The sequence below is a fragment of the Chthoniobacter flavus Ellin428 genome (assembly GCF_000173075.1).
GTDB classification, from domain to species: domain Bacteria; phylum Verrucomicrobiota; class Verrucomicrobiia; order Chthoniobacterales; family Chthoniobacteraceae; genus Chthoniobacter; species Chthoniobacter flavus.
This window is the reverse complement of sequence record NZ_ABVL01000031.1, coordinates 1-55,457: the sequence shown is the minus strand read 5'-3', so window position 1 is coordinate 55,457 and position 55,457 is coordinate 1. Positions and strand designations below refer to the sequence as shown.

The 55,457-nt window shown below is 60.9% G+C and carries 54 protein-coding genes and 1 tRNA gene (1 of these 55 running past the window's edge); 33 read left to right on the top strand and 22 right to left on the bottom strand.

Annotated features, from left to right (window positions below; genetic code table 11):
- Positions 1–243, bottom strand: the beginning of a protein-coding gene (locus tag CFE428DRAFT_RS29025) for an SGNH/GDSL hydrolase family protein (protein WP_006983291.1). It extends 489 nt beyond the left edge of the window; 243 of the gene's 732 nt are visible here — the first part of the coding sequence; the start codon lies at positions 241–243; its stop codon lies off the left edge, out of view.
- Positions 244–273: 30 nt separating this feature from the next.
- The gene (typA, locus tag CFE428DRAFT_RS29020; RefSeq protein WP_042726037.1) at positions 274–2,091 is read right to left on the bottom strand and encodes a translational GTPase TypA; all 1,818 of its coding nucleotides are present in this window, start codon (positions 2,089–2,091) and stop codon (positions 274–276) included.
- A 368-nt stretch (positions 2,092–2,459) separates the two neighbouring features.
- On the opposite strand from typA, the gene CFE428DRAFT_RS37955 reads away from it, so the two are divergent.
- Positions 2,460–2,615: a hypothetical protein gene (locus tag CFE428DRAFT_RS37955; protein ID WP_006983289.1), complete on the top strand. Its 156-nt coding sequence runs from the start codon at positions 2,460–2,462 to the stop codon at positions 2,613–2,615.
- A 587-nt stretch (positions 2,616–3,202) separates the two neighbouring features.
- Positions 3,203–3,634 (top strand): NYN domain-containing protein, encoded by a 432-nt coding sequence (locus CFE428DRAFT_RS29015; RefSeq protein WP_006983288.1) that lies wholly within the window; start codon positions 3,203–3,205, stop codon positions 3,632–3,634.
- 167 nt (positions 3,635–3,801) lie between these two features.
- On the opposite strand, the gene CFE428DRAFT_RS29010 is transcribed toward CFE428DRAFT_RS29015, so the two are convergent.
- Complete coding sequence (locus CFE428DRAFT_RS29010; protein ID WP_157447673.1) at positions 3,802–4,305, bottom strand: PH domain-containing protein; 504 nt, start codon at positions 4,303–4,305, stop codon at positions 3,802–3,804.
- Between the two features lie 776 nt (positions 4,306–5,081).
- On the opposite strand from CFE428DRAFT_RS29010, the gene CFE428DRAFT_RS29005 reads away from it, so the two are divergent.
- Complete coding sequence (locus CFE428DRAFT_RS29005; RefSeq protein WP_006983285.1) at positions 5,082–5,924, top strand: DUF899 domain-containing protein; 843 nt, start codon at positions 5,082–5,084, stop codon at positions 5,922–5,924.
- Positions 5,921–6,223, top strand: coding sequence for a hypothetical protein (locus tag CFE428DRAFT_RS29000; protein WP_006983284.1), 303 nt, complete (start codon positions 5,921–5,923; stop codon positions 6,221–6,223). The genes CFE428DRAFT_RS29005 and CFE428DRAFT_RS29000 overlap by 4 nt, the downstream gene beginning before the upstream one ends.
- Here CFE428DRAFT_RS29000 and CFE428DRAFT_RS28995 read toward each other — a convergent pair.
- The 4 genes from CFE428DRAFT_RS28995 to CFE428DRAFT_RS28980 all read right to left on the bottom strand — a co-directional run bounded on the left by CFE428DRAFT_RS28995 (position 6,220) and on the right by CFE428DRAFT_RS28980 (position 13,558).
- Entirely contained in the window at positions 6,220–7,296 is a 1,077-nt protein-coding gene (locus CFE428DRAFT_RS28995; RefSeq protein WP_006983283.1) for a hypothetical protein, read from the bottom strand. The genes CFE428DRAFT_RS29000 and CFE428DRAFT_RS28995 overlap by 4 nt on opposite strands.
- 115 nt (positions 7,297–7,411) lie before the next feature.
- Positions 7,412–9,391 carry a choice-of-anchor Q domain-containing protein gene (locus CFE428DRAFT_RS28990; RefSeq protein ID WP_157447672.1) on the bottom strand — a complete coding sequence of 660 codons (1,980 nt, stop codon included), beginning with the start codon at positions 9,389–9,391 and terminating at the stop codon, positions 7,412–7,414.
- A gap of 23 nt (positions 9,392–9,414) precedes the next feature.
- Positions 9,415–13,239 carry a beta strand repeat-containing protein gene (locus CFE428DRAFT_RS28985; RefSeq protein WP_006983281.1) on the bottom strand — a complete coding sequence of 1,275 codons (3,825 nt, stop codon included), beginning with the start codon at positions 13,237–13,239 and terminating at the stop codon, positions 9,415–9,417.
- The gene (locus CFE428DRAFT_RS28980; protein ID WP_006983280.1) at positions 13,229–13,558 is read right to left on the bottom strand and encodes a hypothetical protein; all 330 of its coding nucleotides are present in this window, start codon (positions 13,556–13,558) and stop codon (positions 13,229–13,231) included. Before CFE428DRAFT_RS28980 ends, CFE428DRAFT_RS28985 begins: the two co-directional genes overlap by 11 nt.
- A gap of 316 nt (positions 13,559–13,874) precedes the next feature.
- Here CFE428DRAFT_RS28980 and CFE428DRAFT_RS28975 point away from each other — a divergent pair, with 316 nt between their 5' ends.
- Complete coding sequence (locus tag CFE428DRAFT_RS28975) at positions 13,875–15,320, top strand: right-handed parallel beta-helix repeat-containing protein (RefSeq protein WP_006983279.1); 1,446 nt, start codon at positions 13,875–13,877, stop codon at positions 15,318–15,320.
- A gap of 196 nt (positions 15,321–15,516) precedes the next feature.
- Positions 15,517–15,735, top strand: coding sequence for a hypothetical protein (locus CFE428DRAFT_RS28970; RefSeq protein WP_006983278.1), 219 nt, complete (start codon positions 15,517–15,519; stop codon positions 15,733–15,735).
- 96 nt (positions 15,736–15,831) lie between these two features.
- Here the strand turns inward: CFE428DRAFT_RS28970 and CFE428DRAFT_RS28965 are convergent, their stop codons facing one another.
- Both CFE428DRAFT_RS28965 and CFE428DRAFT_RS28960 read right to left on the bottom strand, forming a co-directional pair.
- A complete protein-coding gene (locus CFE428DRAFT_RS28965) occupies positions 15,832–16,605 on the bottom strand; it encodes a 3D domain-containing protein (RefSeq protein ID WP_006983277.1) in 774 nt (257 codons plus the stop codon).
- A gap of 90 nt (positions 16,606–16,695) precedes the next feature.
- Positions 16,696–17,397, bottom strand: coding sequence for a glycerophosphodiester phosphodiesterase (locus CFE428DRAFT_RS28960; RefSeq protein ID WP_006983276.1), 702 nt, complete (start codon positions 17,395–17,397; stop codon positions 16,696–16,698).
- A gap of 128 nt (positions 17,398–17,525) precedes the next feature.
- Here CFE428DRAFT_RS28960 and CFE428DRAFT_RS28955 point away from each other — a divergent pair, with 128 nt between their 5' ends.
- From CFE428DRAFT_RS28955 to CFE428DRAFT_RS28930, 6 genes are all read left to right on the top strand, one after another.
- Positions 17,526–19,379, top strand: a complete 1,854-nt coding sequence (locus tag CFE428DRAFT_RS28955) for an alpha-amylase family protein (protein ID WP_157447671.1) — start codon at positions 17,526–17,528, stop codon at positions 19,377–19,379.
- The gene (locus CFE428DRAFT_RS28950; RefSeq protein ID WP_006983274.1) at positions 19,376–19,630 is read left to right on the top strand and encodes a hypothetical protein; all 255 of its coding nucleotides are present in this window, start codon (positions 19,376–19,378) and stop codon (positions 19,628–19,630) included. Before CFE428DRAFT_RS28955 ends, CFE428DRAFT_RS28950 begins: the two co-directional genes overlap by 4 nt.
- 304 nt (positions 19,631–19,934) lie before the next feature.
- Entirely contained in the window at positions 19,935–22,022 is a 2,088-nt protein-coding gene (locus CFE428DRAFT_RS28945; RefSeq protein WP_006983273.1) for a sensor histidine kinase, read from the top strand.
- Positions 22,023–22,171: 149 nt separating this feature from the next.
- Positions 22,172–22,864 carry a response regulator transcription factor gene (locus tag CFE428DRAFT_RS28940; protein WP_042726024.1) on the top strand — a complete coding sequence of 231 codons (693 nt, stop codon included), beginning with the start codon at positions 22,172–22,174 and terminating at the stop codon, positions 22,862–22,864.
- A gap of 89 nt (positions 22,865–22,953) precedes the next feature.
- Positions 22,954–24,480, top strand: coding sequence for an HlyD family secretion protein (locus CFE428DRAFT_RS28935; protein WP_006983271.1), 1,527 nt, complete (start codon positions 22,954–22,956; stop codon positions 24,478–24,480).
- Complete coding sequence (locus CFE428DRAFT_RS28930) at positions 24,477–26,102, top strand: DHA2 family efflux MFS transporter permease subunit (protein WP_006983270.1); 1,626 nt, start codon at positions 24,477–24,479, stop codon at positions 26,100–26,102. Before CFE428DRAFT_RS28935 ends, CFE428DRAFT_RS28930 begins: the two co-directional genes overlap by 4 nt.
- A gap of 21 nt (positions 26,103–26,123) precedes the next feature.
- Here CFE428DRAFT_RS28930 and CFE428DRAFT_RS28925 read toward each other — a convergent pair whose 3' ends face one another.
- The 3 genes from CFE428DRAFT_RS28925 to CFE428DRAFT_RS28920 all read right to left on the bottom strand — a co-directional run bounded on the left by CFE428DRAFT_RS28925 (position 26,124) and on the right by CFE428DRAFT_RS28920 (position 27,689).
- Positions 26,124–27,074 carry an NF038122 family metalloprotease gene (locus tag CFE428DRAFT_RS28925; RefSeq protein WP_006983269.1) on the bottom strand — a complete coding sequence of 317 codons (951 nt, stop codon included), beginning with the start codon at positions 27,072–27,074 and terminating at the stop codon, positions 26,124–26,126.
- Positions 27,075–27,212: 138 nt separating this feature from the next.
- Positions 27,213–27,422: a hypothetical protein gene (locus CFE428DRAFT_RS37950; RefSeq protein ID WP_131990072.1), complete on the bottom strand. Its 210-nt coding sequence runs from the start codon at positions 27,420–27,422 to the stop codon at positions 27,213–27,215.
- Positions 27,423–27,488: 66 nt separating this feature from the next.
- A complete protein-coding gene (locus CFE428DRAFT_RS28920; protein ID WP_042726023.1) occupies positions 27,489–27,689 on the bottom strand; it encodes a hypothetical protein in 201 nt (66 codons plus the stop codon).
- A 212-nt stretch (positions 27,690–27,901) separates the two neighbouring features.
- On the opposite strand from CFE428DRAFT_RS28920, the gene CFE428DRAFT_RS28915 reads away from it, so the two are divergent.
- The 5 genes from CFE428DRAFT_RS28915 (at position 27,902) to CFE428DRAFT_RS28900 (ending at position 31,019) form a co-directional block, all read left to right on the top strand.
- Positions 27,902–28,462 (top strand): RNA polymerase sigma factor, encoded by a 561-nt coding sequence (locus tag CFE428DRAFT_RS28915; protein WP_006983266.1) that lies wholly within the window; start codon positions 27,902–27,904, stop codon positions 28,460–28,462.
- Positions 28,452–28,760 carry a hypothetical protein gene (locus CFE428DRAFT_RS28910; RefSeq protein WP_006983265.1) on the top strand — a complete coding sequence of 103 codons (309 nt, stop codon included), beginning with the start codon at positions 28,452–28,454 and terminating at the stop codon, positions 28,758–28,760. The genes CFE428DRAFT_RS28915 and CFE428DRAFT_RS28910 overlap by 11 nt, the downstream gene beginning before the upstream one ends.
- Positions 28,757–29,218 (top strand): hypothetical protein, encoded by a 462-nt coding sequence (locus tag CFE428DRAFT_RS28905; RefSeq protein WP_006983264.1) that lies wholly within the window; start codon positions 28,757–28,759, stop codon positions 29,216–29,218. The genes CFE428DRAFT_RS28910 and CFE428DRAFT_RS28905 overlap by 4 nt, the downstream gene beginning before the upstream one ends.
- A gap of 107 nt (positions 29,219–29,325) precedes the next feature.
- Positions 29,326–29,631, top strand: a complete 306-nt coding sequence (locus CFE428DRAFT_RS39310) for a hypothetical protein (protein WP_006983263.1) — start codon at positions 29,326–29,328, stop codon at positions 29,629–29,631.
- Positions 29,628–31,019 carry an ABC transporter permease gene (locus CFE428DRAFT_RS28900; RefSeq protein ID WP_006983262.1) on the top strand — a complete coding sequence of 464 codons (1,392 nt, stop codon included), beginning with the start codon at positions 29,628–29,630 and terminating at the stop codon, positions 31,017–31,019. The genes CFE428DRAFT_RS39310 and CFE428DRAFT_RS28900 overlap by 4 nt, the downstream gene beginning before the upstream one ends.
- 132 nt (positions 31,020–31,151) lie before the next feature.
- Here the strand turns inward: CFE428DRAFT_RS28900 and CFE428DRAFT_RS28895 are convergent, their stop codons facing one another.
- The 5 genes from CFE428DRAFT_RS28895 to CFE428DRAFT_RS28875 all read right to left on the bottom strand — a co-directional run bounded on the left by CFE428DRAFT_RS28895 (position 31,152) and on the right by CFE428DRAFT_RS28875 (position 34,775).
- Positions 31,152–31,904, bottom strand: a complete 753-nt coding sequence (locus tag CFE428DRAFT_RS28895; RefSeq protein ID WP_006983261.1) for a methyltransferase domain-containing protein — start codon at positions 31,902–31,904, stop codon at positions 31,152–31,154.
- A gap of 66 nt (positions 31,905–31,970) precedes the next feature.
- Positions 31,971–32,651 (bottom strand): purine nucleoside phosphorylase YfiH/LACC1 family protein, encoded by a 681-nt coding sequence (locus tag CFE428DRAFT_RS28890; RefSeq protein WP_085951238.1) that lies wholly within the window; start codon positions 32,649–32,651, stop codon positions 31,971–31,973.
- Positions 32,648–33,577 carry a TolC family protein gene (locus CFE428DRAFT_RS34710; protein ID WP_006983259.1) on the bottom strand — a complete coding sequence of 310 codons (930 nt, stop codon included), beginning with the start codon at positions 33,575–33,577 and terminating at the stop codon, positions 32,648–32,650. The genes CFE428DRAFT_RS28890 and CFE428DRAFT_RS34710 overlap by 4 nt, the downstream gene beginning before the upstream one ends.
- Positions 33,517–34,323: a TolC family protein gene (locus tag CFE428DRAFT_RS28880; RefSeq protein WP_006983258.1), complete on the bottom strand. Its 807-nt coding sequence runs from the start codon at positions 34,321–34,323 to the stop codon at positions 33,517–33,519. The genes CFE428DRAFT_RS34710 and CFE428DRAFT_RS28880 overlap by 61 nt, the downstream gene beginning before the upstream one ends.
- Positions 34,320–34,775: a MarR family winged helix-turn-helix transcriptional regulator gene (locus tag CFE428DRAFT_RS28875; RefSeq protein WP_006983257.1), complete on the bottom strand. Its 456-nt coding sequence runs from the start codon at positions 34,773–34,775 to the stop codon at positions 34,320–34,322. The genes CFE428DRAFT_RS28880 and CFE428DRAFT_RS28875 overlap by 4 nt, the downstream gene beginning before the upstream one ends.
- 122 nt (positions 34,776–34,897) lie before the next feature.
- Here CFE428DRAFT_RS28875 and CFE428DRAFT_RS28870 point away from each other — a divergent pair, with 122 nt between their 5' ends.
- The gene (locus tag CFE428DRAFT_RS28870; protein ID WP_006983256.1) at positions 34,898–35,395 is read left to right on the top strand and encodes a Crp/Fnr family transcriptional regulator; all 498 of its coding nucleotides are present in this window, start codon (positions 34,898–34,900) and stop codon (positions 35,393–35,395) included.
- A 241-nt stretch (positions 35,396–35,636) separates the two neighbouring features.
- Here the strand turns inward: CFE428DRAFT_RS28870 and CFE428DRAFT_RS28865 are convergent, their stop codons facing one another.
- Positions 35,637–35,942, bottom strand: coding sequence for a hypothetical protein (locus tag CFE428DRAFT_RS28865; RefSeq protein ID WP_131990076.1), 306 nt, complete (start codon positions 35,940–35,942; stop codon positions 35,637–35,639).
- Between the two features lie 450 nt (positions 35,943–36,392).
- Here CFE428DRAFT_RS28865 and CFE428DRAFT_RS28860 point away from each other — a divergent pair.
- Positions 36,393–36,481 (top strand) — tRNA-Ser (locus CFE428DRAFT_RS28860).
- Positions 36,482–36,613: 132 nt separating this feature from the next.
- Here CFE428DRAFT_RS28860 and CFE428DRAFT_RS40120 read toward each other — a convergent pair.
- Positions 36,614–37,090, bottom strand: coding sequence for a hypothetical protein (locus CFE428DRAFT_RS40120; protein WP_131990077.1), 477 nt, complete (start codon positions 37,088–37,090; stop codon positions 36,614–36,616).
- Positions 37,091–37,190: 100 nt separating this feature from the next.
- On the opposite strand from CFE428DRAFT_RS40120, the gene CFE428DRAFT_RS28850 reads away from it, so the two are divergent.
- The 3 genes from CFE428DRAFT_RS28850 to CFE428DRAFT_RS37945 all read left to right on the top strand — a co-directional run bounded on the left by CFE428DRAFT_RS28850 (position 37,191) and on the right by CFE428DRAFT_RS37945 (position 39,585).
- The gene (locus tag CFE428DRAFT_RS28850) at positions 37,191–37,949 is read left to right on the top strand and encodes an ABC transporter ATP-binding protein (RefSeq protein WP_006983252.1); all 759 of its coding nucleotides are present in this window, start codon (positions 37,191–37,193) and stop codon (positions 37,947–37,949) included.
- Between the two features lie 160 nt (positions 37,950–38,109).
- The gene (gene tgt, locus CFE428DRAFT_RS28845) at positions 38,110–39,216 is read left to right on the top strand and encodes a tRNA guanosine(34) transglycosylase Tgt (RefSeq protein ID WP_006983251.1); all 1,107 of its coding nucleotides are present in this window, start codon (positions 38,110–38,112) and stop codon (positions 39,214–39,216) included.
- 186 nt (positions 39,217–39,402) lie between these two features.
- The gene (locus CFE428DRAFT_RS37945; protein WP_006983250.1) at positions 39,403–39,585 is read left to right on the top strand and encodes a hypothetical protein; all 183 of its coding nucleotides are present in this window, start codon (positions 39,403–39,405) and stop codon (positions 39,583–39,585) included.
- A 190-nt stretch (positions 39,586–39,775) separates the two neighbouring features.
- On the opposite strand, the gene CFE428DRAFT_RS34705 is transcribed toward CFE428DRAFT_RS37945, so the two are convergent.
- Positions 39,776–40,174 (bottom strand): type II secretion system protein, encoded by a 399-nt coding sequence (locus CFE428DRAFT_RS34705; RefSeq protein WP_083805393.1) that lies wholly within the window; start codon positions 40,172–40,174, stop codon positions 39,776–39,778.
- Between the two features lie 549 nt (positions 40,175–40,723).
- Here CFE428DRAFT_RS34705 and panC point away from each other — a divergent pair.
- The 7 genes from panC to CFE428DRAFT_RS28800 all read left to right on the top strand — a co-directional run bounded on the left by panC (position 40,724) and on the right by CFE428DRAFT_RS28800 (position 47,910).
- The gene (gene panC / locus CFE428DRAFT_RS28835; RefSeq protein ID WP_042726020.1) at positions 40,724–41,566 is read left to right on the top strand and encodes a pantoate--beta-alanine ligase; all 843 of its coding nucleotides are present in this window, start codon (positions 40,724–40,726) and stop codon (positions 41,564–41,566) included.
- Positions 41,563–43,161 carry an L-aspartate oxidase gene (nadB, locus tag CFE428DRAFT_RS28830; protein ID WP_006983247.1) on the top strand — a complete coding sequence of 533 codons (1,599 nt, stop codon included), beginning with the start codon at positions 41,563–41,565 and terminating at the stop codon, positions 43,159–43,161. Before panC ends, nadB begins: the two co-directional genes overlap by 4 nt.
- A gap of 185 nt (positions 43,162–43,346) precedes the next feature.
- Positions 43,347–44,306: a hypothetical protein gene (locus CFE428DRAFT_RS34700; protein WP_006983246.1), complete on the top strand. Its 960-nt coding sequence runs from the start codon at positions 43,347–43,349 to the stop codon at positions 44,304–44,306.
- Positions 44,307–44,363: 57 nt separating this feature from the next.
- Positions 44,364–45,020, top strand: coding sequence for a dTMP kinase (tmk, locus tag CFE428DRAFT_RS28820; protein WP_006983245.1), 657 nt, complete (start codon positions 44,364–44,366; stop codon positions 45,018–45,020).
- A 77-nt stretch (positions 45,021–45,097) separates the two neighbouring features.
- On the top strand, positions 45,098–46,084 hold the full coding sequence (locus CFE428DRAFT_RS34695; RefSeq protein ID WP_006983244.1) for a DNA polymerase III, gamma/tau subunits: 987 nt from the start codon (positions 45,098–45,100) through the stop codon (positions 46,082–46,084).
- Complete coding sequence (locus CFE428DRAFT_RS28810; RefSeq protein WP_006983243.1) at positions 46,081–46,443, top strand: potassium channel family protein; 363 nt, start codon at positions 46,081–46,083, stop codon at positions 46,441–46,443. The genes CFE428DRAFT_RS34695 and CFE428DRAFT_RS28810 overlap by 4 nt, the downstream gene beginning before the upstream one ends.
- Positions 46,444–46,746: 303 nt before the next feature.
- A complete protein-coding gene (locus tag CFE428DRAFT_RS28800) occupies positions 46,747–47,910 on the top strand; it encodes a Gfo/Idh/MocA family protein (RefSeq protein ID WP_042726018.1) in 1,164 nt (387 codons plus the stop codon).
- A gap of 717 nt (positions 47,911–48,627) precedes the next feature.
- Here CFE428DRAFT_RS28800 and CFE428DRAFT_RS28795 read toward each other — a convergent pair.
- The gene (locus CFE428DRAFT_RS28795; RefSeq protein WP_006983241.1) at positions 48,628–49,392 is read right to left on the bottom strand and encodes an alpha/beta hydrolase; all 765 of its coding nucleotides are present in this window, start codon (positions 49,390–49,392) and stop codon (positions 48,628–48,630) included.
- Between the two features lie 143 nt (positions 49,393–49,535).
- Here CFE428DRAFT_RS28795 and fabG point away from each other — a divergent pair, with 143 nt between their 5' ends.
- From fabG to pgl, 3 genes are all read left to right on the top strand, one after another.
- Positions 49,536–50,279 carry a 3-oxoacyl-[acyl-carrier-protein] reductase gene (fabG, locus tag CFE428DRAFT_RS28790; RefSeq protein WP_006983240.1) on the top strand — a complete coding sequence of 248 codons (744 nt, stop codon included), beginning with the start codon at positions 49,536–49,538 and terminating at the stop codon, positions 50,277–50,279.
- A 153-nt stretch (positions 50,280–50,432) separates the two neighbouring features.
- Positions 50,433–50,873, top strand: a complete 441-nt coding sequence (locus CFE428DRAFT_RS28785) for a SixA phosphatase family protein (protein ID WP_157447668.1) — start codon at positions 50,433–50,435, stop codon at positions 50,871–50,873.
- On the top strand, positions 50,870–51,559 hold the full coding sequence (gene pgl, locus CFE428DRAFT_RS28780; protein ID WP_006983238.1) for a 6-phosphogluconolactonase: 690 nt from the start codon (positions 50,870–50,872) through the stop codon (positions 51,557–51,559). Before CFE428DRAFT_RS28785 ends, pgl begins: the two co-directional genes overlap by 4 nt.
- Before the next feature lie 9 nt (positions 51,560–51,568).
- On the opposite strand, the gene rapA is transcribed toward pgl, so the two are convergent.
- Positions 51,569–54,319 (bottom strand): RNA polymerase-associated protein RapA, encoded by a 2,751-nt coding sequence (gene rapA, locus CFE428DRAFT_RS28775; RefSeq protein ID WP_006983237.1) that lies wholly within the window; start codon positions 54,317–54,319, stop codon positions 51,569–51,571.
- A gap of 254 nt (positions 54,320–54,573) precedes the next feature.
- On the opposite strand from rapA, the gene CFE428DRAFT_RS28770 reads away from it, so the two are divergent.
- A partial coding sequence (locus CFE428DRAFT_RS28770; protein ID WP_042726016.1) for a Gfo/Idh/MocA family protein occupies positions 54,574–55,457 on the top strand: 884 nt, incomplete at its 3' end.

Below are 55,457 nucleotides of genomic sequence, written 5' to 3'. Positions count from 1 at the left end.
CGTCGGACCGCCATTCTCGGGGATGCGGTGGACGTTGGCCTTGCCCCGCAGAAGCTTTTGGACCGGTGCGGTATAGCCTTCCGAGATCGAGTCGCCGATCAAGAGCACCCGCGGCAAGCCAGCCACATCCTCGACGGGAGCGTAGGGATTCGGCGGAAGGGCGCGAGGAACGACGGGACGTTGCGCCCACCCTGCTGGCAGGGTGAGCGCAAAGAGAATGGCGAGGACGACGAAGCGCGGCATGGGGCGGTTCTACCACCCAATGCCCGGCAATTACATCACCTTCTGGCTGGCCCGCTTGCGGGCGTTGGCCTCGAGGACCTTCTTGCGCAGGCGGAGGCTCTTCGGCGTGACCTCGACGTATTCGTCGGGCGCGATGTACTCGAGGCTGCGCTCGAGGGTCATCTTCAGCGGCGGCGCGAGCGAGATGCCCTTGCCGTCGCCCTGGCTGCGCATGTTGGTCAGCTTCTTGGCGCGGCACGGATTCACCGGCATGTCGTCCGGGCGAGCGTTCTCGCCGATGATCATGCCCTCGTAAATCTCCTCCTGCGGCGCGATGAAAAGACGGCCACGTTCCTGGATGGTATCGAGGGAGTAGGCGGTGGAAATGCCACCTTCCATGGCGACCAGCACGCCGTTGTTGCGCGTGGGGATTTCACCCTTGTGCGGCCCGTATTCCTTGAAGAGGTGCGACATGATGCCGTGGCCCTTCGTCGCATTGACGAGGTCGGTCTCGAAGCCGATCAAGCCGCGCGTCGGGATGGTGGCCTGCACCGTGACGGTGGTCGTCTGGTGCTCCATGTTGATGATGTCGGCCTTGCGCCAGGCGAGGGATTGCAGGATGTCGCCCAGGTTCTCGTTCGGCACGTCGACATACAGGCTCTCGTACGGCTCGAGCAGCGTGCCGTCGTCTTCCCGGCGATAGATGACCTCCGGACGCGAAACCAGCACCTCGAAACCTTCGCGACGCATCTGTTCGACCAGGATGGCGATCTGCATTTCGCCGCGGGCCTTGATGTCGAAGTGGCCGGCGGTGTCCGTGTCGTTCACCTCGATGGAGACGTTGGTGAGCGTCTCGCGAATGAGCCGTTCGCGCACCTGGCGCGCGGTCAGCAGCTTGCCTTCGCGACCGGCCAACGGGCCGTCGTTGATGCAAATCTTCATGCTGATCGTCGGCGGATCGATGTCGACGAATGGGAGCGGCACGCGCTCTTCGGTGTCGGTGATGGTCTCGCCGATGTAGGCGCTTTCGAAGCCGCAGAGGCCGACGATATCGCCCTCGCTGGCATTCTTCAGTTCCACCTTCTGCAAGCCCACGTGACCGAAAAGCGCGGTGACGGCGGCGCGCTCGCGGCGTCCGTCCTTATTGATTCGCACCACGCTGTCGCCCACCTTGACGCGGCCCGAGATGATACGCCCGTAAGCGATACGACCCAGGTAGTCGCTATAGTCGAGGTTCGAAATGAGCATCTGGAAATAGCTCACGTCGCTCTTCGCGGGCGGCGGGATGTGCTTGATGATCGCTTCAAAGAGCGGCTCCATCGTCTCGCTCTTGTCGTGAATCTCGCGCATGGCGTAGCCATCGCGCGCGCTGGCGTAGATGACCGGGAAATCGAGCTGCTCGTCCGTCGCATTCAGCTCCATGAAAAGGTCGAAGACGAAATCGAGCACCTTGTGCGGGCGGGCGTTTTCGCGATCGATCTTATTGATGACGACGATCGGCTTGGCGCCATTCTCCAGCGCCTTCTTGAGGACGAACTTGGTCTGCGCCTGCGGGCCATCGTGGGCGTCGACGACCAGCAGCACGCCGTCGATCATCTTCATGATGCGCTCCACCTCACCGCCGAAGTCGGCGTGGCCGGGGGTGTCGACGATGTTCACGTGATAGTCGTGCCAGCGGAAGGCGGCGTTCTTGGCGCGGATGGTGATGCCCTTTTCCCGCTCCAGGTCCATCGAGTCCATGATGCGGATCTCGCTGGCCTTGGCCTCGTTGGCGCGGAAGGTTCCGGCTTGCTTCAGAAGTTGGTCGACGAGGGTAGTCTTCCCGTGGTCAACGTGGGCGATAATAGCGATGTTGCGAATATGATCCATTTCAATGTCCGTGATGTGGTCGGCGTGCAAAGGGCGCGGAATATGGAGGCTGATGGCGGGGGCGTCAACGAATATGCCGGTGACTTTTTCGGGGCGCAAGGAGACGCGCTGAGCCGCGTCCAACATCCAACACCCAACACCCAACGTCCAACATCCAATCAAGAAGCCCCTGATTTCATCGCCAAGGCTCGAATGAAAACCGGTCCCGCGGCGGGCATTGGATGTTCGATGTTGGGCGTTGGATGTTGGATGTTTGGCCGGAGGCCTCCTCGATGTTTGGCCGCAGGCCCCAAACTTCCCCTTGACCTTACGGGACGCTTCCCTTAGCCACTGCCCTCCACTTTTCAGAAACCACCAGACACTTCCTTATGGGACAGCAATCCAACAAGATCCAGAAACGCCGCCGCCGCCTCGCCTACCTCGAACGCCTGAAGGCCAAGGCCAAAGCCGCCGCCATCTCCAAGCCGGCCAAGAAGAAGGTCGCCCCGAAGAAGGCTGCCGCCGAAGCTCCCGCCGCGGAGTAAGGCACCCTCGCCGCGCTCGGCGAGCGTCGGACGCATTTTTTTCGCCACAAAAAGGCGCAAGAGACACAAAAGGCCATCCGGCCGAGGTGTGTCGTCTTGCGCCCTTTGTGTTTTTCCTGCGTGCCGTAAATGGATTTCTGCCGCGCCCCTGGAAAACGCGATCAATAGCAGAGTAGAGTGGCTGCGGCATCCTGCCACTGGTCGTGCGGAAATCAGCGGCAGGATGCCTCTCCCACTTTGATTCCTCGGCTGCCAACATCCTCATTCGATGTGACTCAACACGGTCGCTCCCGAGTTCCCCTTTTGTGTCTTCTGCGCCTTTTTGTGGCCATCCCTCCCCCCTCCCCCCTCTGCAGTGCTAACCATGAAAATGTCCGCACGACGCGTAGAATTTTTGGCCCGCGAATCACGCAAATAACACGAATGAGGGCAGATCATTCGCGTCATTCGGGTGATTCGCGGGTCACTTTCCCTTCCCTGTCTTTTCGCATGTTCGTGGCTCCCCTTTTGGTTGCGGCTTTGCCGCGCTGCGGCTCTGCGTTTAAAATTCCTCGCCCTTCCCCCGCTCCACTCGGAATAGTCACGCCATGCGCTATCTCATCGTCGATGGTCACAGCGTGATCTTCGCCTGGCCCGAGCTGCGCAAACTGCACGGTCGTCGCACCGAGATCGCGCGCAACGAACTCGTCAAGCTCCTCACCGACTACCAGGATGCCAGCGGGGTCCGGGTCGTCGTGGTTTTCGATGGTCGCGGCGCGAAGGCCAACGAAGACACCGCTCCCGGCGGCATCCAGATTTTCTACTCCGCGACGGGTCAGACCGCCGACAGCATCGTCGAGCGACTCGTCGCCAAATACGCCAGCCAGCACGAGATCACCGTCGCCACCGACGACCATCTCGAGCAACAAACCGCCACCACCTTCGGCGCCCTGGTAGTCAGCGCCGAGGGCCTCCGCCCCTGGCTCGACGACGCCCAACGCGACCTCGCCCGCCGGATCAAACAACACCGGCGGAAGTAAATTTACGCCACTACCGCCCAAGCATTACCCACATTTTTCAGTAGTTCCTGCAAACAGAAGGAGTGCCTGCGAATCACTCAAATTACGCGAATGAAATCATTCCGAATTCGTGTCATCTGAGTGATTCGCGGGCTTCTCCACTGCCTTTTTTGAAAGGCGAGTAATGCCTAGACTGCCGCGTCAACAAAAGCTTGGGCGAATCCTTCCCGGTTCTCGGGCGAAATCACCACCGGCCAGCCGCGATGACGCGTGATGACAATGCGGTTCGCGTAGGCGCTCGCGGCGACGAAATGCAGGCCGAGCGCACCGGAGTAAGCCAGGCCCGAAGTACCGCAAAAGCCCCAGATGCCGAACAGGCCGAGTGTGCCTTTGCGCGTCACGGCCGCGGGGGAAGTCAGGGAGAGGATTTCCGCACGGCGGATGCGGCGGCTCCAGAGCAGGCGACGGATGACGATGCCATCGGAATCCAGCGAATAGCCGGTGACCATGCAGCCCAGGGCGAGACCGAGCAAACCGAGCGGAATGCCCGCACCCATGAGCAGCGCTCTGCTCGAAAAATCGAAATGATGGGCGAAGAAATCGAACAACGCATACCCCAGCACAATCGAGATGAGGGTGGTGATGCTTTTCACGCTCGTACACCAAGGCGCGCTAAAGGAGGATGTCTTCATGAAATTCAGCCGCTGCTTATAGCATTCCTCAGACCGTTTTTCCACGGCCTTTGTGGATGTCATGAAGCGATGAATTGTAGCGACGGCGCTCTGGCGCCGCTCGGGAGCGAGCGTCAACCAGGCCATGTCCCCGCGCCCTCGGCGGAGGTTCGCCTCGCCTCCTATCTCCCTCGAGGCCGTTATGCACTTCCTTGAAGGCTCTTCGCTGTTTGGAGTGGGTGCCGAAGGCTTGGCGTTCTCCCGCGGTGAAATTATGGCAGTGAGCGCGAAGCGCCTGGAAAAACCCTGTCATCCTGAGCGGAGCGGGGAAGCACCGGCGTAGTTGAAGGACCTCCGACTTCCGCGGGTTTTTGCGCGGAGCGTCGGTTAGCTCTCGAAGAGAAACCGTCTTCTCCAGTGGAGTGGATGAGAAGAAGGATATTGGAGGTACTTCTTCTTCCGTAGGGCAAAGATGGTATAGCGAATAACAGTAACGCGTGTATCTCAACTCCGTCACACCGTCACACGGCTCCGCGCGAAAACCCACGGAGATCAGAGGTTTGCCCCACAGTCCCATAGGCGTCTCGCAGACTCGGCTTTCGACTCCGCCCCATGCTTCCCCGCTCCGCTCAGGATGACCTTTTTTTGGGGCGCTTCGCGCTTACTGCTATGATTTCAACGCGCGCATAGGCAGTTCGTATGCCACCCCACTCCAAACAGCGAAGAGCCCCAAAACTTCACTTCCGGTGTCCTCCGGGAGCCGGTTCGTTCGTCGTGATGTTGAAAGCCATTCAATTATGAATCCATCGACTAACACCTCGTCTCGCACAGAAGCTCTGACTTCTCATCCGATCGTTTCGCACGAGCAATGGCTCGCCAAACGACGGGAACTTCTCCGCAAGGAAAAGGAACTCACACGCCTGCATGACCAGCTCGCCGCCGAACGGCGTGACCTGCCATGGGAGCGCATCGATAAGAACTATGTCTTCGACGCGCCTGGCGGCAAAGTCCGGATCGCCGATCTTTTCGGCGGCCGCAGCCAACTGGCCATCTATCACTTCATGTTTGGCCCCGACTGGCAGGAAGGTTGCCCGAGCTGTTCCTACGTCTCCGATCACATCAATGCCGCTCTGCCCCACCTCGCAGCGCGCGACGTCACCGTCACCATGGTCTCGCGGGCGCCCCTGGCCAAGATCGAGGCCTTCAAGAAGCGCATGGGCTGGCGCTTCCCCTGGGTGTCGTCCCACGACACCGATTTCAATACGGACTTCCACGTCTCCTTCACCCAGCAGCAGATGGCGCAGGGCAAGGTGGACTACAACTACACGCTGCAGGAATTTCCCAGCGATGAAGCGCCCGGCCTGAGCTTGTTTTACAAGAACCCGTCGGGAGAAATCTTCCACACCTACTCCACGTTCGGACGCGGCCTCGAGTCGCTCCTCAGCACCTACATGCTCCTCGATCTCGCGCCCAAGGGCCGCGACGAAGATGAGCTGCCTTTCTCGATGGCGTGGGTCCGCTATCACGACCGCTACGGCACCGATCAATTCGCCGATGCGGACAAGCCCTACTGGCCCGAGACGGCTCAGGCGGAGACCACCACCTCCTGCGGCTGCGCCTCAACGGAAACCCGGTCATGAACGCCCATCGCTGCTGCCACCACGTCGCGGCGCAGCACCCGGGACCGCGCTCGTTGACTCCACTGCAGCGATTTTATCTCGCGGTGAAGTGGGCCGCCCCGGGCGCGATCCTGATGGTGATGCCCAAATGCCCCATGTGCATTGTCGCCTATGTGGCTCTGTTTACCGGCATGGGCATCTCGTTATCCACGGCAGCGCACTTGCGCATGCTCGTGCTCATTCTCTGCCTGATCTCGATCCTCTTCCTTGCCGCCAAATCGGCGGCAGGGCGGAGGCGGGTGGTCAGCCCGAGGTTTTAAAACATCACTCGCAGGCCGCTGAGCACGCTCCAACCGCCGGGGCTGAAGTTGAACGTCGAGGGACCGACATCGGAGTGCAAGGAGTGGGCCCAGTCGTAACGGCCGGAAACATATACGCCGATATGGCGCGTGAGGTCGACCTCGACGGAAGGCTCGAGGTAAAAGCCCGGCAGGACGTTGGTCTGCGAGGCGTCCCGATGATAGTGGCTGAGGGCGCGGGAATTTCCGTAGAGCGTCTCGTCGTAGTGCGCTTCCCAATCCGCCACGTTCAAGGCGAAGCCGAGGCCGAGGCCCAACCGCACCCGCGAACCGCAGTGCAACGCAAAATTCGGCCCGAGAGAAATCGTATGCAGATTCATGCGCAGCGACTCGCTGACATTGCTGCGAAAGAACGCCGCGTTCATGCTGGACGTGGAGGTGGTCGGGCCGAAGCCGCGTGCGGACGGCGTATCGGAGATCAGTGGACCCGGGCCGAGAAATGAACCGGCATAAGGCGCGAGCGGAATGATGATGCCGCTGGCGTCGTAGGTATCCTGGATCGAAGTCGCCTGGGTGTTGCTGCGCGTCTGCTGCGTGGCGCCGAATACCGCGGAAGACGAGTGCCCGGTATCCGCCTGCGCGAAGGAATAACCGATCACGAAAGAAAGGCTCAACGGTCCCTGCTTGAGCACCGCCGGCGATTCGATCTCGGTGAACCAACCCGCGCCGGACAATTCTTCCGACCAACCGGGATGACTCATCGAGGAACTCGTGCCGAAACTGGTCGTGGTCTGGCTGCCGCCGCCGTTCGCGGAATGAAACACCAGGTTCGTGCCTTGCACTTGCGAGGCGTTGTTGTAACCCCAGTTCCACGTGTCACCGAAGAAGCCGCCGCTGGAATCCTCCCGCACGAAACCGTCATCGTAATTGTGATCGCCATGCCCGAGCGGAATCGCACCCGTGGTGGAATTGCCGGCGCCTCGACCAGCCAGCCAAGGCAGCGGGCGCGATGCGGCGACGCTACCGGTATGCCAATCGAGGCCGCCCAGTTCGCGCCATTGCGGGCCGGACGCTGATGCGCCACGAGGATTCACTGGCCAGAGGTTCCGCGGCGTAAACCGAAGCGGTGGCCAGGGATGAAAGCAGGAAAAGGCGCGGCAAGGATTTCATGAGGCGATGGCGATGGTCGGTGAAGAGTGAGAGCGGCTTTTAGGGTGTCGGGATCTGCCGCACGTAATAGAACCGCGACGGCACCGTGGAAGGCGGCGAACTGGTGAGGGGCGCGCCGTTATCGATCCATTGCGTCTGCGTCCCGCTCGCCTGGATCGGCACCTGCGAATCGAACCAATTGGTCGCGTCATTGGAGAACCGAATGCGGTACCACAGACCCGGCGTGGTCGGGAATTCCAGCAAGATCGTGCTATCGGGCAGGCGGACGATCCGCCCCACCTGGATCCCTTGCGGATTGGGCAGTGGTGTCTGCGAAGTACTCAGCGTCGTCACGGTCAGCACCGGCGTGAACGGATTCGGGAAGAGTCGATTGCTCGTATAGAACTCCAGGTGCATCACCACCGTCCCTTGCACAGCGACGGGATAAGGATAGTCCACATAGACGTCCGGATAGTTCGCGAGGCTGGTGGCGTTCTGCAGTCTGAGCGACGGATAAGCCCCAACGTAGGAGCTGTAGTCCACATGCAGACGGAAACCATTGATCGGCGCCTGGGTCGTGTTGCTCACGTTCACGGACAAATCGAACAACCCGGTCTGGCGATTGAGCGTGGCCGAGGTGCCCACCTGCAACGGCGTCGGATTCACCGTCGCCACCGTGATCGTGGCCGTGGCGATGGGACTCAATCCCGTGCCCGCATTGTCGTTGGAGCCCTGCACATCGAAGGTGGCGCCACCGATGAAGCCCGACGTCGGAGTGAACTTTAAACCCGCGTTACCTTGGGCAACGGTGATGAAGCTGCCGCTGCTCACCGGGGTGACGCCGTCGTTGAGGAAGACCGCTCCGTTTTGGATGTTCGAGATCTTGAAAAACGCGGTCTCAGCACCGTCGGCGGCGTTGCGCGAAATGACCAGGCCGCTGGTCGTCTGCGTATTCGGCAGGGTCGAGGCGTTGGTCACGCTCGGAGTGTCGGCCACTGGATTCACGATGATCGAAGCGGAGACCACGCTGCCGCGCAGATCCACTGCCGTCGTTCCCACCGCGGCTTGCGCGCTGAAACCAAAGCTGGAAGCGAAACTATTGAGATTCGCGCCAGGCGAGAACTTCAGCCCCGCCGCACCTTGCGCCACGGTAATGAAGTCGCCGCTATTGATGACCGTGGCACCGTCATTTTGGTAGAGCGTGCCGCCGCTGATATTCGAGATCTGGTAATTTGTGGTCGTGCCGGCATCGACCGCGTTGGTGGTGATGACCAAACCGCTGGTCGTCTGAGTGTCCTCGTTGGTCGTGGCATTGGTCACCGTCGGCGTGTAGAGCAACGCTTCCACCGCACCGATATCTACCGCAGCACCGATGACGCGCGGAAAGCCAGCCCCGCGCTGGTCGTTGGTCGCGACCTGCACAGTGGCCCCGCCGAAGCCAGTGGCAGTAAGAGGGAGCGTGTTACCCGCCAGGGTACCTCCAAAGATGACGAAATAGTCGGACGATGAACCGACGAGGGTCACCGAACCACCCGCGCCGCCGATGCTGGGCAGACCATTGAGCGCGGCATTGATTGCCGCCAGGCTGGCATTGAAAGAGAGCGGCGAGGTGGAACTCCCGTTGTAGCTCAATGAATAGGCTCCGCTACTGCCACCGACCGTGACTTCCGGGGCCGCGGCGGAGGCTCGACCATTGTCGACCACCGGGCTGCCATCCAACGGAGCCATGGTCAGGGTTGGCCCGCCATTGTTGGCCAGCGGCCCGAGCAGCGGGTTGTTAACACCGACAATGTTACCGTTGACGCCATTGGTCAGGCCACCGCCGGAGCCAACCAAGTTGCCGCTGCTCGTGGAAAGCGCGGCGTTGCCGGTGATGTCGGAGGGATTGCCCCCCGTAGTGTTGCCGGAAACAATGGTGCTCTCGAGCAGCAAGGTGGTCTGCGCGACACCCGGCTGCACATAGATGGCCCCCTGCCCCGACGCGTTGGAGTTGGTATTTCCGCTAACCGTACAGTTGATCAGCGTAGCGGAAGTGGTCAACGACGCGCTCGGCAACTGCACCGTCAGGGCCGACCGAAGGCGCTATTGGAGGACATCGAATTGCCGCTGATCGTACAATTCTGCATCGTCAGGGACGTGCTTCTGCTCGAGCTGTTGAGACGGATGGCGTCGCCAGCTGTGCCGGAGTTGCCGCTGAACGTGGAGTTGGCAATGAAACCAATGGAATCCTGCAGGTAGAGCCCCGAGCAATTATTGCAGAGGTTGCCCGACACAGTGCAGCGGTTCATGGTCAAGGTCGCGAAAGAGATCCCCAGGGCGCCGCCTGTTCCTGTGGTCGTGTTGTTGATGATCGTGCAATCGGTCAGCGAAAGATTGGCTTGGGAATGGATCGCTCCACCAAAGCTCGTCCAGCTGCCATTCGTCAAAGTCAGGCGCGACAGCGTAATCGTCCCGGAGCCACTCGCATTGAAGATGCGACTCTGCGCATTGCCACTGATTGTCGCCGGTCCCTGTATCGTCATGCCTTGGGTGACGGCCAACTCACCGCTGGTCAGCGTGATCGTGCCCACCACGCTGGGATCAAACGTGATCGTTGGGTTGCCACCCAAACTATTGGCGTTGAGCACCGCCTGGCGCAGCGAACCGTCGCCGCTGTCATTGGTATTGAAGACCACAAAACCACTCGGGGCGATGGTGACGGTGGCGTTGCCTGGAGTCCCGATATTGTAACCGGTGCCACTGGCCACATCGAGCTTCACCGCTCCACCGGCCAGGGCCTCGCCAGTGGAGTTGGCATTGGCCGTGAGGGTGACAGTCACCGACGTGGATCCGTTGGGAATGGTCACCGTGCCCGTCCCGCTACCGCTGTTGAAAGTGACGCCGCCGCCGCTCAGGACAAACTGGGACGCAGTCGCCGTGGAGGCCGCGTCGAGTTGGAAATTCACCGTCGCAGCGCCCACACCGCTGCCACGGGTGAAGGTAAAGGAACCCGTCGCGCCGCCCGGCGTCGCGGTGGCAATCGGCGCGGTCACCGTGACATTGTCTCCCACGGTCAGCGAACCACTGCCGGTAACCCCTGACGAAACCGTGTCGGTGGCGGTGACGGTCTGGGTTCCGGCCGTGACCAACGTCACTCCGTTGGTAAACGTGTGAAGGCCATTATCTCCGGCCACGAAGCTGTAGTTTGCCGGCAAAGTCGTGCCCGCGCCGGTATCCGAGGTGGTGAAGTGCACCGTGCCCCGATAGCCAGTCGCGAGATTGTTGAATGGATCCAGAGCGGTGATCGTCACGCTGAACGGTGTCGCCGCCAGCGAGGTGGCCGGCAAAGTCACCGTAAAATGCGTGGCCGCCGCGCCGCCGACGGTAATGTTGCCGCTGGTACCAGTGATGGAACTGGTCGTCGTGTCGGTGCCGGTGATGGTTTGCGCCCCCGCCGTCTTCAGCGTACTGCTGAAGACCCCCTGGCCGTTGGCCAACGTGCTATTGGCCGGCAGCACCGCCTGCCCGTCGGTGGAAGTAAAGTGCATCGTGCCTGTGTAGCCGGTCGCTACGTTGTTGAACTGATCCAGCACCTGCACCAGGAAATTGAATGCAGTACCCGCCGTCGCCGATGTAGGGACGACGATGGCAACGTGCGTAGCGGCAGCCGCGCTCACCACGATGTTATTGGAGGTCGCGCCAGAAACGCCGCCGGAGTTCGTGGTGAAGCCCAGATTCATGGTCTCGGCGATGTTGTAGGAAAGACCGCTGAACGTGGCCACGCCGTTGCTCAACGTCAGGGTCAGGTTCGTCCCCTGCAAGGCGCCGGTGCCGACATTACCGCGGGCCGCCGTCACGGTATCAGTGCTATCGGAGGTGACGACATTTCCAAAGGCATCCTCCAGCTTGACCACCGGCTGCGTGGCAAAGGCGCCGCCGGCGATGGCCGTCGTTGAAGGCTGTGTAGTGACCACCAAATGGGTGGCTGTACTGGATGAAACAGTGATGTTGCCGCTCGTGCCCGTGACGCCGCTGTTCCCAGTATCGGTGGCGGTGACCGTCTGCGTCCCCGCCGTGACCAGGGTCACGGCATTGGTGAACGTGTGGATGCCATTGTCTCCCGGAACGAAAGTATAGTTAGCGGGTAACGTGGTGCCTGGGCCACTGTCCGTGGTGGTGAAGTGCACGGAACCGGCGTAGCCCACAGCGACGTTGTTGAATACATCCAGGGCCGTGACTGTGGCGCCAAAGGATGAACCGGCCGTCGCGCTGGCAGGCGTACTCACGCTCAAGTGCGTAGCGGCCGCCGGGATCACCACGATGCCGCTGGTCGTGCCAGTAATAGCGCCGCTCACCGTGTCGGTACCGGTGATGGTTTGTGTCCCCGCCGTCTTCAGCGTGCTGCTGAAGGTTCCAGCGCCACTGCTCAAGGTGGTGTTTGCTGGCAGCGTCGCCTGGCCGTCGGAAGAGGTAAAATGCACCGTACCGGAATAACCGGTGACGGTGTTGTTGAACGGGTCCTTCGCCGTCACCGTCACATTGAATGGATTACCCGCGGTCGTCGACGACGGCGCGGCCACGACCAAATGCGAAGCGGCTGCCGCATTAACCGTGATATTGTTGGAGGTTGCACCCGAAACGCCGGCGTTCGAGGTGAAGCTCAGATTGATGGTCTCGGCGACGTTGTAGGAAAGTCCACTGAAGGTGGCCACGCCGTTGGTCAGCGTCACCGTCAAAGCGGCTCCCTGCAAAGGACCGGTGCCGACGCTGCCACGCGCCGCGGTCACGGTATGCGTGCTGTCGCTGGTGATGACGTTGCCAAAAGCGTCCTCCTCCTTGACCACCGGTTGCGTGGCAAAGGGGGTGCCGGCTGTGGCCGAAATGGAGGGCTGCGTCGTGACCACCAAATGGGTGGCCGCGCTGGAGAAAACTCCAATGCTATTGCTCGTGCCGGTGATGCTGCTGCTCGCCGTATCGGTCGCGGTGAGGGTTTGCGTGCCCGCCGTAACCAGCGTCACGCCACTCCCGAAAGTGTGAACGCCATTGTCCCCGGCAACGAAAGTGTAGTCCGCGGGCAAAGTCGTGCCAGCGCCGGCATCCGTGGTGGTGAAGTGCACCGTGCCCCGATAACCCGTGGCAGTATTGTTGAACTGATCCAGCGCGGTAATCGTGGTGTTAAACCCCACACCCGCCGTCACGGTGGATGGTGCACTTACCGTAAAATGCGTCGCCGGAGCCGCCGTGTTGGTCAGGGCAATGTTGACGGAGGCTGCACCGGCAGTGACAGCGAGGTTATAAGGTCCGCCCGCCGAGGAATTGGCCGTGAGGACTCCCGCTGTGGCCACGCCGGAGGCATTCGTCTGGACCGTGATGGTATTGGTCAAGTTACTGAACTTCGCCGACGCACCGGTCGCCGGCGTGGTAAAAGTGACATTCGTATTCGGCACCGGATTGCTGGCGGCGTCCGTCACCGTAACGGAAATCCCCGTGGCGAACGCCTGGTTGACTATCGTGGATTGCCCGGCAACACCGGCATTGGGCGTGATCGTGGCCGGGGCGGCCACAAAGTTCGAATAGGTGAAATTGTCCACCGCGATGTAATTCATCACGTCGCCGGACGAAGTCGCCGGCGGCACGGTCTGGGCAACAAGACTGAATTCTACCGTATCGATATCCGTGGAGGCGAAGACCGTGGCGGAGAGATCGAGATGATGCCAAAAGCCCCCGCTGTTGTTCGCGTAATTGTCCGGCGGAGTGCGCAGCGAATCGGTCACCGTCGCGCTGCACACCTGGGTGTTATTTTTCTTTCCGATCACCAGATAGCTCAAGCCTACGGTTCCGGCATTGCCGTTGCCCCCTTCAAAGACAGCGCCGCCCCCATTCGCCGATGGCCAGATATCAAAACTCACCGCGCGGAAAGTGAAACCCGGTCGGTGCCTTGATCCCACCGACGCTGCCTAAAGGTGAACTACCGAGGCCGGTGTCGATATAGCCTTTGGACTCCGGAGTGCTTGTCCCAACGGCCGGTGAGCCGAAATCCGTCGACAAGACGGTCTCCATTTTTCCAGTCAACGACCAGGTCTGTCCTCCGTTCGTAAAGGTGGTGCCGCTGGCAACCGGCACGTTTTCGAAATCCACGACCGTGTTCGCCGCGATCGCCATCACCGATGAAACGATCCAGAACAGGACAGGCAGCAAAAAGGCAAAGTAATGGCGCGTATTTTTCATGCAGGAGAGAAGCAGGTGCTCCCACGCGCCATGGGCAATCGCGCGAGATTTTCCATGGGAGTGAATCCACGGATGGTTCGCCGGGCGTTCTATGTATCCTCCGCACGACAGTCCAGTCAGAACCAGCGAGACCGGGACGTTAAATTCACGTGACACTGGCTCATGCAGACGATCGCCTGCAAGTCGCACGACCAGCGGCTCTAGGTTAAATCACGCACACGCTTTCGCCATTGTGCGCGCGCTTTGAAAATGCACACTCCGCATCCGCCGCGCGGCCCTTGCCGTCTCCGGCGCAGCCCCTCCACATCCTATCCCAATGAAGTCCCTTCCCTCGCTTTTCGGCACCATCGCTTTCGTTGTATTCACTCAACTCCACGCCTTCTCCGCTGACACTGCCTCCAAGACTGTCCGCGACTTCGGTGCGATCGGTGACGGCCAGGCGGACGACACCGCGGCCATTCAGAAAGCCGTCGACAGTGGCCTCGGCGCCATCGCTTTTCCCAAGGGCGTCTACCATCTCAGCAACACGATCACCGTCGACCTCGACAAGACCGGCTTCACCTCGCTGGTCGCCGATGGCACGGCGAAGATCGTCATGGCGGGCAGCGGTCCCGCGTTCCATTTCGTCGGCACCCATGAAGGCTCCGCCGATCCCGGCAGCTTCAAGCCCAACGTCTGGGAAAAGCAGCGGATGCCCCTCGTCCGCGGTCTGGAGATCACCGGCAGCGAAGGCAACAAGGAAGCCGACGGCATTGAAGCCACTGGCACGATGCAACTCACCGTCACCGAAACGGTCATTCACGATCTGCATCACGCCATTCATCTCACCAGGCGCAACCGCAACATCATCGTCTCCGCCTGCCATCTCTATCACAACAGCGGCTGCGGCGTGCTCTACGATCACGTGAACCTCCACCAGTCGAACATCGTCGGCTGCCACATCAGCTATTGCGCGGGCGGCGGCGTGGTCACGCGCGGCGGCGAAGTGCGGAACGTGCAGATCGGCACCTGCGACATCGAGAGCAACATGACGCCCGACGCACCGGCCAGCGCCAATGTCATCATCGACTCCACCGACGGCAGCACCGACGAGGTCGCCATCACCGGTTGCACCCTGCAGCACAACAACAAATCAGCCGGCAGCGCGAATATCTGGGTCATCGGCAAGGGCATTACCTCGCTGAAAAACTCCACGGAAACGCAGGAGGGCCACATCGCCATCATCGGCAACGCGATGAGCGACGTGAAGGTCAACATCCACCTCCAGCACGCGCGCGGCGTGACCATCACAGGCAATACGTTCTGGGAAGGCTTCGAGCACGACCTGCTCATCGAGGACAGCCAGGCGATCGTCGTCGGTCCGAATGATTTCGACCGCAACCCGCGTTATGTCGTGAATGGCAATTGGTCGAAAGATCTCAACGGTCTCACCTTCCGCAATTGCGCCGACTGCAAGCTGAGCGGCTTTATTGTCAAAAGCGTGTGGAAAAAGCCGGCCGCCGTGAGCCTGGAAAATTGCGACCGCATGACCCTCACCGACCTCAGCGTGCTCGACAGCGACGGCATTGGCCTGTGGATGAAAGATTGCGCCCGTTGCCGGGTGAGCGATTGCGTGGTCCGCGACGACCGCGAAGGCGCGGAAAAGCAGGCCACGCTCTCGCTGAAAGTCGAGGGCGGCAAAGACAACTGGATCAAGGGGAACGAGTTTGCGAATGGCACCGAGGCAGGGAAAGAATCCGCGGTGCTCGAGGGAAACCGATAGGATTTAAAGGCAGAACATCCAACACCCAACACCCAACACCCAACACCCAACATCCAACATCCAACATCGAACATTCAATGGCGCAAGCGTTGGCGAAACGCTCCTCCTGATTGAATGTTGGCAAGCTTTCAGCGAGCTCCCACTTGATTCGTGAATACACACGGTCGATGTTGCGTCAGTCAGTTATCCCCTGCTTATGAATGTCACCGTCGAATGGCTCAGCGATTTCGAGGACGCGGATCACGGCATGGCGGAACTTGAACCCGGCAGCACCCTGGCCGTGGTTTTCCGTCCCGGCGACCGCACGGATGTCACTCTCGCCCCGGCGAGCGATGAAGAGCACGTCACGCTCACCGCGCGCGGTCTGCCAGAACCCATCGTGGTCCCGCGCAGCGCCTTCAAGATCGTGAATTAGCGTCGCCGATTTCACCTTGGAAAATCGGATCGGCAGCGGTGCATCGCGAGACGGTGCCGAGGCTTAAGCACGCCTCGCCGTTCCGCGCGACCAGATTTACCGCGAGTTGCTGCCCGAAAAGAACGGATCGTTCGCCAGCGGGTTTGTCCGGCGACTCGAGACCGGGACCGCACGTGGCGCGTTCTGCGGCGGCGGGGCGGAAGCCACAGCGATCGGACGCGCCACCGGAATGGCGGCGGGCGCCGTGGGCACTGCATGCGTGGCGGGAATGGGGGCGAGCTGAGGCGCGAGCGTCGGCGAAGAGGACGCGGCGGCCACCATCACCGACGGAGACGGCGGGCCCATCGCGGGCACCGGATGCGAGAGTTCATCCATGCGATCCTCGAGTTCCGCGATCATGCGCTTCACATGCCGGTAATGGGAACGCGGGCGGAGAATGGAGAGGCTTTGTCGCGGATCGCCCCACTGCAAATTTTCGATCGTCACCGTGCGCACGCCCCACGAATTCATGAGCGCGCGCGACGGTTTGTAGAGATCGATGGTGTTCGTGCCCGAAAGCGCCCAGCCATAGTCATCCACCTGATACAACTCACCGGTCTCGCGAATCCGGAAAATCGTGCCCGCCGGCCAGCGCGACCAATCCGCCGCCGCGCTATGAATCTGGCCATACTGCAACGTCCCGCCGAGGGCGTTGTGATTCGAATACTGGATATGATCACTCTCGGTATCGGTATACGCCGTCGTGCGCACGTGCTGGATTTGCGTGCGGGCGAGCGGGCGTTCGTACTTCGGCAATGGACGGGGCGAAGAGCAGCCCGCGATGATCAAACACAGCGCAAGCGGAATTGTCCGGGAGAGCAGGGGTCGCATGGGTGGATGGTAGAGGCAAAATCCGTGCTGACGAGGCAAAAAAGAGTTGTATTTCCTCGCAGGGAAAGCCTGTAGGGCGAGACGCACTCGCTACATTCCACGCTCTTCTCCGCCAGTCACTCGCTCCGGAAAATCCGTAAACACGCCATCCACGCCCAACTCCCGCAGGCGCGCAATCTCCGTCGGCAGATTCGCCGTGTATGGAAACACGCGCAGTCCGCGCCGATGCGCATCCGCCACAAAACGCGCGGTCACCCATCGCACCGCTGGATGCACCGCACTCGCTCGCACGCGCCGCGCGCTCAAGCTGTACAACCGCGTCGGGCGCGTGAGCAACAGCCCGATCGGGATTTGCGGATCCGTAACCGCGCGCAACTCCGCGCGATTGAACGAGGAAACCAGGAAATGCTCGTAGTGCCAGCCGTGCGTTTGGATGAACTCCTGGATCAACGCACACGTCGGCTGGGCCGTCCGCCGTCCCTTCAACTCGATATTGATGAAACCCCGCCGGTCCACCGTCTCAAATACCTCGCGCAAGGTCGGGATGCGCTCGCCTCTCCCGGCATCGAGCGCGCGCAAGGCGGCCAGCGATTTGCGCACCAGGTAACCCTGGCCATTCGTCGTCCGCCCCAGTTTGGCGTCGTGTATCACGAGCAATTCGCCGTGCACCAGCCGCACATCGATCTCCACGCCATCCGCGCCAAGTTCCAGCGCGCGCCGAATCGAGCGCAAAGTATTCTCCGGCTCATGCCCGCATGCACCGCGATGACCAATGCAGAGAAATTCGCTCATTGGGAGCTAACATCCAACACCCAACATCCAACATTCAACATCCAATGCAGCCCCGACCACGGGAAGCTTCTGCAATTGGAGGTTGGATGTTGGGCGTTGGATATTGGATGTTCCTCGCCGTTCCCTCGATGGACCGTATCCGCATCTACCAGCTCCTCCCCCGGCTTTTCGGAAATGTAAACGAGACGCGCCGCTGCAACGGCACCCTCGGGGAAAACGGCGTAGGCAAGTTTGCGGACATCAATGACACGGCCTTGTCCTCGCTCCGCGCGATGGGTTTCACCCACCTGTGGCTCACCGGCGTGCTGCGTCACGCCACGGGCACTGATTATTCCGCGGCCGGACTTCCGGCGGATGATCCCGATCTCCTCAAGGGCCTCGCGGGCAGTCCGTTTGCCGTCACCGATTTGTTCGATGTCTGCCCCGACTACGCCATCGACCCCACTCAGCGTCTCGCCGAATTCCAGGCGCTCCTCCGGCGCATCCACGCCAACGGGTTGCACGTCATCCTCGACTTCATCGCCAATCACGTGGCGCGCAGTTACTATTCGCGCGTCCGGTCCAATCTCAATTTCGGCACCCTCGATGATCGCGGGAAGTTTTTCGACCCGCGGAATAACTTCTATTATCTCCGGCCGGACTCGCCGGGCGGCGGTCCGCCGTTGCGGCTGCCCACCTTCGCCGATGGCCGGCCGATCAGCGCCACCTGCCGCGTGCTCGGCGGATGCGATGGCCGCTTCGACAGCGAGCGCGATTATGGCCGTGTGACCGGGAACAACGCCGCCACCTGGGCGCCGAGTATTTCGGATTGGTACGAAACCGCGAAGCTCAACTACGGCTACGATTTCACCTCCGGCGCGCAGGAATATCCCACCGCGGAACATCCGGAAAAGCCGGTTCCAGATACCTGGATGAAAATGGATGCGGTCCTCGCCTACTGGCAGGAAATGGGCGTGGATGGATTCCGCTGTGACATGGCGCATATGGTGCCGCCGGAATTCTGGCAGTGGCTGGTCGCGCGAGCGCGGGCCCGTCAACCCGAGGTTTTCTTCGCCGGCGAGGCCTACAACAACGACCCGATGAAAGTCGGCCGCGGTAACGTATTGCACGACCTGCTCGCGGCGGGATTCGATGCGGTCTACGACGATCCCACTTATAAGATTCTCAAGGGCATCTATGACGGCCCGAAATGGGCCAACGATCTCGACGGCCTCAGCGGCGATGCCACGCTCTTCACCAGTTCGCTGCGCTACGCAGAAAATCACGATGAAGTGCGACTCGCCGGGGCCAGCGAATGGGGTGGCATCGGTATGCAAGTCGGACGGCCCGTGTCCGCCATCCTCTTCGGCCTTTCCCGGGGACCGGTGCTCCTTTACAGCGGACAGGAAGTGGGTGAGCCAGCCCAGGGCGCGGAAGGTTTCGGCGCCGACGATGCGCGCACCAGCATCTTCGATTATTGGTCGATGCCGGAATTGGTGAAGTGGGTCAACCATCACCGCTATGACGGCGGCCGGCTTTCCGCCGAGCAGACGGAATTGCGCGCCTTCTACGCCCGATTGCTGAGGCTCATCAATGAACCCGCCTTCCGCGACGGCGGATTCTTCGGTCTCAACCCAGCTAACATTCAAAATGCACGCTATGGACGCCTGCCGGAAGAATCCGCGAGCGGTCACTGGCTCTATGCGTTCCTGCGTTATGACGCCACGACCGGCCAGCGATTCCTGGTGCTGGTCAATCTGCACCGGCAGGAAACCTTTCGTAACATCGACCTGTGGTTGCCCATGGAAGCACTGCAGTTCCTCCAATTACCCGTCGGATCGGCTTGGGAATTGCGCGACCAACTCGCCTTGGAAATAGTTTCCTTCGTCACCGCCAACATTCGTGACGAAAAAGGTAGCATATTGCAAATTAGCGAATGCAGACCGCTTTCGGCCTGCTACTTTGCGTGGCATCGCCCTGCCATCTCCCAGTCTCCTCCATGAAAAAACTCCCGCTCTGTCTCCTCGTCGTCATTGCTTTCGTTGGTTGCAACAAGCCGGAAGCCGAGGATACGGACTCCAAATCGGAATCGGCTTCTGCCGCCAAAGCGACCCCGCTCGCGACGAAAAAGAATGCGTCCCCTACGCCGGGGCCCAACGACTGGATGTGGAAGACTTCCAAGGGCAAGCCGCGGGACGCCGATCCGCTCGGATCGAGCAGCGATAATCCCCTCGAGCATAAATCGAAGAAGTAGGCCTTCTTCGCCGGGCGGCCGTGCGCGCCGTCGCCTGATGGCCGTGACATCTTTTTGACAAACTCCGCACAGGCCTCTGACACGGGCCGGACAATCCGCGGCTAACGTGCTCTCATGCACGACCGCACCGTGAATCCCGGAAGAACCGGAAGACAGGCAGAGCGCCCCAGGCTCCGAGCCTATTCCATCGGCGTTCTTTACTGTTTTCCTCTCTTCGGGATTCGGTCACCCTCTCTCCACCCCGTGTCATGAAAACGCCGCGCCGCTCCTCCAGCTCCCGCGTGTCTCGCCGGCGGAAGGCCGGATGAAAAAGAGCATCTGGATCTTCCTTCTCGCCGTGCTCCTGCCGAGCATCGTGCTCGGCTGGCTGGCGCTGCGTAGCGCCGATGAACAGCAGATCATCCTCGAGAATCGCACGGCGGCACTTTACCAAAAGGAAACCGAGAACACGGCGGTTACCGTGCGATCGCTCATCGATGACCAGCGACGCGCGTTCGATGATGTCGTGCGGCAGTTACTCGCCAAAAACGATCCACAAAAACTGGCGGATAACTTCTCCACGGAGCTCGCAAAGGCATGGCCGCGCAAGGCAATCGGCTTTTCGCTCGGCGCCGCGGGTAATCTCTGTGCTACCCCGCCCCAGCGAGCCAAGAGCAACCCCGTTTGGGAAAAATTCCTGCTCGGCAATAGCTCCTTTCTCGCTGGCACCACCCCGGCCACAGTCTATTGGGTAGCCGGCGACGAACTCACCAAGCCGGAGCAATTCCGCCGATCCAAGAATAGCTCCGACTTGTCGCAGGGCATGACGGCGAACAACGCGGTGATCACACCGCAGGAGACGCAAGCCGCGGTGCCATTCCAAAGCGCGGCTCCGATGCAACCGCAGAGCAAGGCTGCGACCTATTCCAAGCAACTCCCCAACTCCGCGCGGGGACAAGCTGCGCAATCTCCGCCTTTACCGCCCGCCGCCAAAAGCCAGGATAACAAAGACCAAAAGTTCGCGACGAATGCTGGAGTTCCTCCGCAATCGCCAGAGCGGGCCGCGGAAGACAAGAGTGCGGCGACGGACGCCACCAGGCAGGAGCCGAACGAGCCTCCGAAGGAAGCTCCGATGCGCAACGTGGCTCCGCAATGGATGATGGATGACAACAACAAGAAGGCAGCCGTCTCGCAATTCACCACCACGACCACTGACTTCCGCGCCCTCACCGAAGGCATGAACGAAGGCGTCGTCACTCGTTTCGTCCAGGACCAATTGGACATCATTTTTTGGCTCCGCCCGGCGCAAGCGCCCGGGCTGGTCTTCGGCTGTCTCATCGAGGCGGATGATTTACACGACTTGTGGCCCAATGCGCTCTCCTCCACCGAGGCGAGCGGCGCTGACTCCAGCTCCAATGGGCGGCCGGCGGAATTCGTTCTCGCGCTGCTCGATGACAAGGCGCGCCCCGTAGTAACCCAGCCGCTCGGCGTGAAAGGCCGCGATTGGAAACATCCCTTTGTCGCTTCCGAGATCGGCGAAGCCCTCCCGCACTGGGAAGCGGCGCTTTACCTCCAGCGTCCGGAGCAACTCCGGGAGTCTGCGCAGCTTGTCCGCCGCACCGTGATCTTTCTCATCGCCGCCGCGCTGGCCGTGATCGCGTGTGGCGGATGGCTCGTCGTGGCCGACGCGCGCCGGCAGCTCGCCCTCGCCCAGCAGAAGACCGATTTCGTCTCGAATGTCTCGCACGAACTCAAGACGCCGCTGACCTCCATTCGCATGTTCGCGGAACTGATGCAGAACGGCAACGGCGGCAGCACGGAAAAGTATCCGCAGTATTTGCGCATCATCATGGTGGAAGCCGAACGGCTCACCCGGCTGATCAATAACGTGCTCGATTTCGCGCGACTGGAGCGAAAGCAAAAACAGTTCGACAAGAAGCCGCTCGACCTGCGCTCCGTCGTCGAACGCACTTGGGAAGGCCACGCCCTGCATCTGCAAGAGAGCGGCTTCACCACGCGCTGGCAGGCCGCGCCGGGACCGTATCCGGTCATCGGCGACGAGGATGCGCTGGCCCAGATTCTCGTCAACCTGCTCTCCAACGCCGAAAAATACGCCGGCGAGCGCAAGGAAGTGGAACTGCACAGTTACCTCGATGGGGGCCATGCTTGCGTGAGTGTGCTCGACCGCGGTATCGGCGTACCTCCGGGAGACGAGCGCAAGATTTTCGAGTCCTTTTACCGCGCACACGACTCGCTCAGCAGCGGCATCCAGGGCAGCGGCCTCGGCCTCACCCTGGCGCAACAACTCGCTCGCGAACACGGCGGCGAGATCCTCTACCAACCACGCCTCGAGGGCGGCAGTAACTTCACGCTCCGCGTGCCGGTGGCGGGGAAGGGGAAAGTGGATAGTTGAGAGTTGAGAGTTGAGAGTTGATAGCCGCTTTCTCGTATGCCCGAGTTTTTACCCAACCCCGCGTCAATCCATTGGAACCTCCCGCTTGCGGACAAGTCTCCGCAAGCCAGCGGTAGCTCTCAACTCTCAACCCTCAACTCTCAACTTCTGTGAAAAGACACGTTCTCGTTGTGGAAGACGACGCCCACATCCGCCTCGGCCTGTGCGATGCGTTACGTGGCGAAGGCTATGAAGTCTCCGATTGCCGCGATGGCGCGCAAGCGTTGCCGATCATTCGCCAGCGCCGGCCGGATCTCGTGGTGCTCGACATCATGTTGCCGGGCAAGAGCGGTTTCGATCTCTGCCGTGAATTGCGCGCCGAGAAAAATTGCACGCCCATCCTCATGCTCTCCGCCAAGGGACAGGAGGTCGACAAGGTCGTGGGCCTCGAACTCGGCGCCGATGATTATGTCACCAAACCCTTCTCGCTGCGCGAGTTGCTCGCCCGCGTGCAGGCTCTCCTGCGCCGCGCGACGCCGGGCGCGGTGGCGGCCGATGTGCCCGAGGAAATATCCTTCGGCAAAGTGCACGTGGATTGCCGCGCTCTTCGCGGCACGCGCGGCAAGGAAGCTTTCGAACTCACGCCACGCGAACTCAAGGTGCTCGCGGTTCTCCATCGCGAACGCGGCAATGCCGTCTCGCGCGAGACCATTCTCACCGAGGTATGGGGTATCGACTACTACGGCACCACGCGGACGCTCGACCAGCTCGTGGTCAAGCTGCGGCAGAAAATCGAGGCGACACCCGGCGAGCCGCAGCACCTCCTCACCGTGCACGGACTCGGCTACCGGCTCGACGTGTAAAATGATACATCCGACGCGGAGTCGTTGCGCGAAAAACCGTGCCTGGGTATGAGGCGCGTGCTTCATTTCGCTCCAGACACCCATTTTCTATGGATACCGCTGCCACACCCAAATCGGGCCCGAGCGAAACGACGAAACCTGCGACAGAATCTGCCCCTGCGGCCAGCACGCCGCCCGCCCAGCCGAAGAGTCCCCTTCGCTCCATCATCGTCCTCGTCATCGTCCTCGTCGTCCTCTTCTTCGGGGGGCGTTTCGTCTACGAAGCGCTCAATACGACATCCACCGACGACGCCTACGTGAACAGCCATGTCACCTTCGTCGCGCCGCGTGTCGCCGGGCAAGTCGCGAAGGTCCTCGTCGACGACAACAATCGCGTGCACAAGGGCGATGTCATCGTCGTCCTCGACAAGGAACCGTATCAAGTGCAGGTCGCGATCAAACAAGCCGCGCTGGATACCGCCCAGGCGGATCTCATCGCTGCGCAGGCCACCGTCCGTGGCCAGGTCGCCCAGGCGCGCAGCGCTCGTTACAAGCTCCAGCACACCATCGAGGACGTGGACAACAAAATCGCCGTCCTGCGCGCCAATGCCGCCGCTCTCGCCAAGTCCAAGTCCTCGCTCGAGCTCGCCAAGCAGGAATTCGACCGTTATCAAAAGCTGCTCACGACCAGAGTCGCCAGCAAAGAGGAATTCGATCAGCGCAAGACGACCTACGACTCCGCACAGGCCGAGGTGAATCAGGCCACCGAGAATGTCATCCAGTCGCGAGTCAACCTTGGGCTGCCCGCCAAACCCGCGGATGGCCAGCCCCTCACCGACGTCCCCGAGGATCTCCCGCAGACCTTCTCCTCCGTCCGCCAGGCGCAGGCGGATCTGCTGCAAAGCGCCGCGCAGATCAGCATTTTTCCCTCTTCCTACAAGCTCACGCCGAAAGAGATGGTCGACGAATTTTACCGGCGCGATCCCAGCGGCGACATCGATGTGATTTACTCGAAAATCATCAAGGATGCCCCGACGCAAAAACAGGCCGCGGCGAAACTCCTGCAAGCCCAGCACGATCTCGAGGATGCCGAGCTGAACCTCCGCTACTGCGATATCGTCGCCGAAATCGACGGCATCGTAACGCGCCGCAACGTCAACCCGGGCAATAATGTACAGGTTGGCCAAAGCCTCATGGCGATCCGTTCGCTCACCGAAGTTTGGATCGATGCGAACTTCAAGGAAACGCAACTTTCGCAACTGCGCATCGGCCTGCCCGTGGACATCCACGCAGATATGTATGGCAAGCGGCACGTCTTCAAGGGCCGCATCTCCGGCTTCACCATGGGCACCGGGTCGACGCTCTCGCTCCTGCCCGCGGAAAATGCCACGGGGAATTTCGTAAAAGTCGTCCAACGCCTGCCCGTGCGCATCGACCTCATCGACTACAATCCCGACGTCGAACCGCTCTTTGTCGGCGTCTCGGTCGAACCCGTCGTGCGCATCAAGGAAGCGCCGACCGGTCCCGATGCCGGCAAATTCCTCCAGCCTTACGCGCCCGCTGCGGGCGCCGCGGTCATCGCCCCTGCCACCCCCACGCCTGAAGCCAAGCCTGCTGTCGCCCCGGTCAAGCCGTGAGCACCGCCGTTCTTTCCGCGAGCGCCGCTGCCGCCATCCCCGTGGCGCGGCGCACGATCAATCCCTGGATCATCGCGCTCGCCGTCGTCATCCCCACCTTCATGGAGGTGCTCGATACGACGATCGCCAATGTGGCCTTGCGCTACATGGCCGGTGGCTTGTCCGCCCCGGCCACGGATAGCGAGTGGGTCATCACGAGCTACCTCGCGGCGAATGCGATCATCCTTCCCATTTCCGGATGGCTGGCCGTGCGCCTCGGCCGGCGCAACTACTTCCTGCTCTCCATCGCCATCTTCACCCTCGCCTCGGTGCTCTGCGGCATGGCCAGCAGCCTCGGCATGCTCATCGCGTCCCGTGTCTTGCAGGGTCTCGCTGGAGGCGGTCTTCAACCCTCCAGCCAGGGCGTGTTGCTCGATGCCTTTCCACCGGAAAAGCAGGGCGCTGCACAAACCCTCTTCGGTATCGCCGCCCTGCTGGCGCCCGTCGTAGGCCCCACCCTCGGCGGCTACATCACCGACAATTACGGCTGGCGCTGGATCTTTTTCCTTAACCTCCCGGTCGGCGGCTTCGCCCTGTGGATGTGCAGCCGGCTCGTCTTTGACCCGCCGTACTTGAAGGCCGCGCAAATCGAGTCACGAAAAAAGGCGGCTCCCTTCGACACGATCGGCCTCTGCCTGCTCAGCCTCACCATGGTCACTTGGGAAGTCGTGCTCAGCAAAGGGCAGGAGTGGGATTGGTTTGGCGATCCATTCCTTCGCGTGCAAACGCTGGCCGTTCTCTTCGTCGTCGGCCTGGTGGGCTTGATCTGGCGCGAAAAGCGCATCGCCAATCCGCTCATCCACTTTCGCACCCTCGCCGACCAAAATTTCCGTTGGTGTTGCGTCATCATCTTCTGCGCCTTCGCTTCACTCTACGCCAATACCACTTCGCTTCCCGCGCTGCTCCAGTCGCTTTTCGGTTACGACGCCACCACCTCCGGCCTCGTTCTTTCGCCCTCCGGCATCGGCGCGGTCATCATGCTCTTCATTGTCGGCCTTCTGCTCGGGCGCGGCATGGATGCGCGCTGGCTCATGGCGGCCGGCCTTTTCATCCTGGCCATCGGCAATTTCTGGATGTCGCGTTTCACCCTCGATATCAGCCCGTGGGATGTCGTCTGGTCGCGCACCGTGTTCATCGTCGGCCTGTCCATGCTCTTCGCGCCGCTCAACGTCGCCGCCTTTATGCATATCCCGCCGCAACTGCGCGGCGCCGCGGTCGGCCTTCTTGCCCTGCTCCGCAACGAAGGCGGCAGCGTCGGTACATCCATCGCGCAAACCATCCACGAGCGACGCGACCAATTTCACAGCCTGCGCCTTGGTGAACATCTCGACAGTTTCAATCCCGCGGTCACTTCCTACCTCGACCAGGCGCGGGCGTACTTCCTCCAGCAGAACGGCGACGCCGCCGCCGCGCGCGACATGGCCATCCAATCGTTGCAAAATCTGCGTGAACAGCAGTCCTCTTCGTTCGCCTACTTCGATACCTTCGTCCTCTTCGCCGCGGTATCCATCCTGCTGATCGGACTCACCTTTTTCATGAAGCGCTCCGTCGCGGAGAAAGGCGCCCACGTCGCCGCGGAATAGCTAATCGAGGGTTCGCCAGATTCAAGAGCGGGTGAGCTTCCTTCGCCTCCGGGAACCTGCGCACAGAGTCGCTCCCGCCACGGCCAGCGACCCCGCCCCCGGCTCGGGGACGTACGAATATCCCATCACATCCATCGCCATCAGGTCTTCGGAGGAGAGCCCATTTTTGTAACCGGAAAAGCTGAAAGCATTAAAAGCGTCCGCGGTGTAAGGGGTGGTTCCCGCCCAATCCTGCAGATCCTCCCCCGGCACGCTGTTGAAACCGTGCAGATTCGTCACCCCGCCATTGATCGAAAAATAAACTCCGGTGTCGTTGGGGTTCACTGTTTGCACGTGCGGCGCCGTGTAACGAAAGAGATCAAAAATCTCATACACGGAAGAAAATTGTCCCGTCCCAAAGCTCGCCCCCAAACCCGAGGCACGACCCATCACCTCGCTGATCTCGTGCTCCACAATACCGATGAAGTCATATTCCCCGGAAACGGCCCGGTTGTTCGGATCAAACGTGAAATTGTAACCTGCTCCAATAGTTACCGTCCCATCCGAAGACGGATTGGTCGCCGAACGAAACCCCAGCGCCTTGGCTTGGGCATCATTCAAAACATAGTTCCCTCCGCCGGTCGGATCTGCCGTCAGACTCGCCAGCGCAACGTTATCGGCCGCGGTGGTGGCGTGGCTCTGAAGAGCACTCACGATCTGGGAAAACGTGTAAGTATTGTGCACCGTGTAGTTGCTGTGCCCGAAGATGGAGGTTCCTGGATTCGCCTTGAATGTAATGTTGATCGTGATTGGATCGTTGAAGTTGTTTTCGAATTCCTGGATTGCCCCCTGAAAGCCGCTCTCCCATTGCGCCGCGTTGGCCAGGCTCGTCACCGAAGAGTCATACGTTGGATTGATCACCAGTGCACGCGACGACGGCTGGCCCAAAAGCAACCCCAATCCGAACACATAAAACAGTTTCGTTCCTCTCATAACGCCGTGCCGCATAGCAATCTCCCTAACACTCGACAAGAATATTCGGTATCAACCTGTTTCAGCAGGAGCCGAGTTGACATCTATTCGCTGGCTCAGCGGCGGACTAATCGCATCTAGCCTCCGTACTCTCGAGGCTTACAATGGCCCGCGGCGATCGGCCGCATGAAGATCAAGTATTTTAACCTGCCGATCGGCAAAATCATCCCAATACTTGACGGCAAATTTTCCTATGATGTGAACGTTCACGTCTCGACCGATTGCATCCCGCTCGGTGTAATCAGCGTAACGATCGGGCATTTCCGCAATCTGGCGAAAGCGTTGCAATAATTCACGCTGGACGCTCACGCGCAATGTTCGCAGAAACTCCAATACCTCGATGTCAACGAGAAGTCCTCGCGGCGCCACAAGTCGTTAATCTTCAAGCCCCAATTCCCGCTCGCACTGCTCCACCGTCAGCCATTTACCGGGCGTCTGATCGTCGATCTTTTGTGCCAATTTCTCGGCATATTCCGTCTGCCGTCGGTCTTCGAGAGTGATCATGTACGCGATCAGCTTGCGCCGTGCGGTTGCATCCAGCGCTTCTACCTCTTTGAGCAAAGCGTCGAAACTCACGCGGCAAAGATAGCGCCCCGCCCCTTCAATGGCAAGAGAGCGATGCCCCACGGCTCTTGTAACCATTTGTCAGGTCCACCCGTCTATTGAGATGATGATTACCGCTTTCGACCTTTTTTGCTCCAGAGCGGCCCCTTTTCCGACCGATGAGTTCGCTTGCCCTTACCTGGACTGCATTGCCTTTATCGTTGGCGGACGCTAAGACGCCGCCGATGGCAGATCTCGCCCCGCCTACCGATGAAGCTCTCGTCGCGGCCTCGCTGGCCGGGGATGAGGCTGCCTTCGCGGAACTGGTTTCGCGACACAAGCGCCGCGTCTTCGCCGCGGCCGCCCGGTTCGCGCGCGACGATCACCAACTCGACGACATCGCGCAGGAGGTCTTTGTGCGGGCCTTCCGACATCTCGGGAAATTTCGGGGCGATGCCCCGTTCGAGCACTGGCTGTCGCGGATCATCGTGTCAGCCTGCTACGATTTCCTCCGCAAGGAACGGCGCGTGCGCGAGCAGGTCTCGCTCGATGGCTCGGAGTGGGACATGCGCGATGCGGGGATCGATGCGGCCATCGCCGCCGGCCGGGCGCGAGAGCTGGTGCACTGGGCGCTCGCCAGGCTGGCGCCGGACGAGCAACTCATCATCACGCTCGCCGAACTGGAGGAACGCCCGATGAAGGAAATCGCGGAACTCACCGGCTGGAGCGAAAGCAATGTGAAGGTGCGGGCTTTTCGGGCCCGGCAGAATCTGAAAAAAATACTGGAGACGACCCATGAACGATAACTTCGACCAGAAACTGGATGCGCTGTTTGCCGCCGCGCGGACCACAGCGCCGGATACCTCTCGCGCCGAGTTCGCTTTCGAGACCCGCCTTGCTGCCCGATTGCGGGCCGAGAACTCCGGCTCGATCTTTGCCTGGGCGTGGCGGCTGTGCCCGTTCTTCGCGGCACTGGCACTCGCCGTGGGCTGGTGGAGTCACACTGCGCAACACACGGAAGTAGTCTCACCCCTCGTCGCGGAAACCGCCCCGGCGAATGATGAGCAACTCCTGGTAGCCTACATGACGGGTGATCATCGATGAGGACGCTGAAACGGATTCTTGGGGTCCTCTTGATCTTCTTCTTCGGCGTCTTCATCGGCGCCGCGGTGACCGGTGCGGGCGCGATGCAAAAGCTCCGCGAGACGCTCATGGGCGGACCGGAGGCAGTCATGGACGTGGTAGTGAAGCGCCTCGACCGTGAGCTGAAGCTCGACGAGGAACAGAAACGCAAACTACAAGGCATCGTCGACGACGCCCGGATCAAGCTGCGGCAGAGTCACGAAACAATCCGGCCGCAGGTGGATGCAACTTTGCACGAAGCAGAGGACCGCACACGAGCAATCCTCTACCCGGCCCAAGTGAAGAAGTTCGACGACATCATCGCCCGCAGCCGGGCGAAGTGGAAGGGGCGGGAGGGGGCAGTGGTGGCGGCGACGCCCGTACCTTCGGCGGCTACGCCAGTACCTGCTACGCCTGTTCCGGCCGGAGAGGCGAAGTGATCAGTAATCAGTATTCAGTATTCAGTGCGGAGGAGAGCGCCATCTGGTGTTTGCCACTGATTACTGATTACTTGGCTCTCGTTACTCGGCCTCTATAGCCTGCGCCCATGTCGAAGACCTTCGCCTGGTTCGTCTATGTCCTGACCGCCGCGTTCTTCGCCTGCTTTTTCCTCTGGCCGATCGGCACCACGCTCGGCGGAGCGTTCTTCGATGCGGATGGCAAATTTACCTTCGTGTTCGTCACGGAAGTTTTCCGCAACCGCATCTACCTCGAAGGTCTCGGCAACTCGCTCCTCCTGGCGATCGGCAGCACAGCGCTGGCCTTTGCCATTGCGCTGCCGCTCGCTTTCGTCGCGGACCGCTATGAGTTCCCGCAAAGAAGCTGCTCACTGCGGCCATCTTGGTGCCGATGATCCTGCCGCCCTTCGTCGGCGCGATTGGTGTGCTGCACATCCTCGGCCAGTACGGGGCGCTCAATGCCGTGCTCATGCATCTCGGCGTATTGGGTCCGAACGACACCATCGACTGGCTCGGTCGCGGCCGCATGTGGGGCGTGATCGCACTCAATGCCCTGCACCTTTACCCGATCCTCTTCCTGAACCTCACCGCGGCGCTCGCGAACCTCGACCCAGCCATGGAGGAAGCCGCGGAAAACCTGGGCTGCACGGGCTTCCGCAAGTTCCGGCGCATCACCCTGCCGCTCATCATGCCGGGTCTCTTCGCCGGCGGCACGATCATCTTCATCTTTGCGTTCACCGAACTCGGCGTTCCCCTCATCTTCGATCTCTCCCGCATCACCTCGGTGCAGATTTTCTACGGGATCAAGGAGATCGCCGGCAATCCGTTCCCCTTTGCGCTGGTCGCCGTGATGCTGGTCAGCACCGCGTTGCTCTATGCCGTGAGCAAGCTGCTCTTCGGACGGGCCGATAACGCCATGGTCTCAAAGGCCACGACCGTCTCGAATGCCCGCACGCCGGGAATCGCCGCGCGCTGGGCTTGCACGCTGGGCTTTGCCGCGATCACCCTGGCCGCGCTGCTCCCGCACATCGGCGTGATCCTCGCCTCCGTCGCCGGAGACTGGCATCATACCGTGCTGCCCACGGGGTGGACCGCCGATCACTATCGCACCGCGCTCGCGCATCCACTGGCCGTCCCCTCGATCCTCAACAGCCTCAAATACTCCAGCCTCGCGACGATCTTCGACCTCGTCCTCGGCGTGCTCGTGGCCTATGTCGTTGTGCGCACCACCCTGCCGGGACGCAACTTGCTGGACGCCCTCGCCATGCTGCCACTCGCCGCGCCCGGGCTCGTGCTGGCCTTCGGCTATATCTCGATGACGCAGGACGGACGCACCTTCGCTTTCCTCAATCCCTCGAAGGATCCGACCCTTCTCCTCGTCATCGCCTACGCCGTGCGGCGGTTGCCGTATGTCGTGCGTTCCGCGGCGGCGGGCTTGCAGCAAACCAGCGTCACCCTCGAAGAGGCCGCGCAAAATCTGGGTTGTCCGCCGCTGCGCGCTCTCCGTCGCGTCACCTTCCCCCTCATCGCCGCCAATGTCCTCGCCGGCGGCCTGCTGGCCTTCGCCTTCGCCATGCTCGAGGTCTCGGACTCGCTCGTGCTGGCCCAGAAGCAGATTCATTTCCCGATCACCAAGGCCATCTACGAACTCTTCCAGATGATGGGCGAAGGTCGCTTCGTTGCTTCCGCGTTGGGCGTGTGGGCCATGGTCTTTCTCGCGCTCACCATCTTCGTCACGAGCCGCATCCTGGGGAAAAAGCTTGGGGCATTGTTTCGGGTGTAGGATGGGAAAGGATGAAGGCGGAAGGCGGAAGGATGAAGTGGGGTGCGCTACGCGGGTTGAGGACGAGGCTTTCGTTACCAGCAAAACACCACTCTTCATCCCTCATCCTTCCGTCTTCATCCTTTTCTTCCTCTACGTCGGGCACGGCAGCACTTCCGGTACGGCCGATACCGCGGGTATCTCACCCACCGTCCGCTCGTCCAGCCAGATCGCCTGCCGGCAAAACAGGAACCGCATGTGGCCGAAACTTTCCCAACCCGCGGCTTCGGCCAACGCGCGCATTTCCGGGAAGGAGAAGGCTCGGTGGATCGAGGTATTGGCATCCGCGCGGGTCATCGGTTGACGGTAGACCAGCGCGGTGAGCAACCGTATGCCAGCGGCTCCCCAACTCGTGCGCTCGAGATCTGACACGAGGACGAAGCGATTCGAAAGCGCGCGGCAGCGCCGCAGCAGCATAACGGCGTCTTTGTCACTGAAGTGGTGCAGCGCGAGCGAGCAGGTCACGAGGTCATACGTCTCCCGGCTCTCCCACTTCAGCGCATCGCCTTTGACAAACTGAATCTCGGGATACGCTTCCGCGCCGCGGCGCGCGATTTCGAGCGTCGAGTCACTGGCGTCCACCGCATCGACCCGCAACGTCACTCCCGCCTGCCGCGCCCAATCCACGATGAGCCGCGGAATGTCGCCCGCACCGGTGCAAAGATCGAGCACACGGTAGGTGCGATCCGATACCAGCCACTGGGCGAGAAACTTCCGAATCAACCGGTGGCTCCCGAAGAAGCGGTTCAATGAAACGAGATTCCGCAGGCACTCCTCGAGTTCGGGAGTGACCGGCTGCGGACGATCCATGAGCTCGAGCTCTTGCGGGTCGAAGGCGCGTTTCATATTTAGTCCAGCTTAAGCTTCCACTGCCCGGGAATCGAATCCTTTGATGCGCCAACCATCAAATCGTTAGGACCGCAGAGCAAGCAGGGCAAGCATCCGCCCCGTCTTCCCCTTCTCCATGCGATAGGAATAGTACGCATCTGTGTCGGCGCCCGTGCACGTCCCGCAATCGTGCACCTGAGTTACGCCCGCCGCGCGACATTGCGCCACGACGAATGCCGCAAAATCGACCTCGTAATTCGGCGGCCGAATGCACGGGCTGAGCTGCACGATGATATCCGCCGGGTCGCACTGGAACTCCGTCCGCATGCGCTCAATGGCCACGGCGGTGATGCCCAGTTCGCTTCCCTTGCGGCCCGAATGGAGCAGCCCGATCACCCGCCGCACTGGATCGACGAGATAGACCGCGCAGCAATCCGCGACGTAAACCCCGAGGCACACTGCCCGGCTCGCGGTGATGACGCCATCGACTCCCGGTACCGGTGCCGAGGTGTGTTCATCCACGACCGCGACCTCCCGGCCATGCACCTGCTCGCCAAAGACAAACGCGCGTCCACCGAGCCCCAGCTCTTCGCGGGCGGCTCGATGAAAACCATCGAGCCGCTCCAGCGCCAGGGCGCGGTCGACCTTGACGTCGAGCCCGGACACACGGCCAAGAAAGCCGTGGACCACTCCCGGCGCCGCGACGAGCGCCGGAAATCTCTCGATCGGCATCGACGCCGCGACCGCCGGCGGGGCTTCGCTCACGGTTGTAGCGACTTCTTCTTTTTCTTCGGCGTCGGAGCCGGAGTCGCTTTATCCGAAGAGCCACCCGACTTGAGGGTGTACGGATCGCGCGTGTCCACGAACCAGGGATCCTTCGGCTTCTTCGTGTGGGCGATCAGCGGATCGCTGAAGGTCTCGGCGTACGCGGTCGCCGTCGCGGTCACGCGATCGAACTCGGCCATCGCCGTGTTGTAATTCGCCCGCGCCTGCAGCTCCGTGCTCCGCGCGGTGGTCAACTGCACCTGCGCATTCAACACATCGAGCTGGGTGCCCGCCCCCGCGGCAAGACGCTCCGTGGCGAGACGCACTGCTTCGAGCGCTTGCTCCACCACTTTTTCCTGGCTGCGAATGGTCTCCCGCGCCGTCTGCAAATTCGCGTAGGCCTGTTGCACTTCCAGCTCCACCTGGTGCACCGAATCGTCGTAGTTCACCTTCGCCGACTCGAGGGAAGCCCGCGCCTCCTTCACCTTTCCATAGGTCTGGAGACCGTCGAAAATATTCCACTGGCCGCTGATGCCGAAGAACCAGCCATCGACCGTTTCATCGAGATGACTCGTCGTCGGGTTATTGCGCACTTCGTAGCCGCCGTTGGCCGACAGCGTGGGCTTGTAGCCGGAGAGCGCCACTTTCACCTGCTCCTTTTGGATAAGGATCGTCAGGCGTTGCACCTTGAGGAACGGCCGGTGCTCGATGCCCATCTGGATCGCGTTGCGCAGACCGAGCGGGCGCTCGTGCACGTCGAGACTCCCCACCGCGTGGTAGGTCGTCTGGCCCGACGGACCCGGGTCGATGCCGAGGGTCTTGGCCAGTTGGTATTCCGAGATCACGTAATTATTCTTCGCGGTGATCAATTGCGGCTGCTGGTTCGCCAGTGCGACCTCGCCTTGCAGCACGTTGAAACGCGGCACTGTGCCGGCTTCGAAACGGTTCTGCTGGATTCCTTGAGCTGATCCTCGAGCAACTTCACCGATTCCTCCTGGACCTTGATGAGCTCGCGGTTCAAGAGCACCGTGTAGAACTGCTGGCGCACGGTATCGATCGTCTGGTCGATGACATCGCGCAGATTGAAGTAACTGCTGTCGTCCGTAAACTTCGCGATATTGATCGCCGAGCGAATCGCGCCGCCGGCGTAAAGCGTCTGCGTCACCTGCACGTCCACATTCCACGAGATATCGCCGCCGCCGAAACTGCTCGTCGAAGGTTGGGAGCCTTGGGCTTGCGACACGCTATTCTGCACGGCGCTGGCCACCTGCCCCGCCGCGCTCTGCGACACGCCGGGAATATTCGCGAGCTGCTTGGAAAGATCGCTCGTATTGAAGCTGTTGCTGCCGGTGTTATTCGTCCCCGCAGTGCTGTTGGAAAGGTTTCCGCCCCGGCCCGCGAGCAGGCTCTTCGATTGCTGAAAATAGGACGACGTCAATGCCACGTGGGGTAGCGCCTCCGAGCGCACTTCGATGATCTGCCCGCGCGTTTGCTCGATCTGCCAGAGCGCTTTGAGGACGTTCGGGTTCTGCTTCAGGGCGAGCCGGATCGCCTGGTCGAGGGTGAGATCCCCATTCCAAGTGTGTTGGACGGGATGAGGTTGGACCGCAATGGCGGGTGACAATACTAACAGGGCAGCCGCGATGCTCGCGGCCAGTGGGCGTAGTCTCATTTGGAGCGGCAGTAGCTGAAGATTTTCTCGTAGATCTGCAACCACGTCTTCTGCTCCGCGGGATCGAGAACATCCATCATCTTCAACAAGTTTGAAATCATGTCTTCGCGCACTTCGGCGACCAGATTGGAGCCGGATGTAGTGATCTGCACGAGCACCTTCCGCCGGTCATCCTTCGCGTGCATCCGCTTCACGTGCCCCAGATTCTCCAGCCGATCGATGAGCCCCGTGGCTGCCGCCGTGGAATGTCCCATCTTCTGCGCGATCTCCGACATCGTCAGCTCATTCTGCTCCCGCAGGAAACCGAGCAGGCAGTACTGTGGAAAGGAGACATTGCCCCGATTGAGTTCCTTCGAAAGGTTCAAAATGAAACAGCGCTGGAGGACCGTAAAGATGTCCGCCAGCCGCTCGGCGTCGGTGCGTTTGGAATCCGCGGCGCGTAAGGTCGGCATAAATTTAATGGCGTTTACATTAAAGCTCTCGAATGAGTCGTCAATCTCGATTCACGGGAAGTACAAATCGTTCTCCGTTCCGCCCTTGCCCCAGAGTAGGCACGGCTGTTAGCGTTACACATATGGACGTCGAATTGCTCCGCAATGTTTCCATTTTGCGAAAACTCACCGAGGAGGAATTGCGAGCGCTCTGCGCGCTCATGCTGATCCGCGAAGTCAACACCAAGGAACGGATCATCGAAGAAGGCACGCCGGTAAAGAACTTCTCCATCGTCACGGAAGGCGTCGTGCACATCCGCCGCATGGCCAATAAACGCGAGATGCTCCTCGGCCGGCTCGGTCCGGGCGGGTTCTTCGGCGAGATCAATCTCTTCGACCCGGGCGTGGCCACGGCCAGCATCTACGCCATGAAGCCGACCAAGCTCGCGTATATCGATTACGAGGCCTTCCACCAATTTATGGAGTCCAACACCGTCGTCGGCTACAAAATCGTCTCCTCCATGATGACGGAGATGGCCCGCCGCCTGCGCCAAACGAGCGCCCGCCTGGTGAATACCGCCTATTGGTCCAGCGCCGAAGGCGCCATCCCGCACCCCTCCCCGCCCGCGGCGCAGGGCTGATTTTTCGTGGTTGGGTGTGGGTTGATGCATGGGTGCCATTGAGGGATTCCCGGAGAAATCCCGTGAGAAACCATCTCTAAACGCCAGAGGCGCTCCCGAGTTTCGGTGCAAAACACCCAACTCAACCGCGATCTCGCGCAATGGTCGCCCGCCACTTTCGCCCGCCACTTTCGCCCGCCACTTTCGCTCGCAGCGCCCCGACAGAACGCCCTCGCCCTGTCCCGCCGATCTCCTTCAGGCACTACCGAAAAACCCGATCCCCTTTCTTCGGTGCCCCTTTCACGATATCCGCCACCACAAAGGGCGGCTTCTGGATGCGGGTCACCTTCATCTCCACCGGCGTCCCGCCTAGATTATCGATCGTCAGCACCGTCCCGGCGGTGGGCGGCGGCAACGAGCCATTGTCGATCAACACAAACGACGGATCGTCGCTCACCAGCGTCACCGTGCCCACGAATTGCGGCACCTTGGCCGTGGCCCGCGGCGGCCGTTTCCCACCAAACCAGAAGCGCGCCGCACCGCATCCACTCAAAAGAACCACCGTCACCAATAACGCCAGAAAAAGTCGGACACGAACGAATAAGGAATACATCTACACCCGCACAGCATCACGGAATACCGCCCAGCGCAACCCACCGCGACAAATCTGTCATCCGGCCTCGCAATGCCGCCCCAAAAAAGGTCGCCCCGATGCCCTCGGTCGTTCGGCCCTTCCCAAATTCGCGAGAATTTTAAAACCACGGGGCGCGCGGATTTCACGGATGGGACGAGGCCGCGCAGATTTCTGTAATCCGTGAAATCTGCGTAATCCGTGGTTCTTCTTTCCTTCAAACTCGAAGCCACAGCATCTGCCATCAGCCATTCCGCATCCTCCCATTCCCTTACTCTCCTCGTCCTCTTTCGCCCCCTTCCCCTCCGATCCGCGAAAAAGCCGCCGCAAAATCGGATTTTTTCTTGCCAATACCCGCGAACCACCCGAAATAAGCGCCCCACAGTTGGTGAGGTGGCTGAGTGGTCGAAAGCGGCGCTTTGCTAAAGCGTTGTACCCTTTAAAAGGTACCCAGGGTTCGAATCCCTGCCTCACCGTTCTCCCTCTGGATCCTAGGGAGTCACGCTGTGCTCGGAGCGGGCGCGAGTCCCTCGCATGCTTCCACGCCGGCATGCTCGCCCCTCACCGACGCTCGGTTCACCTTGGGCGGCAAATAACCGCAAATTTTTTCAAACCGTCTTCAGATACGTATCCGACTCAACGGCAGTCAGATAACGGAATGCTTTCACCACCACGTAGGAGGCTACGTGAGCATACCCAACGAGGTCCATCAGCGACTTCGGCGACAGGCGACCACCCGAGCGGGTTTCTCCGAATGGCGTAGCAAGATGAAACCATTTTTGTTGTTCGCCGAGCCGCGTTGGTTGGGGTTCAAATTGATGCAGGAAGGTAACGAAGAAGCGGTGGAATTCGACTCGATCACCGAGGCATTCGCTTTCGCGAAAGAGACGCCGGAATGCGAGGGCGCGCCGTTCGTCGTCTTCGACGACAAGGGAAAGGAAATGGTGCGGCTGACCGTCTGATTTTTCGGCAGACGATGGCAGAATAGGGGTGGCAGCGGTCCGCGAGGGCGGGACTGCCTGGCATTGGAGAATCAGCGGGAGGATGCCGCTGTGACTTTTCATTTCCGGCAATGCGGCGTTCACGCTCCGGAGACAGATCTTCGATTTTTCCCTTTCCACGGGACCGCCAACGCATCTTTTATCGGCGCTCGCCGTTCTTTCGCATTTCAACTCTCCTCGTCCCTTGATCTCCGCCCGCAGGCTCAAAAAAAACTATGGCTCGCTGACCGCCGTGGATGGGCTCGACCTGGAAGTGCCCGAGGGTGAGTTCTTCGCTTTTCTCGGGCCCAACGCCGCGGGCAAGACGACGACGATCAAGATGCTCACTGGGCTGCTCCGGCCGACCGAGGGTGAGGTCTTCATCGGCGGCTTCGATATGTTGCGCGAGCCAAACAAAGCCAAGGAACTGCTCGCCTACGTCCCGGATTTTCCCTTCGTCTACGAAAAGCTGACCAGCGTCGAGTTCATGCAATTCGTGGGCGACATCTTCCGGATGGAGCGCAAGCTCATCCTGCAACGCAGCGATGAACTCTTCGAGCGCTTCCACCTCGACGAGTACCGGCACGAACTCACGGAAAATCTTTCCCATGGCACCCGGCAACGGCTCGTCATCGCCTCGGCGCTGCTCCACGATCCGAAGGTCTTCATCATCGATGAACCGATGATCGGCCTTGACCCGATGCACGCGCGCATCGTGAAGCAGGAACTCCGCGCGCGGGCCAAGGCCGGCATGACGCTCTTTCTCTCGACGCACCAACTCAGCGTGGCCGAGGAAGTCGCCGACCGCATCGGCATCATCCACCACGGCAAATTGATCGCGCTCGGCACCGTGCAGGAGCTGCGCTCACAGGCCCATGAGACCGGCGCTCTCGAGAAAGTGTTTCTCTCGCTCATCGACCAGGAGGAAGCGCATCGGGAGAAGACGGCGAAGCTGCAGGACTGAATTCGGAGATCGAAGTTGGAAGATCGGAATTCGGGGAAAAGAGAACGGCGAATGATTTAGTCCCTTGCCGAGTGTTGCACGCCATTTATTGTCGCAACCCCTTTACCGGCCCGTTTGCCGATCTCCGATCTTCCAACTCCGAACTTCGACCTCCGATTCCATGTTCACCTTGCTGAAAGCCGATACCGCCACCAAAGCCCGACGTGGCCGGTTGGTGACCAACCATGGCGTAATCGAGACGCCGATCTTCATGCCGGTCGGCACGCAGGGCTCGGTGAAGGCGGTATCGCCCGCGGAACTGCGCGAGGTCCACGCGCAGATCATTCTCGGCAATACCTACCACCTTTTCGTGCGCCCGGGGATGGACGTGATGAAGCACTTTGGCGGGTTGCACCAGTTCATGAATTGGGACGGGCCGATTCTCACGGACTCGGGCGGCTTCCAGGTCTTCTCGCTGGCCAAGCTGCGGAAGATCACCGAAGAGGGCGTGCACTTTCAAAACCACCTCGACGGCGCGCCCTGTTTCCTCGGCCCGCGCGAAGCCATGGAGATCCAGGCCGCGCTCGGTTCGGACATCGCCATGCTCTTTGACGAATGCCCGCCGTTCCCTTGTGAACGGGATTACGCGGCCGATAGCCTCGCCCGCACCCTGCGTTGGGCGGCGAGATGCAAGGAAGTGCCGACGCCGGGAATGAAGTTCGGCATTGTTCAGGGATCGTCCTACCCCGATTTGCGCCGGGAGAGCGCGGAAGCCCTGGTGTCGATCGGCTTTGATGGCTATGCGGTCGGCGGAGTAAGTGTCGGCGAACCCGAGCCCGAAATGATGGCCGCGATCGAAGCGAGCGAACCTTATCTGCCGGCGGACCGCCCCCGCTATGCCATGGGGCTCGGCACTCCGCCGCAGATGGTCGAGATGGTGGCCCGCGGCGTCGATATGTTCGATTGCGTGTTGCCGACCCGTCTGGCGCGCAATGGCACCGCCTTCACCGCACAAGGCACCGTGAATCTAAAGAATTCTCCGTATATTTATGACAAGGGGCCGATCGAAGAGGGCTGCACTTGCGAAGCTTGCCGAAATTTTTCTCGCGGCTATTTGCGTCACTTGGTCAAGGCCGAAGAGATACTCGGACTGAGGCTGATTTCGCTACACAATCTCCACTTCTATCTGAATTTGATGTGGCGTATGCGACAGGAAATCGAGAACGGAACGTTCGCCACATTTCGTCAGAATTTCGTCACTAATTATCGTCACCACCGAGAGGTGTAGACGGGAGTCAGAGTTACGTATACATACGTTATTTGAAAAAAGTGTGTCCGCGGAACGTCCACAGCCGTTCCGCGATGCGAAACACTTTATGTGATGGCAGGCTGCGGGAAGGACGATTCTCCCACGCGACCCCACTCGCGCAGCCTGTGCGTCCGCATAACATCAGCACTATACCTATTCTGACTTATGATTTTTCCAACTATGAGCAAATACACTGCGTTCCGCTGCCCCGAAGACCTTCTCGAACTCGCCAAGATCAAGGCGAAGAAAGATCGTCGCTCGCTCAGCAATTACATCATCACGCTGATCGAAAAGGATGTGCAGGATGAAATGGTGGCGGCCGACGAAGCGAAAGGAAAACGAAAGTAGCCATCTTTATCGGGGAAACCCTTACCTTCGCCCGTCGCGATAGTTATCGCGACGGGCGTAGGATGGTTGATTCCAAAAGCTCGCTAAAGTCGCGAGTTTGCCACAAAAGCCTCTTGTTGGGCGCACGTCGAATTGCGCCGAGTGCTTTGCACCCAGATTCTCAGAAAAACTTTCAACCAGCCTTAACTATTTAATAGTAAGGCGACCAGAACGACTCCGGCGCCACGTCCGATAGCGACTGGAAAGCGCGGTCGGAGACCTTGGGCGGGGTATCGACGGTATATGGACCGTACGGCTGGCCGAAAATGTCTGCGCCCATCAGAGCCAGCTTGTTCATCCGCTTCATGTAGGGTTGCAGGTCGGAGAACATGGCAAGGTCTCCCGAATTCTTGTTGTTCTCGATGGCGTATTGATCGAGCGCACCGTCCAGGGTGCGCAGATCGTCGAGGATCTTCGCGGCTTGGGCGCGCTTGCGTGCCCGAATGAAGTTGGATGTCGCGATCGCGGCCAGGAGTGCGATGATGGAAACGACAACCATGATTTCTACCAGCGTAAAACCTCGTCGGAGGTGGTTTCTGAATGGATTCATAAGGTATGATAATAATTATAACCCTTCCGGTAATTATAGCATTCGGCGTTCCACGTAGGTTCTGTCCCTGGTCGAATATACATAATTACCTTGTCCTCCTCTCCGTAGTGTCGACTGTAAACTGCTCAAAATAAGCCACAAAAACCTCATATTTGGGAGGAACGGTTACAATACTGAGACATTTCGACGAGACAAAGTTGCGAAAATTGAGGGCTACGTGAAGACACTGGTCGTCATTCCAAGATAACGCCAGCGCAGCCGATTCGTTTCCACCGCGTTGAATGGCCTTCCAGCTTCGGGATTTCACGAGGAATTTTGAACAAAGGTGACGTCAGGGCCACTCACTGAAGCATTCAATTTGTCTTCAGCTCTGTGAGCCGTGCTATCCATCAAATCCGCGGCGATCCATTACCACACCATCGGCTGCGGTTCGATCATCGCGTGGTGGTTCTGGGTCATCTCGGCGGTTTCATTCCGCTTTCGGTTACGCCAAAGCCTTGCCCAATCGCTCTCGATTCCGTATCGGAGACCTCCGCCTAATTCCCTGCATTGAAAGTCATCGGTTCCATTTCCGCTACGCGGCGCCTGCTCGGTGCCGCCCGAGCTCCTATTGTCTTCGTCCCCACCATGGGGGCGCTCCACCGGGGCCACACCACCCTCATCGATCGCGCCCGCAAGCTCGCCGGTCCGAAGGGCATGGTCGTGGTCAGCATCTTCGTCAACCCCACCCAATTCGGGCCCAAAGAGGACTTTTCCCGTTACCCTCGCCCCTTTGCGACAGACAAGAAGCTCTGCGCCGAGCACGGCGTGGACGTGATCTTTCATCCCAGCGCCACGGAGATCTACCCGGAGGGCTTTTCCACTTACGTCGAGGAGACCGAGGTCTCGAAGTTCCTCTGCGGGGCGTCGCGTCCTGGCCATTTTCGCGGGGTTTGCACGGTCGTGAACAAGCTTTTCCAGATCGTCCAGCCGCAGATCGCCGTCTTTGGCCTCAAGGATTTCCAGCAGTGCGCGGTCATCCGCCGCATGGTGCGCGACCTGCACCTGCCGGTGCGCATCGTCGGCGTGGAAACCGTCCGCGAATCCGACGGCCTGGCACTCAGCTCGCGCAACCAATATCTCTCACCTGAGGAACGCACCCAGGCGCCCATCCTGCGCGCCGCCCTCCTCGCGGCGAAGAAGGCATGGCAGGACGGCGAGACCAGCCCTGCCCGCCTGCGCCGGCTCATCGTCCAAAAAATCGGTAGCGCATCCCTCGCCCGTATCGACTATGTGGAGATCGCCGATGCAGATTCCCTCCACTCCATCGAACGTGCCGACCGCAATACCGTCATGGCCCTCGCCGTTTTTTTCGGCAAGACGCGCCTCATCGACAACCTCCGCCTGCGATGAACGAGTTTGATTTCATCGTCATCGGCTCCGGCATCGCCGGATTGAGCTTCGCCCTGCAGGCCGCCCAGCATGGACGCGTCGCTATCGTCACCAAGCGCGCCCGCGCGGAATCGAACACCGCCTGGGCGCAAGGCGGCATCGCCAGCGTGACCAGCACCGAGGATTCCTTCGAGCTGCACGTCAAGGACACCCTGGAGGCCGGCGCCGGGCTGTGCGACGAGCAAGTCGTCCGCACGATCGTCATCGATGGACCCGCGCGCATCCGGGAGCTCATCGATTTCGGCGTCCATTTCGACGAACGCGAGTTGCCCGACGGCTCCCACGAGCTCGACCTCGGCCGCGAGGGCGGCCATTCGAAGCGCCGCATCCTCCACGCCCGCGACGTCACCGGACGCGAGATCGAGCGCGCCCTCCTGGCGGCCATCGCCCGGCACCCGCAGATCACCGTGCTGGAAAACCACATGGCGGTGGATCTCATCACCTTGGGCAAGCTCGGCTTCGTGAGCAGCGACCGCTGCCTCGGCGTGTATGTGCTCAATGAGGCCACCGGCGACGTTGTGGCCCTGCGCAGCGATCGCGTGGTGCTGGCCACCGGCGGCTGCGGCAAGGTGTATCTTTATACGACCAATCCCGGCATCGCCACTGGCGATGGCGTGGCCATGTCCTGGCGCGCAGGGGCAAAGGTGGCGAACATGGAATTCATCCAATTCCACCCGACCTGCCTCTTCCACCCCGAGGCCCGCAGCTTCCTTATCTCCGAGGCCGTGCGCGGCGAAGGCGCCCGCTTGGTGGATGCCAAAGGCCGCGAATTCATGAGTCGGTATCACGCCAAAAAGGACCTGGCTCCGCGCGATATCGTTGCCCGGGCCATCGATGCCGAGATGAAGCGTACCGGCGCTCAGTGCGTCTACCTCGACATCACCCATCAGCCGGCCGATTTTATCCGCGACCGCTTTCCGAATATCCACGAGGTCTGCCTGCGCTACGGCTTGGACATCACCAAGGAGCGCATCCCGGTGGTGCCGGCCGCCCATTACCAATGTGGCGGCGTCCTCACGGACGAAAATGGCGCCTCCAGCCTCGAAGGCCTTTACGCCATCGGCGAAGTCGCCTGCACCGGCCTGCACGGCGCCAACCGGCTGGCCAGCAATTCCCTGCTGGAAGCCTGCGTCCTCGCCCACCGCTGTTGCGAGGCCATCGTCGCCCGTCCGCGCCCGGAGGCCGGCCCTTGGGGGAAGGAACTGCCTCCCTGGAAGAGCGGCGTCGCCGTGGACGTGGATGAACTGGTCGTGATTTACCACAATTGGGACGAAATCCGCCGCCTCATGTGGGATTACGTCGGCATTGTCCGCACCACCAAACGCCTTCAGCGCGCGGCTACCCGCCTTCGCAATCTGGAGCGGGAGATCCAGGAGTTTTATTGGAACTTCAAGATCACCACCGACCTCCTCGAGCTCCGCAATCTGGCCACCGTGGCCGGCCTCATCGTGGACAGCGCCCTGCTCCGCAAAGAGAGCCGCGGCCTGCATTATACTCTGGATTACCCGGAAACCGACCCGGCATGCCGCCACGCGACCGTCCTGAGACGATCCTGACTACACAGTCGTCCCACGACTGTTGGCATATTCGATGCTAAAATACTGTCGTAGGAACACGAACCTGACAATTTCATCCCTTCAAGAGGCTCAACTCTGACCAAAATGCGACATTCCGGGAGACTTTCCGCTTTACGGCCCCCGGGTTCTTTCGTATAGACCTGCCCCTATCCAGACCAGAACCAATGAAGCTTCATTCCCTGGGATTTTTCTTATCGCGTGCTGTTCTGGCCATCGGCTTGATTTGCTTCGTGGGCGAGGCAAGCGCGCAGTCGCCTTACCAGACCACTGCGGATTTTACCAAATACGCGATGAAGCTGCGCGAGAGCGCCATCCTGCACATGGAGCCGCAGGTGGTCATTCCGACCATGTCGCGCACGCTCAGCGTGTCGGGCAAATATCCTTGGAAAACCCAGATCGTGACCACGGTCTTCTGGGTCGGCGAACCGGCTGGTGGCAACAACCCGGTCCACAATTTCAGCAGCTCGTGGGACCTCAACTGGGAACAGAGCTACGGCGGCTTCGATAACCCGAACCCGGCATCACGGCGCAATTACATCCCGGCCAATTTTGTTCCCCGGCAAAACCCCTTCTACATCGCCCTGCCCTACAACGACGTGACCCACGGCACGACCAAGCCCGAGTCCAAGGTCGTCATCCCGTGGTTCCGCGACGAGTTCCGGCAGGAAGGCCAGTCCGTCTGCCACGACCACTGGATCGCCATTCGTAACAGCGCGGGCAAGACCTGCTACGCCCAATGGAGCGATTGCGGCCCGTTCCGCACGGACCACTGGCAATATGTCTTCGGCAACGAAAAGCCGCGTCCGAACCTCAACGGTGGCGCTGGCCTCGACGTCTCGCCGGCGGTGCGCGATTACCTGCAGCTCAGCAGCACCGACGTGACCGACTGGAAATTCGTCGATGCCTTGGAAGTGCCGAACGGTCCTTGGGCGCTCTACGGCGACAACAATACCGTCGCTCAAAACCTGCGCCGCGGTCAGACACGGATGGCGATGTCTGCCCCGACCCATAGCTATTCCGCCCCTTCGGAACCGGCCCCACAGCAGACTCCGCCGCCCACCACGGCGAAGCCGCCACAACAGCAACAGGAAGGGCCGACCATCATCATCCATCAGGCGCAATAAGCGCGGACTCCCGCTGGACAGCGGGCGGATGGATTTTGCACACTGCGGGCTCTACCCATGCCGCGCGGCATATTCGTCTCATTTGAAGGCAGCGAAGGCTGCGGAAAATCGACCCAGATCCGACTTCTCGCGGATCGGCTGAAGGCGCTTGGCCATCAGGTCATCCTCACCCGCGAACCTGGCGGTACCGAGATCGGCGAACAATTGCGCCATCTGCTGCAATTCTCCAAGGCCGGCCACGCCATGGCCTCGGAAACGGAACTGCTGCTCTTCGCCGCCAGCCGCGCGCAACTCGTCCGCGAAGTCATCGCCCCCGCGCTCGAAGCCGGCGCCATCGTCCTCGCCGACCGTTTTCTCGATTCCACCACGGTCTATCAGGGCGTGGCCCGCAAACTCGATCCCGCCGAAGTTGCCGCCATCAATCGCTTCGCCGTCGGCGACACCTTGCCCGACATCACCTTCGTCTTCGACCTCGACCTGGCCATCGCTCGCGAGCGCATGCGCCATCGCCCCGCCCCCGCGGGCGCTCCCGACCGCATGGAAAGCCAACCCGCCGCCTTCTTCGAAGCCGTCCGCGCCGGCTACCTGGCTCTGGCCCGCGAAAACACCACCCGCGTCCGCCTCCTCGATGCCGCCGGCACGGTAGAGGACCTCAGCAACCGCATCTGGCAGGAACTAGCCCCCCGCCTCAGTCCATTACCCGTCACAAAATGAGCGCCCCATCTGCCATCTGCCATCTGCCATTTTCCGCAGCCGTCCGCTCTGCGGCTGTCATTCGTCATTCCTGACCCATGCCCTTCACCGCCGACGAAGCCTTCTCCCTGCTCCAAAGCGCCCAGGCGCAAAACCGGCTCGCGCACGCCTATCTCATCACCGGTCCCATCGGCAGCGGCAAGCGCGCCCTCGCCAACCGGGTCTGCACGCTGCTCATCGGCCGACCCGTCGAGAACCTGCAGCACCCCGACATCCACGTCATCGAGCCGGAAAGTAAATCGCGCCGCATCCTCATCGAGCAAATGCGCGAACTGGAGCGCAGCCTGCACATGCGCAGCTTGAGTGGCGGCCACAAGATCGGCGTCATCGTCGATGCTGACCGCCTCCAACCCAATGCGGCCAACGCCTTCCTCAAGACGCTCGAGGAACCGCCCGGCCAAAGTTCGCTCCTGCTCTTGAGCAGCCTGCCCGATCAATTGCTCGAGACCATCCTCTCGCGTTGCCTCGAGATCCCGCTGCGTTCCACCGAGGCGCACCGAGCCACCCCGCTGCAGACCAAGCTGCTCACCGCGCTACAAGCGCATTCGCGACAGGAGTCGCCCGGCCTGGTGGAAGCCTTCCGGCTCGTCCGCGAATTCCAGACCCTGCTCAGCGAAGCGCGTGAAACGATCCAGGACGACGCCGATGCCTCGCTGAAGGCCGAGGAGCAACATTATAAACAAACCTCCGAAGCCGGAAAATGGCTGGAGGATCGCGAAGACTATTACAAGGCGCTCGTCGAAAGCCGCTACGTCGCCGCGCGTCATTCCCTGCTCGAGACGCTGGAACAATGGTGGGCCGACGCCCTGCGCCAGCAAGCCGCCCACACCACCGGCCAGCCCGTGGCCAGCCTCGACCATCCCATCTTCGCCACCGACACCGCCGCGCTCGGTGCCCGCCATTCCACCACCACGCTGCTCCGCAAATCCGACGCCTTCGAGACCCTCCGTGGTCACCTCGGCAACTCCGGCGTGCAGGAACAACTCGCCCTCGAGTGCGCCTTCCTGCGCGCCTTCGGTGAATGAAATTGAGCGCGTTCAACCGCGTCCGCCTGCGCTTCGCCATCGAATTCTGGCGAAGCCTCCGCATCGTCTGGCCGGTCCTCTCGGGCATCATTCTGCTCATGATCGGCTTCGGTTTCTGCGCCTCGCGATTCGAGCGCTGGCCGTTCGGTGACGGACTCTATTTCGCCCTCATCACCGGCTTCACCGTCGGTTACGGCGACTTCGTCCCACACCACCCGCTGGCCCGCGCCTGCGCCGTCTGCATCGCCTTCCTCGGCATCGTCATGACCGCCATCATCGCCGCGGCTGCGGTGAAAGCGCTCAGCAGGGCTCAAGAGGAACAGGCATCCCGTCCCGATTCACATTCTCCCCGTTCGTGAACTGCTTTTTCCTGGCCGTTTTTGGGATCGCATTCTCGATCATGGCGATGGCCGCCGCGATCCTGCAGCATTTCTTTCCGAATGCTCCTGCCTGGGTCGAAATCTCCATTATCTTACTCTCTCCATTTTCAGCGTGGTTCGCTTTTCGCCGGTTCAGTCGAAAGCAATCATCCCGAACGACCGACGACCAACGATCGAAGTAAACGATCCCTGACTCAGCGATCTACATTGCCCTTGCCGGGCAAGCGACCTTCCCCCTACATCTTCCGCCCACTCTCTTCACTCTCACCCCAACAACTCTCTATGAGCAGAAAAATTCGTTACGCAATGATCGGTGGTGGTCGCGGCGCCTTCATCGGTGCGGTCCATCGCATCGCCGCCAATATCGACGGCCAGGTCGAACTCGTCGCCGGCGCGTTCTCCGCCGATCCGGAGAAATCCAAGGCCAGCGGCGCGGATCTCTTTCTCGATCCCTCGCGCGTCTACGGCAGCTTTGAAGAGTTGGTCAAAAAGGAAGCCGCGCTGCCGGCGGACAAGCGCATCGATTTCGTTGCCATCGTCACCCCAAATCACGTCCACTTCCCGGCCGCCAAGGCCGCGTTGCAAGCGGGCTTCCACGTGCTCAGCGACAAGCCGGCGACCTTCGATCTCGCCGAAGCGAAGGAACTCGCCGCCCTCGTGAAGAAGACCGGCCTGCTCTATGGCCTCACTCACAATTACACCGGCTATCCGCTGGTGAAGGAAGCGCGCGACATGATCGCCGCCGGCAAACTCGGCAAGATCCGCAAGGTCGTGGTCGAGTATCCGCAAGGCTGGCTCGCGACCAAGGTCGAGGCTTCCGGCCAGAAGCAGGCCTCCTGGCGCACCGATCCCAAGAAGAGCGGCGCCGCGGGTTGCATCGGCGATATCGGCACGCACGCCGAAAATCTCGCGGAGTACATCACCGGCCTGCAGATCAGCGAACTCGCCGCCGACATCACCGCTTTTGTGAAGGGTCGCAAGCTCGATGACGACGGCAACGTGCTGCTCCGCTTCAAGGGCGGCGCGAAGGGCGTGCTCCATTCCTCGCAGATTTCCGTGGGTGAAGAGAACAACCTCAACATCCGCGTCTACGGCGAAAAGGGCGGCATCGAGTGGCACCAGAATGAGCCGAACACGATGCTCGTGAAGTGGATCGATCAGCCCATGCAGGTCTATCGCACGGCCAACGGCTACCTCGGCAAAAACGCCGCCGCCGCCACCCGCACTCCGCCCGCGCACCCCGAGGGCTATCTCGAGGCCTTCGCGAATATCTACAAGAACTTCGCCAACGCCATCCGCGCCCGCATCGACAAGAAGAAGCTGGCCAAGGGCGATCCCGCCACCGACTACCCGAAGATCGAAGACGGCGTCCGCGGCATGGCCTTCATCGAAGCCGTGGTAAAGTCCTCCAAGGCCAACGCCGCCTGGACGAAGCTCGACGTGTAAGCGACACCACCAATACAGTTCTCAAACCAAAGAGCGCGGATCACCTCCGCGCTCTTTTTGTTGAGAGGGAAGTCAAAATTGTTCTCGATGGAAGTAACGCTTCCTTACAAAAAGCGCACGGCAGAGAACGCGCGAAGCGCCCCAAAAAAACGGTCATCCTGAGCGGAGCGGGGAAGCATGGGCGGAGTCGAAAGCCGAGTCTGCGAGACGCCTATGGGACTGTGGGGCAAACCTCTGATCTGCGTGGGCTTTCGCGCGGAGCTTCTTCGCTTGCCCTGCCCGGCTGTGCTCATCCTGGCACTCTTGGGCAAAGACGTGGGGGAAATGGACGCGTGGTCGCGCGTAGGTGGAGAAAGCTCCGCACGAAAACCCACAGAAGTCAGAGGTCCTTCGCTCCGCCCATGCTTCCCCGCTCCGCTCAGGATGACTCGCTTTTTTTTCGAGCGCTTCGCGCATCCCTGCCCTGCGCCTCGGTGACATCGACCGTCATTAGTGAATAAGGCCTCAAAAAGCTGCAGGATGCCGCTTCCACTCTTCTCTCACTTCGAATCTACGAGCTGATGAAACCACGCCCGCAACTTCGTCCGCGCCTCGCTCGGCCGCAGAGTCCAGGCATCGTTGTGATTGCGAAAGCCCGTACCGACGACGGTGAACGTTCCCTTGTCCCACGAACCCGTCTCGCGCAAATAGCGTTCCGTCTCCGCGGCATTGCCTCTCTCACCGCAGATGAACTGCGGCCGCCCCTTGAGGCGTTGCAGCCGCGACCAGCGCTGATGCCTGATCCGCCGCCGGATAGGGCCAGTTCGTGCGCACACCATCGTAATGGCTGTAGCAAATAAACCCGCGCCACAACACCGCCGTCGCGTCATCATGCAGGCCGAGATAATTACAGGCAATCGACCCACGCGAAAACCCGGCCAGCACCACGCGCTGCGGATCGCCGCCAAATTTCTCACAGACGTTCTGCACCGTCGCCCGGCAGTACTTCAGCGTCGGCTCCGGATCGAACGTAGGCGGATCGCCCCACCACTTGATCACATTCGCCGTTCCAGCGTTGTTCAGATACGGCACGCAAATCCAGATGCATCCTTTACCTTCCCTAACGCCATAGCCCAACCGACTCCCCTCGACTACCCCGGTGCTGACATCCCCAAAGGCATCGTGGAAATCGCCATTCCCCGCCCACTCGACGATCACCGGATATCGCCCCGCCGGTTTCCAATCCACCGGCAGATAAAGCGCACCGTAAACCTCCGTGCCTTCCCACCCCGGCGTCACATACCGCACCCGCTTGCCGGCCTCTGGTGAACCGGCCGTCATTTCCGGCACCGTCAGGTCCGGTGATACGGTAGTGATGTCAGGGAACTCTTCGGCGTGAGCGACGACTACAGCGAGAAAGAAGGCGGCAATGATGTTCCTGGTTCCAGAGGAAACACCCAACATCCAATCGAAGAACCCGCCCCCGGCCCTCGCTTGCGCCATTGGGTGTTGGGCGTTGGATGTTGGATGTTGGATGTTCATACCCGTTGCTACTTTGCCCACCCCCGGAAACAAGGCCACGTTAAAGGTTAAGCCGAATTATCGCTCGACACATTCCGCACCGACTTCCCACACTCCACGCCCCTATGAGATTCGGAAATCAAGTTGCTATCGTCACCGGCGCCGGTCGCGGCATCGGCCACGCCATCGCCCTGCGCCTGGCCAGCGAGGGAGCCCGTGTCGCCGTGGTGAGTCGCACGGAACTGAATGCCAACCGCACCGCCGAGGAGATCAACGCGCAGTTCGCCGGCCTGGCCAAGGCTTATGCCGCCGACGTCGCCGATCAGGCCTCGGTAAAAAAGCTCGCCGAACAGATTCTCGCCGATTTCTCCCGTGTCGACATTCTCGTGAATAACGCCGGCCTGACCCGTGACGGCCTTTCCATGCGCATGAGCGAGGAAGATTGGGATATCGTCGTCGACACGAATCTCAAGGGCGCCTTCAATTTCATCCAGGCCGTGGAGCGTCCGATGATCAAGCAGCGCAGTGGCCGCATCATTAATATCGCCAGCGTCGCCGGCATCATGGGCAACGCCGGCCAGGCCAATTACGCCGCGAGCAAGGCGGGCCTGATCGGCCTCACCAAGGTGATCGCCCGCGAGCTGGCCAGCCGCGGCATCACCAGCAATGCTGTCGCTCCAGGCTTCATCACCACCGACATGACCGAAGGGCTCCCCGAAGCGCTCAAGACCGGCGTGGTCGGCCAGATCTCGCTCGGCAAATTCGGCGAACCTGCCGACATCGCCGCCGCCGTCGCTTTCCTGGCCAGTGCCGAAGCGAAATACATCACCGGCCAGGTCTTGACCGTGGACGGTGGCATGGTGATGTAAAGGCGGGTAAGTTGATAGTGGACGGTTGATAGTTGATAGCCGTCCACTTCCCAAGCCCCGCGCGAACCCGTAGAACGGCGCGGCTCTCAACTATCCATTCTCAACTATCAACTTTTCCCAATTCGTGCTCCTCTACCTGCTCCGCCCATGCCGATGCCGACACCGTCGCCGCCAGCGACGATGCGCGGGCACTTTCGGGAAAAAGGCATCGATCAAGCGCAGAAGGTCGCGCGGTTTTGTGAGGCGCACGACATGCAGCTCTCGCTGATCCTCACCAGCCCGTTGCGTCGAGCGCACGAGACAGCCAAGCCCATGGCCGCGGCTCTGCGCGCGGAATTGATGATCGTGCCGTGGCTGGCCAGTGGCATGCATCCAGAAGCCGCGCTGGAGGAACTGCGCGCTTACCGCTCACAGACCAGCGTGATGCTCGTGGGCCACGAGCCGGATTTCTCGCAACTGGCCGCGCATCTCCTCGGTCTGCCGACCAATAACGCCATCCACGTGCGCAAGGGTTCGCTGACTCTGCTGGAGCTCGATGTGTTCCGGGCCGGCGCTGCCACCCTCCAGTTTTCGCTCCCCTGCAAATTGATGTGATCTCGCGCATACTTCATTCCAAAGACTTCGCGGCTGACGCCGCGCGGACCATCCTCGACCACGCCCGCAAGGCCATCGCCGAACGCGGTCTCTTTCGCCTCGGCCTCACTGGCGGACGCTCACCCCGCGCCATTCATGCGGCGCTCCTGGCCCAGGCGGGCGATCTGCCGTGGAAAAAGGTTCAGTTGACTTTCGGCGACGAACGTTGTGTTCCGCCGGATCACGAAGACTCGAACTATCGCGTGGCGAAGGAAACGCTGATCGATCCCTCGGGAATCCCCGAGGGCAACGTCTTCCGCATGCGCGGCGAGATCGATCCCGAAACCGCCGCCCGTGAGTATGAAGACATGCTGCGCGCCTTTGCCGGGCGCCTCGGCGAACCGCGTTACGCGCACGATCTGCTGCTGCTCGGCCTCGGTGAAGATGGCCACACCGCGTCGCTCTTCCCCGGCTCCCCGGCGCTCGACGAAACGACTCGCGAAGTGCTGCCGGTCATTGGTCCCAAGCCGCCTCCGCAGCGCCTCAGCATGACCTTCCCGCTGATCAACGCCTCGCACCACGTGCTCTTTCTGGTGCCGCAGGCCGACAAGCGCGCCATCGCTGAAGCCGCTGTGGCCGGCGACCAGCGATATCCCGCTTCGCGCGTTCACGGCCAGGAATACACGACCTGGCTGCTGGGAACGTAGGTCGAGCGATCAAGCCACACCCGGCACGCGGAAGATCAAGCGCACCGCATCCAGACGCGGCTGGGCCGCGGCGATCGCCGCTTGCAAATCGGTCTGCTGCTGGCGAATCGCTTCGATCTCCTCGGGACGCACGTGATCGTTGATCTGGCGCAAATCCTCGAGCCGCTCGATCTCGTTGCGCAACTGCAGCGTCATCGCGGTATTGGCCGCTTCGATGAGACGCTGCGCGCGTTCCGCCGCCATCGCCTGGGCTTTTTCGAGCATCGCCGGCAACAGCTTCTTCTTCACCGCGCCGCGATCGAGCAGACGGAAGATGTCTCCCTTCTCGAGCTTGGCCGAGGCCACTGCTTCGTCGTCGGTGTGATCGGCGAGCGCATGATCCACCACCACGCGAATCGGCGTCGCGGGCAGAAAACGGTCCGCGTGCAAGGCCGCCGGAGCGATGCACTCCACCACGGTATAAATCTCCAGCAACATCCCTTCCGAGCCGCCGCCTTTCCACATCCCAAATGCGGTATTGCCTCTCTCCGAGCCCAGCAGGAGATCGAGCGAGGCACGAACGAGCGGATGATCTCCGCTGACGAAACCCAGATCTTCACGGCTGAGTGCGCGGGTGCGATCGAAGGTCACTGTCATGCCCTCCTCCGGCACCGTCGGGAAGGCGTCGGTGATCAAATGTCCCGGGCGCAGGATGTAACTGCGCACGCCGTGGTCTTCGACTTGCACACCGAAATGATCGAGCAGCCCGATGACGAAGTGTTCGAACTTCTCATCCGTATCGAGCGCTCGAATCTGGCGCGTCAACTCTTCCGCGACACCGACCTTGCAAGAGTTCAACTCGAGCAACCGATCGTGACCGTGCTCCAGCTTCTTCGCCACCTTGCCGCTGAGATCGCGCGATTTCGTGATGAGCTTCTCCAGCTTCGCCGCCGAGAATTTCTGCCGCAACGCCGCCAGATCCTTTTCCAGGGCACGCACAATCTCGCTCGCGCCATGCGGGTTCTTTTCAAACGCGTTCAGTCCTTCGTGATACCAGCGCGCCAGAACTTCCGAAGCCGTCCCGCGCAGATAGGGCACGTGAATCTGAATCGTCGCCGTCTGGCCGATGCGGTCGAGACGCCCGATGCGCTGCTCCAGCAACTCCGGATCTTCCGGCAGATCAAACAGCACGAGGTGGTGGGCGAACTGGAAGTTACGCCCTTCGCTGCCAATCTCAGAACAGATAAGAATCCGCGCTCCTTCCTCTTCGGAAAAGAACGCCGCATTGCGATCGCGCTGCAACAACGTCAACTCCTCGTGGAAGAGCGCCACTGCCACATTCAATTCGCGCTGCAACCGTTCGGAAATCTCTTCGACGAGTTCACGAGTGCGGCAAATGAGCAGCACCTTCTCCTCGGCAAACTCCTTCAGCAGCGCGACCAGCCACTTGATCTTGGCCTCCAGTTCCGCGCCTGTCTTGCCGGCATCCAGCGACACGAGCTTGGCCTGCCGTTCGGGAAAGCCGGAGAGCGCGGCGCGCGTATTGCGGAACATCACCCGGCCCGTGCCGAACTCATCGAGTAGATCGGAGATCAAAGCGGCGCGCGCCTTCTCGTCACCCGCGGCCAGTTCATCGCAGCGCTGACGAATGCGCGATGACTTCTGGCCGAATACGGTGCGGTCGCTCTTGGTCAGCGGCTTGCCATCGATCAAACGATCGATCGCCTTGGCCACCTGCTCATAGTGCTCCGCCTCTTCCATGAACCGCTCGAGATTGTCGTAGCGATCCGGGTCGAGGAGGCGCAGCCGCGCGAAGTGCCCCTCCGGCCCCAACTGCTGAGGCGTCGCCGTGAGCAACAGCAGGCCTTTCGTCTGCTTCGCCAGCGACTCCACCAGCGCATACTGCGGGCTCACCGCCTCGTGGCTCCATTCGAGGTGATGCGCCTCGTCAACGACCAGCAAATCCCAACCCGCGGCCAGCACCTGCTGCGCGCGCTGGGCGTTCCCCGAGAGAAACGCCGTGCTGCAGATGATGAGCTGGCTATCGAGAAACGGATTCGCCGTGGGATCGTTCTGCTCGATCGACACACAGCGCTCTTCGTCGAAAAGACTGAAGAGCAGGTTGAAGCGCCGGAGCATTTCCACGAACCACTGGTGGACGAGCGATTCCGGCACCAGCACCAGGATTCGCTGCGCGCGGCCCGTGAGGTGCAACCGATGGAGAATCAACCCCGCCTCGATGGTCTTGCCCAAGCCTACTTCATCGGCCAACAACACCCGCGGCACCAGGCGCGACGCGACTTCTCCCGCGATCGACATCTGGTGCGTGATCAAATCGACACGCCCGCCGACAAAGCCGCGCACCGCCGATTGCCGATGCCGGCAGCGGCGCTGCAGTGCTTCACCGCGCAGATCGAACGTTGCATTTTCATCCACCTGCCCGGCGAGGAGACGATCCTCCGGCTTGCTGAAACTGATCGTGTCGGAAAGCTGCGCCTCGGTCACTTCCTGCCCTTCCGCGAGATACACCAGCATGCCGCTACGTTCCTCGATGGTCGTGACCAGGAGCTGCTGGCCTTCGCTGGTCTTGATGCGATCGCCCTCGTGAAAGCGTACCCGGCGTAACGGCGCGGACTTCAGCGCGTACTGGCGCTGCTCCATGGCGGCGGGGAAAAACACCTCCACACGGCCATATTCCGCTTTGAGAATGATCCCGAGCCCCAGTTCAGGCTCAGTGTCGCTAACCCATCGTTGTCCGGGAATTGGTAAGTCGCTTGGCATCGAAAAAGGGGCGAAACGGTAGCCGTTCTGCGCGGCACAGCAAACGGAAACATCGGTTTCTGGTTTCTAGTTTCTCGTTTCTGGTTTTCCGCTACGAAAATCGGGTACGGAATGGGAACTGGTCCCGTGGGGAACCAGAGCCGGGCAGCGAGACATCCGAGGTGCCTTGGGGCAAACCAGAAACTAGAAACCAGAAACCCAAAATTGGTTCGCGCTCGACACCGCACACGCCCCGCGCCAACTTTTCCGCCCCTATGGCACACCAGAAATCCGATGGCATGAACTACGCCCCCGAGGGCAAGGCCGCGCCGGTCGTCAAAAAAGGCGAATTCCCTTTTGCCGCCGTGGCGCTCGATCATGGCCACATCTATGGCCAGTGCCGCGGACTCAGCGAAGCGGGTGGCGAGCTCAAATACGTCTACGATCCCGATCCGGCGAAAGTAGAGAAGTTTTGCGCGACCTTCCCCGGCGTCGAGCCGCTGCCGAGCCTCGAAGCGGTTTTAGAGAAGCCCGAGATCCTGCTCGTCGCCGGCGCCGCCGTGCCGAGCGAGCGTGGACCGCTGGGTCTGCGAGTGATGGACGCCGGCAAGGACTATTTCACGGACAAGACCCCGTTCACCACCTTGGCTCAACTGGCCGCTGCTCGCGAAAAGGTGAAGGCCACCGGCAAGAAGTACATGGTCTACTTCAGCGAGCGCTTGCATGTGGAGTGCGCGGTGCGTGCCGGGCAATTGATCGAGCAGGGCGCCATCGGCCGCGTCGTGCAGGTGACCGGACTCGGGCCACATCGGAGTTCGCCGGCCAGCCGTCCGCCGTGGTTCTGGTCGCAGGAAAAGACCGGCGGTATTCTCGCCGACATCGGTTCGCATCACTTCGAGCAATTCCTCTACTGGAGCGGCGCGAAAAGCGCGAAGGTCTTGCACGCGCAGGTCGCCAATTATCATCATAAGCAGTATCCGGAATTTGAAGATTGGGGGGAGGCCAACCTCATTGCCGACAACGGTTCGACCAATTACATCCGCATCGACTGGCTCAATCCCGCGGGCCTCAGCACTTGGGGAGACGGCCGCGCCTTCATCCTCGGCACCGAAGGCTACATCGAGCTGCGCAAATACGTCGACGTGGCGCGCGAGCAGAC

Excerpts from the sequence above, each read along its gene's own strand:
- typA (WP_042726037.1), bottom strand. The coding sequence starts at position 2,091 with ATGGATCATATTCGCAACATCGCTATTATCGCCCACGTTGACCACGGG.
- CFE428DRAFT_RS37955 (WP_006983289.1), top strand. The coding sequence starts at position 2,460 with ATGGGACAGCAATCCAACAAGATCCAGAAACGCCGCCGCCGCCTCGCC.
- CFE428DRAFT_RS29015 (WP_006983288.1), top strand. The coding sequence starts at position 3,203 with ATGCGCTATCTCATCGTCGATGGTCACAGCGTGATCTTCGCCTGGCCC.
- CFE428DRAFT_RS29010 (WP_157447673.1), bottom strand. The coding sequence starts at position 4,305 with ATGAAGACATCCTCCTTTAGCGCGCCTTGGTGTACGAGCGTGAAAAGC.
- CFE428DRAFT_RS29005 (WP_006983285.1), top strand. The coding sequence starts at position 5,082 with ATGAATCCATCGACTAACACCTCGTCTCGCACAGAAGCTCTGACTTCT.
- CFE428DRAFT_RS29000 (WP_006983284.1), top strand. The coding sequence starts at position 5,921 with ATGAACGCCCATCGCTGCTGCCACCACGTCGCGGCGCAGCACCCGGGA.
- CFE428DRAFT_RS28980 (WP_006983280.1), bottom strand. The coding sequence starts at position 13,558 with ATGAAAAATACGCGCCATTACTTTGCCTTTTTGCTGCCTGTCCTGTTC.
- CFE428DRAFT_RS28975 (WP_006983279.1), top strand. The coding sequence starts at position 13,875 with ATGAAGTCCCTTCCCTCGCTTTTCGGCACCATCGCTTTCGTTGTATTC.
- CFE428DRAFT_RS28970 (WP_006983278.1), top strand. The coding sequence starts at position 15,517 with ATGAATGTCACCGTCGAATGGCTCAGCGATTTCGAGGACGCGGATCAC.
- CFE428DRAFT_RS28965 (WP_006983277.1), bottom strand. The coding sequence starts at position 16,605 with ATGCGACCCCTGCTCTCCCGGACAATTCCGCTTGCGCTGTGTTTGATC.
- CFE428DRAFT_RS28960 (WP_006983276.1), bottom strand. The coding sequence starts at position 17,397 with ATGAGCGAATTTCTCTGCATTGGTCATCGCGGTGCATGCGGGCATGAG.
- CFE428DRAFT_RS28955 (WP_157447671.1), top strand. The coding sequence starts at position 17,526 with ATGGACCGTATCCGCATCTACCAGCTCCTCCCCCGGCTTTTCGGAAAT.
- CFE428DRAFT_RS28950 (WP_006983274.1), top strand. The coding sequence starts at position 19,376 with ATGAAAAAACTCCCGCTCTGTCTCCTCGTCGTCATTGCTTTCGTTGGT.
- CFE428DRAFT_RS28945 (WP_006983273.1), top strand. The coding sequence starts at position 19,935 with ATGAAAAAGAGCATCTGGATCTTCCTTCTCGCCGTGCTCCTGCCGAGC.
- CFE428DRAFT_RS28935 (WP_006983271.1), top strand. The coding sequence starts at position 22,954 with ATGGATACCGCTGCCACACCCAAATCGGGCCCGAGCGAAACGACGAAA.
- CFE428DRAFT_RS28925 (WP_006983269.1), bottom strand. The coding sequence starts at position 27,074 with ATGAGAGGAACGAAACTGTTTTATGTGTTCGGATTGGGGTTGCTTTTG.
- CFE428DRAFT_RS28915 (WP_006983266.1), top strand. The coding sequence starts at position 27,902 with ATGGCAGATCTCGCCCCGCCTACCGATGAAGCTCTCGTCGCGGCCTCG.
- CFE428DRAFT_RS28910 (WP_006983265.1), top strand. The coding sequence starts at position 28,452 with ATGAACGATAACTTCGACCAGAAACTGGATGCGCTGTTTGCCGCCGCG.
- CFE428DRAFT_RS28905 (WP_006983264.1), top strand. The coding sequence starts at position 28,757 with ATGAGGACGCTGAAACGGATTCTTGGGGTCCTCTTGATCTTCTTCTTC.
- CFE428DRAFT_RS39310 (WP_006983263.1), top strand. The coding sequence starts at position 29,326 with ATGTCGAAGACCTTCGCCTGGTTCGTCTATGTCCTGACCGCCGCGTTC.
- CFE428DRAFT_RS28900 (WP_006983262.1), top strand. The coding sequence starts at position 29,628 with ATGATCCTGCCGCCCTTCGTCGGCGCGATTGGTGTGCTGCACATCCTC.
- CFE428DRAFT_RS28895 (WP_006983261.1), bottom strand. The coding sequence starts at position 31,904 with ATGAAACGCGCCTTCGACCCGCAAGAGCTCGAGCTCATGGATCGTCCG.
- CFE428DRAFT_RS28880 (WP_006983258.1), bottom strand. The coding sequence starts at position 34,323 with ATGAGACTACGCCCACTGGCCGCGAGCATCGCGGCTGCCCTGTTAGTA.
- CFE428DRAFT_RS28875 (WP_006983257.1), bottom strand. The coding sequence starts at position 34,775 with ATGCCGACCTTACGCGCCGCGGATTCCAAACGCACCGACGCCGAGCGG.
- CFE428DRAFT_RS28870 (WP_006983256.1), top strand. The coding sequence starts at position 34,898 with ATGGACGTCGAATTGCTCCGCAATGTTTCCATTTTGCGAAAACTCACC.
- tgt (WP_006983251.1), top strand. The coding sequence starts at position 38,110 with ATGTTCACCTTGCTGAAAGCCGATACCGCCACCAAAGCCCGACGTGGC.
- CFE428DRAFT_RS37945 (WP_006983250.1), top strand. The coding sequence starts at position 39,403 with ATGATTTTTCCAACTATGAGCAAATACACTGCGTTCCGCTGCCCCGAA.
- CFE428DRAFT_RS34705 (WP_083805393.1), bottom strand. The coding sequence starts at position 40,174 with ATGAATCCATTCAGAAACCACCTCCGACGAGGTTTTACGCTGGTAGAA.
- nadB (WP_006983247.1), top strand. The coding sequence starts at position 41,563 with ATGAACGAGTTTGATTTCATCGTCATCGGCTCCGGCATCGCCGGATTG.
- CFE428DRAFT_RS34700 (WP_006983246.1), top strand. The coding sequence starts at position 43,347 with ATGAAGCTTCATTCCCTGGGATTTTTCTTATCGCGTGCTGTTCTGGCC.
- tmk (WP_006983245.1), top strand. The coding sequence starts at position 44,364 with ATGCCGCGCGGCATATTCGTCTCATTTGAAGGCAGCGAAGGCTGCGGA.
- CFE428DRAFT_RS34695 (WP_006983244.1), top strand. The coding sequence starts at position 45,098 with ATGCCCTTCACCGCCGACGAAGCCTTCTCCCTGCTCCAAAGCGCCCAG.
- CFE428DRAFT_RS28810 (WP_006983243.1), top strand. The coding sequence starts at position 46,081 with ATGAAATTGAGCGCGTTCAACCGCGTCCGCCTGCGCTTCGCCATCGAA.
- CFE428DRAFT_RS28800 (WP_042726018.1), top strand. The coding sequence starts at position 46,747 with ATGAGCAGAAAAATTCGTTACGCAATGATCGGTGGTGGTCGCGGCGCC.
- CFE428DRAFT_RS28795 (WP_006983241.1), bottom strand. The coding sequence starts at position 49,392 with ATGGCGCAAGCGAGGGCCGGGGGCGGGTTCTTCGATTGGATGTTGGGT.
- fabG (WP_006983240.1), top strand. The coding sequence starts at position 49,536 with ATGAGATTCGGAAATCAAGTTGCTATCGTCACCGGCGCCGGTCGCGGC.
- CFE428DRAFT_RS28785 (WP_157447668.1), top strand. The coding sequence starts at position 50,433 with ATGCCGACACCGTCGCCGCCAGCGACGATGCGCGGGCACTTTCGGGAA.
- rapA (WP_006983237.1), bottom strand. The coding sequence starts at position 54,319 with ATGCCAAGCGACTTACCAATTCCCGGACAACGATGGGTTAGCGACACT.